74 protein-coding genes (1 of these 74 running past the window's edge) are annotated in these 53648 nt (G+C 67.4%); 44 read left to right on the top strand and 30 right to left on the bottom strand.

The genetic code is table 11. The features are described from left to right. The 18 genes from H288_RS35765 to H288_RS0126980 form a co-directional block, all read right to left on the bottom strand. A partial coding sequence (locus tag H288_RS35765) for a hypothetical protein (protein ID WP_020095671.1) occupies window positions 1–354 on the bottom strand: 354 nt, incomplete at its 3' end. Window positions 355–490: 136 nt separating this feature from the next. Continuing rightward, window positions 491–970 carry a hypothetical protein gene (locus tag H288_RS0126900; RefSeq protein WP_020095672.1) on the bottom strand — a complete coding sequence of 160 codons (480 nt, stop codon included), beginning with the start codon at window positions 968–970 and terminating at the stop codon, window positions 491–493. Between the two features lie 21 nt (window positions 971–991). After that, window positions 992–1282, bottom strand: coding sequence for a hypothetical protein (locus H288_RS0126905; protein ID WP_158684236.1), 291 nt, complete (start codon window positions 1280–1282; stop codon window positions 992–994). Beyond that, complete coding sequence (locus tag H288_RS0126910; RefSeq protein ID WP_158684237.1) at window positions 1251–1679, bottom strand: hypothetical protein; 429 nt, start codon at window positions 1677–1679, stop codon at window positions 1251–1253. The genes H288_RS0126905 and H288_RS0126910 overlap by 32 nt, the downstream gene beginning before the upstream one ends. Before the next feature lie 2 nt (window positions 1680–1681). Then, on the bottom strand, window positions 1682–2161 hold the full coding sequence (locus H288_RS0126915) for a lysozyme (RefSeq protein ID WP_245274577.1): 480 nt from the start codon (window positions 2159–2161) through the stop codon (window positions 1682–1684). Beyond that, window positions 2154–2435 (bottom strand): hypothetical protein, encoded by a 282-nt coding sequence (locus H288_RS0126920; RefSeq protein ID WP_020095676.1) that lies wholly within the window; start codon window positions 2433–2435, stop codon window positions 2154–2156. The genes H288_RS0126915 and H288_RS0126920 overlap by 8 nt, the downstream gene beginning before the upstream one ends. Window positions 2436–2562: 127 nt before the next feature. Then, a complete protein-coding gene (locus H288_RS0126925; protein ID WP_020095677.1) occupies window positions 2563–4065 on the bottom strand; it encodes a hypothetical protein in 1503 nt (500 codons plus the stop codon). Window positions 4066–4135: 70 nt separating this feature from the next. Further along, window positions 4136–5974, bottom strand: a complete 1839-nt coding sequence (locus H288_RS0126930) for a hypothetical protein (RefSeq protein ID WP_020095678.1) — start codon at window positions 5972–5974, stop codon at window positions 4136–4138. Beyond that, window positions 5974–6594, bottom strand: a complete 621-nt coding sequence (locus H288_RS34880) for a hypothetical protein (protein ID WP_158684238.1) — start codon at window positions 6592–6594, stop codon at window positions 5974–5976. Before H288_RS34880 ends, H288_RS0126930 begins: the two co-directional genes overlap by 1 nt. Continuing rightward, complete coding sequence (locus tag H288_RS0126940) at window positions 6591–7514, bottom strand: hypothetical protein (protein WP_020095680.1); 924 nt, start codon at window positions 7512–7514, stop codon at window positions 6591–6593. The genes H288_RS34880 and H288_RS0126940 overlap by 4 nt, the downstream gene beginning before the upstream one ends. Beyond that, window positions 7511–7852 (bottom strand): hypothetical protein, encoded by a 342-nt coding sequence (locus H288_RS0126945; RefSeq protein ID WP_020095681.1) that lies wholly within the window; start codon window positions 7850–7852, stop codon window positions 7511–7513. The genes H288_RS0126940 and H288_RS0126945 overlap by 4 nt, the downstream gene beginning before the upstream one ends. A gap of 75 nt (window positions 7853–7927) precedes the next feature. Next, window positions 7928–8899, bottom strand: a complete 972-nt coding sequence (locus H288_RS0126950; RefSeq protein WP_020095682.1) for a hypothetical protein — start codon at window positions 8897–8899, stop codon at window positions 7928–7930. Between the two features lie 75 nt (window positions 8900–8974). After that, a complete protein-coding gene (locus tag H288_RS0126955) occupies window positions 8975–10000 on the bottom strand; it encodes a hypothetical protein (RefSeq protein ID WP_020095683.1) in 1026 nt (341 codons plus the stop codon). Then, window positions 9997–10251, bottom strand: a complete 255-nt coding sequence (locus H288_RS0126960; protein WP_020095684.1) for a hypothetical protein — start codon at window positions 10249–10251, stop codon at window positions 9997–9999. Before H288_RS0126960 ends, H288_RS0126955 begins: the two co-directional genes overlap by 4 nt. 10 nt (window positions 10252–10261) lie before the next feature. Continuing rightward, window positions 10262–10480, bottom strand: a complete 219-nt coding sequence (locus H288_RS0126965) for a hypothetical protein (protein WP_158684239.1) — start codon at window positions 10478–10480, stop codon at window positions 10262–10264. Then, complete coding sequence (locus tag H288_RS0126970; RefSeq protein ID WP_020095686.1) at window positions 10467–10706, bottom strand: hypothetical protein; 240 nt, start codon at window positions 10704–10706, stop codon at window positions 10467–10469. The genes H288_RS0126965 and H288_RS0126970 overlap by 14 nt, the downstream gene beginning before the upstream one ends. Window positions 10707–10709: 3 nt before the next feature. After that, window positions 10710–11009: a hypothetical protein gene (locus H288_RS0126975; RefSeq protein ID WP_020095687.1), complete on the bottom strand. Its 300-nt coding sequence runs from the start codon at window positions 11007–11009 to the stop codon at window positions 10710–10712. Window positions 11010–11050: 41 nt separating this feature from the next. Next, the gene (locus H288_RS0126980) at window positions 11051–13132 is read right to left on the bottom strand and encodes a hypothetical protein (RefSeq protein ID WP_020095688.1); all 2082 of its coding nucleotides are present in this window, start codon (window positions 13130–13132) and stop codon (window positions 11051–11053) included. A 99-nt stretch (window positions 13133–13231) separates the two neighbouring features. Here H288_RS0126980 and H288_RS0126985 point away from each other — a divergent pair, with 99 nt between their 5' ends. The 3 genes from H288_RS0126985 to H288_RS0126995 all read left to right on the top strand — a co-directional run bounded on the left by H288_RS0126985 (window position 13232) and on the right by H288_RS0126995 (window position 15467). Further along, a complete protein-coding gene (locus H288_RS0126985; protein ID WP_158684240.1) occupies window positions 13232–13723 on the top strand; it encodes a hypothetical protein in 492 nt (163 codons plus the stop codon). After that, window positions 13710–13952, top strand: coding sequence for a hypothetical protein (locus H288_RS0126990; RefSeq protein WP_020095690.1), 243 nt, complete (start codon window positions 13710–13712; stop codon window positions 13950–13952). Before H288_RS0126985 ends, H288_RS0126990 begins: the two co-directional genes overlap by 14 nt. A gap of 63 nt (window positions 13953–14015) precedes the next feature. Beyond that, window positions 14016–15467, top strand: coding sequence for a hypothetical protein (locus tag H288_RS0126995; protein ID WP_020095691.1), 1452 nt, complete (start codon window positions 14016–14018; stop codon window positions 15465–15467). A 222-nt stretch (window positions 15468–15689) separates the two neighbouring features. Here the strand turns inward: H288_RS0126995 and H288_RS36310 are convergent, their stop codons facing one another. After that, window positions 15690–15812: a hypothetical protein gene (locus H288_RS36310; protein WP_020095692.1), complete on the bottom strand. Its 123-nt coding sequence runs from the start codon at window positions 15810–15812 to the stop codon at window positions 15690–15692. After that, the gene (locus H288_RS0127005; RefSeq protein WP_020095693.1) at window positions 15809–16171 is read right to left on the bottom strand and encodes a hypothetical protein; all 363 of its coding nucleotides are present in this window, start codon (window positions 16169–16171) and stop codon (window positions 15809–15811) included. The genes H288_RS36310 and H288_RS0127005 overlap by 4 nt, the downstream gene beginning before the upstream one ends. 130 nt (window positions 16172–16301) lie before the next feature. Here H288_RS0127005 and H288_RS32880 point away from each other — a divergent pair, with 130 nt between their 5' ends. Continuing rightward, entirely contained in the window at window positions 16302–16922 is a 621-nt protein-coding gene (locus tag H288_RS32880; RefSeq protein WP_020095694.1) for a recombinase family protein, read from the top strand. Here the strand turns inward: H288_RS32880 and H288_RS0127015 are convergent. The 4 genes from H288_RS0127015 to H288_RS0127030 all read right to left on the bottom strand — a co-directional run bounded on the left by H288_RS0127015 (window position 16853) and on the right by H288_RS0127030 (window position 19234). Beyond that, window positions 16853–17095 (bottom strand): hypothetical protein, encoded by a 243-nt coding sequence (locus tag H288_RS0127015; RefSeq protein WP_158684241.1) that lies wholly within the window; start codon window positions 17093–17095, stop codon window positions 16853–16855. The two genes, H288_RS32880 and H288_RS0127015, sit on opposite strands and share 70 nt — an antisense overlap. Window positions 17096–17273: 178 nt before the next feature. Continuing rightward, the gene (locus tag H288_RS32885; protein ID WP_020095696.1) at window positions 17274–17594 is read right to left on the bottom strand and encodes a helix-turn-helix domain-containing protein; all 321 of its coding nucleotides are present in this window, start codon (window positions 17592–17594) and stop codon (window positions 17274–17276) included. Window positions 17595–18005: 411 nt separating this feature from the next. After that, window positions 18006–18584, bottom strand: coding sequence for a dCTP deaminase (gene dcd, locus H288_RS32890; protein ID WP_020095697.1), 579 nt, complete (start codon window positions 18582–18584; stop codon window positions 18006–18008). Between the two features lie 98 nt (window positions 18585–18682). Further along, on the bottom strand, window positions 18683–19234 hold the full coding sequence (locus H288_RS0127030) for a hypothetical protein (protein ID WP_158684242.1): 552 nt from the start codon (window positions 19232–19234) through the stop codon (window positions 18683–18685). A 1365-nt stretch (window positions 19235–20599) separates the two neighbouring features. On the opposite strand from H288_RS0127030, the gene H288_RS0127035 reads away from it, so the two are divergent. The 40 genes from H288_RS0127035 to H288_RS0127235 all read left to right on the top strand — a co-directional run bounded on the left by H288_RS0127035 (window position 20600) and on the right by H288_RS0127235 (window position 43556). Beyond that, entirely contained in the window at window positions 20600–21403 is an 804-nt protein-coding gene (locus H288_RS0127035) for a hypothetical protein (protein WP_020095699.1), read from the top strand. A gap of 122 nt (window positions 21404–21525) precedes the next feature. After that, window positions 21526–21747 (top strand): hypothetical protein, encoded by a 222-nt coding sequence (locus H288_RS0127040; protein WP_020095700.1) that lies wholly within the window; start codon window positions 21526–21528, stop codon window positions 21745–21747. Between the two features lie 43 nt (window positions 21748–21790). Next, on the top strand, window positions 21791–22069 hold the full coding sequence (locus H288_RS0127045) for a hypothetical protein (protein ID WP_020095701.1): 279 nt from the start codon (window positions 21791–21793) through the stop codon (window positions 22067–22069). 3 nt (window positions 22070–22072) lie between these two features. Then, window positions 22073–22384 (top strand): hypothetical protein, encoded by a 312-nt coding sequence (locus H288_RS0127050; protein WP_020095702.1) that lies wholly within the window; start codon window positions 22073–22075, stop codon window positions 22382–22384. Further along, the gene (locus tag H288_RS0127055) at window positions 22381–22674 is read left to right on the top strand and encodes a hypothetical protein (RefSeq protein ID WP_020095703.1); all 294 of its coding nucleotides are present in this window, start codon (window positions 22381–22383) and stop codon (window positions 22672–22674) included. The genes H288_RS0127050 and H288_RS0127055 overlap by 4 nt, the downstream gene beginning before the upstream one ends. Beyond that, window positions 22671–22925, top strand: coding sequence for a hypothetical protein (locus tag H288_RS0127060; RefSeq protein WP_020095704.1), 255 nt, complete (start codon window positions 22671–22673; stop codon window positions 22923–22925). Before H288_RS0127055 ends, H288_RS0127060 begins: the two co-directional genes overlap by 4 nt. 1 nt (window position 22926) lies before the next feature. Continuing rightward, entirely contained in the window at window positions 22927–23148 is a 222-nt protein-coding gene (locus tag H288_RS0127065) for a hypothetical protein (RefSeq protein ID WP_020095705.1), read from the top strand. 94 nt (window positions 23149–23242) lie between these two features. After that, entirely contained in the window at window positions 23243–23404 is a 162-nt protein-coding gene (locus H288_RS35270) for a hypothetical protein (RefSeq protein WP_020095706.1), read from the top strand. A gap of 84 nt (window positions 23405–23488) precedes the next feature. Further along, window positions 23489–23698 carry a hypothetical protein gene (locus tag H288_RS0127075; RefSeq protein ID WP_020095707.1) on the top strand — a complete coding sequence of 70 codons (210 nt, stop codon included), beginning with the start codon at window positions 23489–23491 and terminating at the stop codon, window positions 23696–23698. A gap of 9 nt (window positions 23699–23707) precedes the next feature. Continuing rightward, window positions 23708–23941, top strand: a complete 234-nt coding sequence (locus H288_RS0127080) for a hypothetical protein (RefSeq protein ID WP_020095708.1) — start codon at window positions 23708–23710, stop codon at window positions 23939–23941. Continuing rightward, window positions 23938–24342: a hypothetical protein gene (locus H288_RS0127085; protein WP_020095709.1), complete on the top strand. Its 405-nt coding sequence runs from the start codon at window positions 23938–23940 to the stop codon at window positions 24340–24342. The genes H288_RS0127080 and H288_RS0127085 overlap by 4 nt, the downstream gene beginning before the upstream one ends. Further along, window positions 24342–24623 carry a hypothetical protein gene (locus tag H288_RS35275; RefSeq protein ID WP_158684243.1) on the top strand — a complete coding sequence of 94 codons (282 nt, stop codon included), beginning with the start codon at window positions 24342–24344 and terminating at the stop codon, window positions 24621–24623. The genes H288_RS0127085 and H288_RS35275 overlap by 1 nt, the downstream gene beginning before the upstream one ends. Further along, entirely contained in the window at window positions 24610–24861 is a 252-nt protein-coding gene (locus H288_RS0127095) for a hypothetical protein (protein ID WP_020095711.1), read from the top strand. The genes H288_RS35275 and H288_RS0127095 overlap by 14 nt, the downstream gene beginning before the upstream one ends. Window positions 24862–24916: 55 nt before the next feature. Continuing rightward, window positions 24917–25174, top strand: coding sequence for a DUF3310 domain-containing protein (locus H288_RS32895; protein ID WP_043713203.1), 258 nt, complete (start codon window positions 24917–24919; stop codon window positions 25172–25174). Between the two features lie 18 nt (window positions 25175–25192). After that, window positions 25193–25501 carry a hypothetical protein gene (locus tag H288_RS0127105; RefSeq protein WP_020095713.1) on the top strand — a complete coding sequence of 103 codons (309 nt, stop codon included), beginning with the start codon at window positions 25193–25195 and terminating at the stop codon, window positions 25499–25501. Then, window positions 25498–25764: a hypothetical protein gene (locus H288_RS0127110; RefSeq protein WP_020095714.1), complete on the top strand. Its 267-nt coding sequence runs from the start codon at window positions 25498–25500 to the stop codon at window positions 25762–25764. The genes H288_RS0127105 and H288_RS0127110 overlap by 4 nt, the downstream gene beginning before the upstream one ends. A gap of 68 nt (window positions 25765–25832) precedes the next feature. Then, entirely contained in the window at window positions 25833–26924 is a 1092-nt protein-coding gene (locus tag H288_RS0127115; RefSeq protein WP_020095715.1) for an ATP-binding protein, read from the top strand. Between the two features lie 47 nt (window positions 26925–26971). Then, window positions 26972–27196: a hypothetical protein gene (locus tag H288_RS0127120; RefSeq protein WP_158684244.1), complete on the top strand. Its 225-nt coding sequence runs from the start codon at window positions 26972–26974 to the stop codon at window positions 27194–27196. After that, window positions 27193–27531, top strand: a complete 339-nt coding sequence (locus tag H288_RS0127125; protein ID WP_020095717.1) for a hypothetical protein — start codon at window positions 27193–27195, stop codon at window positions 27529–27531. Before H288_RS0127120 ends, H288_RS0127125 begins: the two co-directional genes overlap by 4 nt. Next, window positions 27528–27794: a hypothetical protein gene (locus H288_RS0127130; protein WP_020095718.1), complete on the top strand. Its 267-nt coding sequence runs from the start codon at window positions 27528–27530 to the stop codon at window positions 27792–27794. Before H288_RS0127125 ends, H288_RS0127130 begins: the two co-directional genes overlap by 4 nt. Beyond that, on the top strand, window positions 27784–28011 hold the full coding sequence (locus H288_RS0127135) for a hypothetical protein (RefSeq protein ID WP_020095719.1): 228 nt from the start codon (window positions 27784–27786) through the stop codon (window positions 28009–28011). The genes H288_RS0127130 and H288_RS0127135 overlap by 11 nt, the downstream gene beginning before the upstream one ends. After that, window positions 27998–28249 carry a hypothetical protein gene (locus tag H288_RS0127140; RefSeq protein ID WP_020095720.1) on the top strand — a complete coding sequence of 84 codons (252 nt, stop codon included), beginning with the start codon at window positions 27998–28000 and terminating at the stop codon, window positions 28247–28249. The genes H288_RS0127135 and H288_RS0127140 overlap by 14 nt, the downstream gene beginning before the upstream one ends. A 40-nt stretch (window positions 28250–28289) precedes the next feature. Next, window positions 28290–29516, top strand: a complete 1227-nt coding sequence (locus H288_RS0127145; protein ID WP_020095721.1) for a VWA-like domain-containing protein — start codon at window positions 28290–28292, stop codon at window positions 29514–29516. 8 nt (window positions 29517–29524) lie between these two features. Then, window positions 29525–29728: a hypothetical protein gene (locus H288_RS35280; RefSeq protein WP_158684245.1), complete on the top strand. Its 204-nt coding sequence runs from the start codon at window positions 29525–29527 to the stop codon at window positions 29726–29728. Beyond that, complete coding sequence (locus H288_RS0127150; protein ID WP_020095722.1) at window positions 29725–30066, top strand: hypothetical protein; 342 nt, start codon at window positions 29725–29727, stop codon at window positions 30064–30066. The genes H288_RS35280 and H288_RS0127150 overlap by 4 nt, the downstream gene beginning before the upstream one ends. Before the next feature lie 174 nt (window positions 30067–30240). Continuing rightward, window positions 30241–30498: a hypothetical protein gene (locus tag H288_RS0127160; protein WP_020095724.1), complete on the top strand. Its 258-nt coding sequence runs from the start codon at window positions 30241–30243 to the stop codon at window positions 30496–30498. 177 nt (window positions 30499–30675) lie between these two features. After that, window positions 30676–31320, top strand: coding sequence for a hypothetical protein (locus H288_RS0127165; protein ID WP_020095725.1), 645 nt, complete (start codon window positions 30676–30678; stop codon window positions 31318–31320). A 327-nt stretch (window positions 31321–31647) separates the two neighbouring features. Further along, window positions 31648–33420, top strand: a complete 1773-nt coding sequence (locus H288_RS0127175) for a DNA polymerase (RefSeq protein ID WP_158684246.1) — start codon at window positions 31648–31650, stop codon at window positions 33418–33420. A 26-nt stretch (window positions 33421–33446) separates the two neighbouring features. Next, entirely contained in the window at window positions 33447–33749 is a 303-nt protein-coding gene (locus tag H288_RS0127180) for a hypothetical protein (protein WP_020095728.1), read from the top strand. Between the two features lie 372 nt (window positions 33750–34121). Beyond that, the gene (locus tag H288_RS0127185) at window positions 34122–34328 is read left to right on the top strand and encodes a hypothetical protein (RefSeq protein ID WP_158684247.1); all 207 of its coding nucleotides are present in this window, start codon (window positions 34122–34124) and stop codon (window positions 34326–34328) included. 14 nt (window positions 34329–34342) lie between these two features. After that, window positions 34343–35092: a PD-(D/E)XK nuclease family protein gene (locus H288_RS0127190; RefSeq protein ID WP_020095730.1), complete on the top strand. Its 750-nt coding sequence runs from the start codon at window positions 34343–34345 to the stop codon at window positions 35090–35092. 269 nt (window positions 35093–35361) lie between these two features. Further along, entirely contained in the window at window positions 35362–35604 is a 243-nt protein-coding gene (locus H288_RS0127195; protein WP_158684248.1) for a hypothetical protein, read from the top strand. After that, the gene (locus H288_RS32900; protein WP_020095732.1) at window positions 35601–35918 is read left to right on the top strand and encodes a hypothetical protein; all 318 of its coding nucleotides are present in this window, start codon (window positions 35601–35603) and stop codon (window positions 35916–35918) included. The genes H288_RS0127195 and H288_RS32900 overlap by 4 nt, the downstream gene beginning before the upstream one ends. Continuing rightward, on the top strand, window positions 35915–37489 hold the full coding sequence (locus H288_RS0127205; protein WP_020095733.1) for a DEAD/DEAH box helicase: 1575 nt from the start codon (window positions 35915–35917) through the stop codon (window positions 37487–37489). Before H288_RS32900 ends, H288_RS0127205 begins: the two co-directional genes overlap by 4 nt. A 20-nt stretch (window positions 37490–37509) precedes the next feature. Next, a complete protein-coding gene (locus tag H288_RS0127210; RefSeq protein ID WP_020095734.1) occupies window positions 37510–37926 on the top strand; it encodes a hypothetical protein in 417 nt (138 codons plus the stop codon). 58 nt (window positions 37927–37984) lie between these two features. Further along, window positions 37985–39208: a hypothetical protein gene (locus tag H288_RS34885; RefSeq protein WP_051123787.1), complete on the top strand. Its 1224-nt coding sequence runs from the start codon at window positions 37985–37987 to the stop codon at window positions 39206–39208. 82 nt (window positions 39209–39290) lie between these two features. After that, window positions 39291–42332: a DUF927 domain-containing protein gene (locus tag H288_RS0127220; RefSeq protein ID WP_020095735.1), complete on the top strand. Its 3042-nt coding sequence runs from the start codon at window positions 39291–39293 to the stop codon at window positions 42330–42332. Between the two features lie 17 nt (window positions 42333–42349). Further along, complete coding sequence (locus H288_RS0127225) at window positions 42350–42601, top strand: hypothetical protein (protein WP_158684249.1); 252 nt, start codon at window positions 42350–42352, stop codon at window positions 42599–42601. Between the two features lie 50 nt (window positions 42602–42651). Continuing rightward, on the top strand, window positions 42652–43158 hold the full coding sequence (locus tag H288_RS0127230) for a hypothetical protein (RefSeq protein ID WP_020095737.1): 507 nt from the start codon (window positions 42652–42654) through the stop codon (window positions 43156–43158). 50 nt (window positions 43159–43208) lie between these two features. Beyond that, window positions 43209–43556 (top strand): hypothetical protein, encoded by a 348-nt coding sequence (locus tag H288_RS0127235; protein ID WP_158684250.1) that lies wholly within the window; start codon window positions 43209–43211, stop codon window positions 43554–43556. Here H288_RS0127235 and H288_RS0127240 read toward each other — a convergent pair. From H288_RS0127240 to H288_RS33595, 6 genes are all read right to left on the bottom strand, one after another. Beyond that, a complete protein-coding gene (locus tag H288_RS0127240) occupies window positions 43538–44227 on the bottom strand; it encodes a helix-turn-helix domain-containing protein (protein ID WP_020095739.1) in 690 nt (229 codons plus the stop codon). The genes H288_RS0127235 and H288_RS0127240 overlap by 19 nt on opposite strands. 262 nt (window positions 44228–44489) lie before the next feature. Continuing rightward, on the bottom strand, window positions 44490–44753 hold the full coding sequence (locus tag H288_RS0127245) for a ribbon-helix-helix domain-containing protein (RefSeq protein ID WP_158684251.1): 264 nt from the start codon (window positions 44751–44753) through the stop codon (window positions 44490–44492). Further along, window positions 44746–45405 carry a ParA family partition ATPase gene (gene parA / locus H288_RS0127250; protein ID WP_020095741.1) on the bottom strand — a complete coding sequence of 220 codons (660 nt, stop codon included), beginning with the start codon at window positions 45403–45405 and terminating at the stop codon, window positions 44746–44748. The genes H288_RS0127245 and parA overlap by 8 nt, the downstream gene beginning before the upstream one ends. Before the next feature lie 77 nt (window positions 45406–45482). Continuing rightward, complete coding sequence (locus H288_RS0127255) at window positions 45483–45728, bottom strand: HNH endonuclease (RefSeq protein ID WP_020095742.1); 246 nt, start codon at window positions 45726–45728, stop codon at window positions 45483–45485. Continuing rightward, complete coding sequence (locus H288_RS0127260; RefSeq protein ID WP_020665403.1) at window positions 45725–52735, bottom strand: PLxRFG domain-containing protein; 7011 nt, start codon at window positions 52733–52735, stop codon at window positions 45725–45727. The genes H288_RS0127255 and H288_RS0127260 overlap by 4 nt, the downstream gene beginning before the upstream one ends. Next, window positions 52735–53648, bottom strand: the end of a protein-coding gene (locus H288_RS33595) for a transglycosylase SLT domain-containing protein (RefSeq protein ID WP_020095743.1). It continues 2332 nt past the right edge of the window; only the last 914 of its 3246 coding nucleotides appear in the window; its start codon lies off the right edge, out of view; its stop codon occupies window positions 52735–52737. Before H288_RS33595 ends, H288_RS0127260 begins: the two co-directional genes overlap by 1 nt.

Consider the following 53648-nt stretch of genomic DNA (forward strand, 5'->3'; position numbering starts at 1 on the left):
AACCTTGGCAGCGGCGGCGGCATCGGCCGCGGCCTTGAGGGCGGCGGCCTCGTCGGCCTTGCGGGCGTCCTCGGCCTCGGCGGCGGCCTTGGCCTCCTTCTCGGCCTGCTCCTTGGCCTTGGCTTCCGCCTTGGCCTTGGCCTTGGCCGCCGCTTCCTCGGCCTTGCGCGCCTTGGCTTCCTCGACGGCCCGCTCGGCCTCGGCCCGCTTGGCGGCCTCGTCGGCATCGGCCGCGGCCTTGGCGGCGTGATCGCTGCGGCCGGCGTGATGGGCGACGCGTTTGCGGCCGGCCTCCATCTCCAGCTCGCGCTTCGACTGGGCGGGGGTCTTCAGGGGGACCTTGGGTACGGACATGGTGCTCCTCGGGTGAGATCGGTCGAAACGAACCGAAACCGCCACCAACCCCGGTCAGACCTCAAAGTAGACGCGAAGTCGAATGCAAGACGATCCGGCAGGTTCTTCTGTAATATCACGTTCCTGCCGTGGTTATCTAGTCCGCAGCCTTGAAGTGTGATTTCTCCAGCCGGTCGAGGCGCGACTCGGCGCGGCGCTCTACTCGCCCAATGCGGTCGCGCATGAAATCGTAGTCACGCTCCTGGGCGCGCCAGTGCAGCTCGTGCTCCTCGCGCGAGACCATCTTGTTGGCAATCGCGTCCACCCGTTTGTCGGCGCGGTCCTGGGTGGCGATAAGCGCCGCCTTGAGGTCGGAGATGCCGTTGTTGATCGGCATGTAGGCCAAGCCGCCGATGGCCATCGTGAAGGTGAGCATCACGCCGAGCGCCGAGAAGATGACCGCCCACGGCGTCTGGCGGCCGCGGTCGAGCTTCTCGCTGAGCGTGGAGACAGCCGCCGACACGTTGCTGATCGCCGCGACCACGCCCTCGACGCGCGCCTCCAGCTGCAGGAGCCGGCCGTCGGGCGCCGGCTGGAGGATCTGCTGCTGTTGCTGCTGGGGGTGCTGTGTGGTCATGTCGGCAACCTGGGTGGGCGATTACCGGTCGGGTAACCGGGCGAGGTCGGAGCGGACGCGGCGGATCCATTCGAGGGCGCGCAGGCCGCAGGCGGTCTTGGCGTGGTCCTGCACCTTGGCCTCGCCGACGATCCGCACGATGTCGCGCCGGGTCAGCGCGCGGTCGGGGATCTCCGGGAACGCCTTGCGCAGGCACGGCTCGACGCCCTCGGGCGCCGGCGGGAGCGTGACCCGGTAGGCGTCATGCGCCGCCACCAGGGGCGATACCGGGGCCGGGCCCTCAGAGGTCGCGCAGGCGGCGAGCGATGCCACGATCGAGGCACTCAGCATCACCTTGGGCACTCTGGTCATTGAGGAGCTTCTCCAGTTCCTGGGTCTTCTGGGCCAGCTGGGCATTGTCGGCGGCGGCGCGCGCCGCGATCTCGTCGCGGGTCTTCTCTGCGAGATCCGCCCGGGTCGCCTCGGCGGCGGTGGCGCGCTCCTGCTGGCGCAACTGCTCGAGGTGGACACCACGCGCCTGCCCGGCCTGGAGCATCGCCGATCCGACGATGGCCAGCGTGCCGGCGAGGATCAGCGGGTAGCGCAGGAACGCCGGCAGCCAGGCGACCGTGGCCAGCCCGATCACCACAGCGGCGATGCCGAGGCCAACCCCAAGCGTCGCCGTGAACGAGTAGGCGACCCAGGCCGCGCGCAGGAGTTCCATGCTCACGGTCAGATCCCCTTGAGGCAGAGGTCGCGCTCGACCTCGCGGCGCCGGGTCAGGCCCGGGACGACGCGGCCGCCGGCCTTGTTCCAGAGCATGAAGGCGCGACAGGCGGCGCGGCGCTCGCCGGCGTTGTAGAGGCGCACCGCGCTCGACTTGCACAGTGCGCCGGTGCCGATGTTCCAACCCAGCGACAGGAACGCCACGTAGGCGTCGTTGCCCATCGGCCGGGTGATGCACCGCTCCATCCGGTCGGCGAACTCGTCGAGCCCCTTGAGGAGCATCGCGTCGCACTCGGTCTTGGTGTACCGCTGCCCCATCCGCACGCCGCGCGTCTCGCCGTAGCAGACGGTCGGCACGCCCACGATGTCACGGTAGGCCACCGTGCGGAGGCCCTCGAACTGGCCGACGGTGGTGGTGGCGAGCGCCAGCAGCATCGCGGCACCGGCACCCGCGCCGGCCATCTGCGCCTTCCTGATCCTACTCATCCGCGGCTCCCGACACCTTGGTCTGGCGCACGAAGCGCAGGCCGAGACCGGTGACCTTCACGAGGAAGGCGAGGCCGGCGAACTTGATCGGGTCGATCGGCGGCGAGCCGGCGATCACGTCGAACCCGAACTCCACGCCCGAGAGCAGGATCAGCAGCAGGTCGACCTTGACCGACCACGCGTGCTTGAGGGTCGCCCGCCAGTTTTCGATCAGGAAAGGCTTGGTGTTGGGAACGGAAACAGTAGTGTTTGAGTTGTCGTTGGCGGGGGACATGTGGTGGCTGTCCTCTCGTCTCCTGGGTGGAAGTTACCGGGCAGGTAACCGCCGACAGATATTGGTCGGCGGTGTGGTGGTGTCCTGTGTGGTAGCTACCTAAGCGGGTAACGGACCGTTGATCGGGTTAGCTTAGCGTCACAGACTTAAGCGTGCCGTTGACGTTGCAGTAACGTTTCATGGTTCCGGTGGTGGAGTTGTACCAGTCCTGACAATAACCAGCCGGGACATCTGCAGTCGTCGGGTCCGTCGTGCTTGTAAAGAAGGCTGTCCGTGCTCCTGAGTTCTTGCCAGCGAGGTTGAGCGGGCCGTTTGCGCCATCTGCGCTGACGAATGCCTGCCCGACGCCGTTTGTGATCGAGACGGACGTGGTGGCGCTCGGCGTTGAGTAGAACGTCCCGAGCACCGTGCCGTAATTGTAGCCGAACAGACGGATGTAGCCGCCGCCCTGCGCGAGGAAGTTCAGCGGAACATTGGCATCAAGATCGCCCTGCGAGGCCAGGACCGGCCCAGCGGTGCCTGTGGCCGCCGTGGCGACCAACCGGCCCCGGGTGCCCCCATCGACACCAAGGACGCGCAACACATCCAGGCCGTAATCGCCACCGAGCGTCAGATCACCGTTGGGCTGAAGGCCGAGTTGCGCGCGCAGGCCGCCGGGCGCCGTGTAAGTACCAGAGCCGATCGTTAGTTTTCGGTGCTTGCCGACACCTGCTACTAGCGTGTTGATAAAGAAACCATTCGGTGTGGCGGCAAGGGTTAAGTTCTCCTCGCTCGCGCCCCAAAGTTTCTGAACACGTATTGTGGAGATTTGGTTGTTGATATTGCCGTAGCAGGCAAAGGAAACGTTGCTCTGCGTGCCAGCACTGGTCGCCAGCGTCATCGAACGACCGTCCGTGGCGACCGAAGCGACGTTGTAGACGGTGCCATTCAGCGTCACCGTCGGCACTTTGAGGAATAGCTGACCGCTGGCCCAGGTGACCGCTGTTCCTGAGACGTTCGCGGTGCCGGTCGCACTCGTCACGAGGTAGCTGATCAGCTCAGTCTGGTTCGCCGGGAACGATACCGCGCTACCGTCGAGGTTCGTCACCGTGAGCGACCCGCCGCCTGGGGCGACGCTGGCGACTTTGTATCGCGTGCCGGCAAAGTAGAAGTACGGCTGCCCGACCCACGCGGGATCGTAAAAGTTGCCGTCGATCCGGGTCACGGTGTTACCGCCGGCGGTAACGCTCGCCTGACCCTGAGCCGGCGACCCGTAGAGGACGAGTTCGACAGGGTTGTAGGCGATGCCGGATTGCAGGCGGTTCCAGTTCGCGTGGCCGTCAGAGGCGAGCGTCGAGCCCGCCGCCCCGGTCGGATCGAGCACCTTGATCGTCTTGGATGCAGCTGTTCCCGTGAATGTCTTCACCCCAGCGAAGGTCTGATCTCCTTCGAGTAGCGCAACACCCTTTAGTTGAGACCCGTCGCCGGTCTTATCGAGCTTGCCGCTGATCGCCGTGTTGTTGCTGGCAGCGAGTGCATCCAGTTCAGCGTCCAGCGTGCTCGTGAGGACGAGCGGATCGGAGGGCAGGGGCGGCGGCTGGGTGCCGGCCACCAGCGCCGCGGTGAGGGCCTCGAGTGCTGCTGTGGACATGGGCGGGAAGCTTTCAGCGTGGTGGTTGTGGGGGGTGTTACCCCGCGGGTAATTGTCAGCACTAAACACATCAGGTCATGGCGACCGACTTCAACACCCCCCCAACATTCGTTACGAGCTTTGTTGTATTGGCCGACGTATTTACCCAAATTGCGGCCTGACCTGCGGGTATGTCGGCTGTCGTTGGGTCAACTGCTCTGGCGAACACGCCCAGGAGCGCGCCAGCATTGCCGCTACCGACGACCGCCATGGGGGTGTTATTGGTACCGCCCGGCTGAATGCGTGGCGTCGTACCCGCCACCATGAGAGGCCAGCTGAGCCCGGTCGCGACCGCACCGGCGACTTCAAACAGCGGCTGCCCGAAGCTTCGGCCGGTGACGAGCATCCCTCCGGCACCCTGGGTGTCGAACGCGAACCCAAGGTTGGTGTCAGCGCCGCGTGCACGCAAACCCACCGCAAACCCTGCCGGTGTGCCTGCGAGCTCGATCCGATTGACCATGTTCGCGTCATTCGAGACGCGAACAGCTTCTGACCCGGCAACGCCGCAAAGACTGAGACCATTGCCGCGGACCTCGATCTGCGTAAGGCGCGCGCCGTTGCGGATGCCACTCTTGATCCGCCCAGGGTCAGGGTTCGTGGCCTCGTTGTACGACCCGAACGAAATCTCCCACTCGCCCGTGGCGCGTCCGGAAACAGTGAGGGTTTCTTCGATCGCGCCGTTCTGTTTTCCAACCCGAAATGCTGCGACCTGATCGTTGATGTTAGCGCCGTATGAGTACGCAACATTGCTCGCGTTTACGGTCGTGTCTGGAATAGTGATTTTCGTCGGACTGTTGAAGGTCGCAGACGTATAAACGACCCCATTTACGGTGATACGGAAGTCAGTATTAGTGCCGGAAAACGGGATGAACGGGGTGCCGGAGATGATCGTGACGACACCATTAACGACATTCGCCCTGCCAGATCCGGTCGTCAGGATGAATTGAAAAAAGACGTTCGTCAGCGCCGGCAGCGTCACCGCAGAACCGTCGAGGTTGGTCACCGTCAGGCTGCCGCCGTCGCTTGCCACAGTGGCCACACGGTAGGGCACGCGGTTGAGGTAGAAGCGATAACCTACCCAAGCCGGATCGAAGGCCGTTCCATCAACGCGCGTGACAACGTTGTTCGTGCCAGTCGTGGATGCCCGCCCCTGCGCACCCGCACCGCCAACGATCCACTCGGTCGGGTTGTAGTTCAGGGACGAGACGGCCTTGGTCCAGTTCGGATGGCCATCGTTGCTTAGAATTGTGCCCTGGTAGTTCTGTGCAGCCGTGCCGCCGCCGATGATGACGCCACCGGTACCGACGTTGCCACCGACGCCCATATACTCGGGGTTTACCATGCGGTGCAGGCCTGGCGCGGTACCGAAGCCCCAAAACCCTGAGACAGAGACATTGCCTGCGGTCTTGGCAACACCGGACAGGCCCGATCCGTCACCGGTCTTCTCCAACTTCCCGCTGATCGCGTCGAGCGTAGCCTGGGCGAGTCCGGCGAGGTTGGTCTTGTTCACAGCGGCCGCAGCCGTCGCGGCGTCGGCCAGCGTACCGACCTTGGCGAGCGAGCTGTGCGCGGCATCCGCGCCATCGATGATCGCGTCGAACACCGCTTGCTGGGCAGTCGACACCGGCATGTCCTGGGGGGCGGGCACGCCGATGTTGAGACGCATCTGCGCCTTCTCACCGTCCGACAGACCTAGATCATTCGCCGGGCTGAGCAGCGGGATACCCCCTGGGGTAACTCCGTCCTGCATGCGCAGCGTCGAGAAGTCGAAGATCGGCTCTCCGGGGGCGCCGACATAGGCCTTGACCGATGTGCGGGTCGGGAGGTCCGAGACCCCCTGGCGCATGAACTGGCGCTTCTGGCGGGGCATCAGGTGGCACTCCAATCGTTGTCGGACGACGGGTCGCTGTCCCAGGACCAGTCGTAGAGGGGCTCGGCTACGAGCTGCATGAGCCGGGTGGTCTCCCCCTGCAGCTGGCGAGCGATGGTCGCGGACAGGTTGGCGAGGTCGCGAGCGCGCTCGACCTGCAGGCGGTCATGTGTCGTCTGCGCCTTGTCAGCGGCGGTCTGGGCCGCGTGGTCGGCCGCGATGGCCTTGGCGGCGTCGGCCTGCGCGGCGGCGGCCTGGGCGACCGTCTGACTGCCGACGGCGATCGACGCGGCGGTCTGGGCCGCGGCATACTTCACCGTGACCAGGGAGGCGCTGCGGGCCGCGCTGTCGGCGGCCGCCTGCATACCGGGCGTCATGTCGGTCAGCAGAGGCTGGTAGCTTGGCGGCCAGGCAGTGTACGAGCGCGGGCCGTACAGGCGGCGTGGCTGCGCGTCCGCATCGATGTAGAAGTCGCCAGCGACGCCTACGGCGCTCGACGGGGCGCCGGATCCGCTCAGGATCGAGGCACCGCGCGGGCCGCGCTCGCCCTTCGGTCCCGGCCCGCCGGTCGGGCCAGGCTGGACGGGGGCGATATGGACGTGTCCGATCCCGGGCTTCATCGCCAGGACCTCCGGGTGGCTGCGGCGGGGAAGCGCCACGCGCGGCCGCCGCCGGTCGTGGCGACCCGGACCTGCTGCATGGCGTTGCGGAAGCGGCGCAGGTGGTACTCGGCGAGCTTCGGGCTCGAGTACGGCTTGGCCGCCTGCGCCATCAGGCGCCCGAGCGCACCGTCGAGCAGCATCTGGTGGTTCTTCGCCCAGAGGCTGTCCGGCAGGGTGGCCGACAGGTCATCCGTGCTGTGCGGCACGAGGCGCAGGAGCGCGAAGGCGGGCGTCGTGGCGTCCCGCGCGTCCGGCACCGCGGCGAGGTCGATCATCCCGGAGGCCGGGTCGAACAGGACGTCGCGCAGCTGGAGGGTGGCGTGGGAGACATCGACCACCTCGACGATCTGCCCGACGCTCGCGCTGACCGTGTAGGCCGTCACCCCGGGCTGGAGCGTGACGGTGGCCGTCTGGGTCCAGAGCCGAACGGTCTGGCAGGCCTCGTCTAGGGCGTTGAATAGCTCTTGGATCAGCGCGGGGTCGCGCGCGCCGGGCACGTTGGTGCGCAGGTTCGCCATGAGCCGGTCGAACCCGTCGGTAGGGGCCGCCGTGGTGGCGGCGATCACCCGCGCCGCGGCGAGCCCCAGGTCCCAAAACTTGAGGTGGACCGCGGCGAGCTCGGGGTGGGAGTAGGGCTTGTCCGGCTGCGCGAGCAGGCGCGCGAGCGTGCCGTCGATGATGAGGCGCTGGTGGAGCTGCCACAGATCGTCGGTCAGCCACGTGTCGGGGGCGCCGGCGGGCGGGCCCGGGACGATCTGGAGCGCCTGACGGCACAGCTCCTCGATCGACAGGTACAGCTCCAGGCGCAGCGCCGGCAGGAGGACGCCGGTGAGCTGGACGCGGAGGATGTTCTCGATGCGGTCGGTGGTGGCGCTCACTTGGCGCCCCCCTGCCCGACCATCTCGGCGCGGAACGACGCCAGGAAGGAGGAGGCGCGCTCCTCGTCGGTCGCCTCGGTCTCGCGGACCTCGATCTGACCGACCACGTAGTTGAGGAAGGCCGGGCGCATCTGGGCCGGGATCGCGGCGGTGCTGTCCTCGAGTGGCCCGAAGTTCGGGACGACCCCCATGAACACGTCGTAGCGCCAGCCGCTGGCACGCAGGCAGGCGAGGTTCAGCGCGTTGATGATGTCGTTGTCCGGGTAGCGAAACGGTACGACCTGATCCTGAAGGATGATCCGCGCCTGATCGACGTAGTCCTTGACAGTGTCGAGCATCACGATCCCCTTCTGGAAGTAATCGGGGGACAGGTTACCGGCTAAGGTAACCCATCCCCCAAGTAGCGCCCAGGATCAGGACGCGACCACCGCCTGTGCGAGGGCGATGTCGTCGAGGACCTTGTAGCCGTAGACCTGCAGGCCGCGCATGATCGTCCCGAAGGTGCTCTCGGAACGCAGCGTCTCGACCTTGGAGACCTGCGAGGCGAAGGTCAGGCCGTGGGCGTGGCCGGCGTAGATCGGCCACTCGCCGGCGGCGAGCGCGGCGCCGTTGGTGGCGTGGCTCGGCAGGAGGTTCGAGCTGTAGAGGGTGAAGCGGTCGATCTGACCGAGACGCCCGTTGCGCAGCATCGAGACCGAGTCACCGGACAGCGCCGCGTTGCGCAGCTCCGACTGCTTGATCTGGGTCGCGATCCAGGTGGGCATCACCACCCAGCGACCCGTCTCCGGGATGTTCTGCTCGTCGAGCACCTGGCCGAGGCGGACCAGCAGGTCCACGATCTCGACCTGGCCGGCGTCGGCGTCGCGCGGCACGATGTGCAGCGGGGTGCCGGTCGCGCCGAGGTTGACCATGCCGGAGATCTTGCCGGCGGCGACGCCGGAGTTCTTCGCGTTGGCCGCGCCGAGCATGCCACCGAGCACGTCCGTGTCGATGGTGATCTTCATCTGCTCGCCGGCGTCCTCCGACCACAGCGACATCTGGTTGATGTCCGACTGGGTCTCGATGACGTCGTCGACGATGGTGGCGAAGTACTTCGCCTTGTCGATGGTCAGCTCGGTCGTCGGGGCCGACGGGCGCTCGAACTGCAGGCTCTGGTTGACCTGATAGTCGCGGATCGTGATCGTGGGCTTGGTCCGAATGATGACCTTGTCGCCCTGGTTCTTGATCTCGCCCTCGTAGTCCGTGTTGCTGATCGCAGCGAGCACGGTGGAGGCGTAGAACTTCTCGATGAGCTTGCCCGACCAGATCTCGGGAATGAACGTCCCGACGTAGGGGGTGGTCGGATTGGGGCCGCCGTAGGGGGCGCCGGACTGGGCAACGGACATGGGGACCTCGAAGGAGTGGCAAGCATCGAGCCACTCCTTCGGCCGGTTCAGCCGGTATTGAGCGAGCAGGCTCGACTAGCGAACCCGTCCATCCTGAGTTGCCTGGAAGATCTCTTCTTCGCGGGCCGCCTTCTCTGCATCCCGGCCTCGGTAGAGGCCTTTCTGGACGTCAGAGTAGAACTTCTGGATGTCGGAACGGGCGATGATCGGCTTGTCTCCAGGGCCGGCAGTCGGCGCTGTCGATCTCGCTCTCCCGGGTGCCGCCAGAGACTCCAGGGGGACCTTGCCGGTGGGCTTCGGTGCCGCTGTCGTCTCACTCCGCGGGGCCGCGGAAGGGTTCGCTTCCTTGAGGAAGCCCGCGAAGATTGCTGCGCATCGCGGAGCGTCTTCGCTTTGGTAAGCATTCCGTAGTAGATCCAGACGCTTTTGTCCAGAGAACTGGTCGATCTCCTCACACCAGTCGAGGAAACCCTCGTCTCGATTGAGCTCGCGCCAGTTCGGAACGCGGTCCGTCAGGGATTGGGTGAAGCGTTCCTTGGCGGAAAGCTGGGTGACCTGGGTCACGCCCTGAACTTTTTGTTCGATCTCCCCGAATTTCTGTTCGAAGGCACCCACGACCTGGGCGATCTTCCGGCCCGCGACCTTGTCGACGACCTTGAGCAGGTCCTCGCCGTAGTCGTTGCGCTCCTCCTCGGTGAGGTCCTCGGCGGTGAACTGGGGGGAGATGGTGGCGGTGGCGGGCGCGGCCGGCCGGGCCGCCTGGGCATGGGCGAGCGAGCGGCGCAGCTCGGCGATGTCGGCGGTCGCCGTGCGCAGATCCTCCTGCGCCTTGTCGAACCGGCCCTTCATGGCCTTGTAGCGCTCCTCCCAGTTCACCGGCTTGGCCGGGTCGGCGGGCGGCGTTACCTCGACGGTAACCGGGGCGGGTTCTGGGACCGGCGCCTCGAGGGCGGGATCATCGTCGGTCGGGACCGGGGTCGGCTGACCCTGGTTGGCCATCAGGTCGTTGGCGCGCTGGATCGAGGCGGCGACGCCGGCCGGCAGGCGGAACCCGCCGTCCTTGAGGGTGGTGGTGTCGTTCGTGGTGGTGTGGGTGGTCACGATCTGCCTTTCAGGCGGGACTCGGCCTGCTCGACGGTGGACCGGGCGTTCTGCAGTTCGGCCAGGAGGTAGGCGCAAGCCTGGGCCCGCCCCTGGATCAGCAGCAGCTCGCCCGGGGCAGCCTTGAGGAAGCCGTCCCGCACATCGGTCGCGTGGTCTGTTAGCGCCGCCACGAAGTCGTCCCAGGCGGAGGGATCGCGTGCGCGCAAGGCGAGCGCGGCCCGCGCCAGTCGGAGCTTCGTGTCGGCCATGGGTGTGGCGCTACCCGATCCTGTAGGGGCTCTGCTTGCCGAAGTGCCCCATCGCGCGGGACACCGGGTCCGAGCCCGTGATGACGTCGCGCGCGTGGCGCGAGGGCAGGTGGTCGACGCGCGACCCCTTGCCGGTGTGCATGGTCGGGGTCGGCATGAACCGATCCGGCTTGACCTCTCCCTGGATGTCCGGGGTCACCGGCGGGCCGGGGCGATCACTCGAAGCCATCGAACCCCTCCCCTGTGTCGCCGCTGGTGACCCGGTACTGGCGCGGCGACTTGGCGAACGGGTTGTCCCCGCCGCCGTCGGCGATCTCGTCCTTGGCGGAGGCCTCACGCGCCCCGTAGCGACCGCCCTTGACCGGCTTGGGGGCCGCGACCTTGGGCCGGGGCGCCCGAACGCGCGGGGCGAACCCGGGCGCGCGGCCGCCGGCGGAGGGTTTCGGGGCGCGCACGGCTCAGCCGTTGTCGAGGTTCGTGCCGGTGCCGCGGCGGCCGCCGCCCGAGCCGGTCTTGCCGCCGGCCTTGGCGCCGGTGGTCATCACGGTCCCGGGCTTCGACGGCACCGACTTCTGCTTGCCGACCATGTGTCCGTTGCCGCCCTTGGCGAACATGCCGCCGGTGGAGGTCGGCTTGGTGGCGGTCTGGCCCGGGGTCTGGGTGCCGACCTTGTTGCCGGTCATGTGGCCGGAGCCGCCGCGCACGGGCTTCATCGGGCCCGACGAGATGACCTTGGACTTCGAGGTGGTGGACTTCACGGGGTGGTCTCCTGAGTGGTGGGCTTCCTGGGTGGGAAGGGTCAGCCGGCCATGCCGCGCATCGCCGCCCCCTCGGGGGCTCCGAGCGCACCGGAGGCGGGCGCCGGCGGCTGGGCGCCCCGGGCGACGTTGGCCGGGTGGGGGCCGTTACCCGGCTGGGTAACCGGCTGGCCCGGATCGTTGGCCGGCGGGGGCGGCGCGGCGAGCTGCTGCTTGAGCTCGTCCTCGGGCGGGACCACGTCGTCGCCGTCGAGGCCGATGTTCCCGGAGACCGAGCGCAGGATCTTGGCCCGGTTGATCGGGCCGATGATCGCCATGTCGACCGGGTTCATCGTGGCCTGGAGGAACTCCATCTGCCGCTGGCGGTCGGTCTCACGCTGCACAGCAACGTCCACACCGCGAACGCGAATGCTCTCGTCGCCGCGAAGAACGCCGCTGGTGTCGGTGAGCATGACCATGTCGTAGAGCATGCTGACCAGCGGCTCGATGATGTCGCGGTCGATGTTGGCTGCCACCGTCTGGAGGATCTTGGAGGCGTTGCCCATGAGCATCGCCAGTCCGGACGCCGTCCGGCCCGCCCCGCCCAGGCGCTCGGATCCGGTGATGTAGCGCGGGATCGCAGACGTCTCGTCTGCCATCTGGCTGAGTTTCTCATAGATACCCAGCAGCTCCTGCGCGTTCGAATTCGGCTGGAAGAAGTCGATCGGCTTCTGTGATCCGTTGTTCGTGGGCGACATCGGGTCGTTCGACACGTGCCAGCGCTTCCACGGGTAGAGGTTGTCGTTCTCGTCGCTGTCCACGAGGCGGTTGTCGTCGATCACCACCTGCGGGCCGGACGCGATCGACATGTTGTTCACGAGCGAGCGCAGCGAGGCGTTGGCCGCGTCCTGCAGGTCGCCGAGGATGTCGGGGAGCGCGTTGCCGACGGGGGTGCCGGGCACCTTCTCGAAGGAGGTGACGAAGTAGGGGTGGCGCTTGCGCGGGCTCGGGTTGACCTGCACCTTGATGATGTGCCGGCCGATGAGCCAGGCCTGGATGAAGTAGTCCCGGTCCGCGTCCGGGACCATCTCCTCTTCCATGCCCCAGTCGAGCAGCATCCGGCCCTGGACGTTGCCGTGGTACTCCACGCAGTCGATGATGCCCGACTGGTTGAAGGTCGGGTCCTCGCGGTTCTCGTTGACCGCGCGCTCGGAGTCGGTCCCGTCCATCCAGTCGCGCAGGCCGCCGCGGCCGTAGTCCTGCAGGACCTGCCGGATCGCCTGCTCGTCGTAGCCGGGCACGCCCAGGAGGTCGTTGAGGTCGGCGCGGGTCAGCCGGGTCACCTCGATGACGGAGGCGTCCGTGATGTCGGACACGCCGGGCGTCCAGTACAGGTCGAACGGGGAGACCCGCGACCAGAACATCTTGGCCTTCTGCTCGGTCCGGGCGACCCCGCGCTCCCAGGTCACGGCGGGCACGATCCGCACCACCGGGCCCTTGATGATCGCGATCGGGAATACCGGCAGGTCGACGAGGAACTCGGCCAGCGCCTTGTAGAACCCGCCCTCGACGAGGAAGTCGTCGAGCTTGGTCTCGGCGGTCTTGGCCTCCTCGCGGGCCTTCTTGACCGCGGCGTTGCGCGCGGCTGCCTTCAGGCCGTCGACCCGGTCCCGGACCTGGGTCATGTCGAGCTGCTGGCCACCGTTCACCGCGGTCTGCATCTCGGCCATCACGAGCTGCTTGATCGCGCCCATGATGTCGTCGGGGAGCGTCGGCTCGGGGGTCGGGTCGAGGCCCCAGGGCTTGTCGGAGCCGAGGTAGACCTCGCGCAGCAGCGAGGAGGCGCCGCGGCACTTCACGGCCGTCATGCGCGAGTAGATCGCCGAGCCGCCGAACTGCTGGATCTCGCGGAGCTTCTGGGCGTCGTACTTGCCGTTGAAGACGCGCTGGGCGTGGAGCAGGCGCTCCGACCAGCCGGCGATCGAGTTCCGGTGGTCGCGCATCATCTGCCACTGCGAGCGGATGAAGCTGGCTAGCTGGGTCAGCGCGACGTTCTCATTGGCCGCGGCGCGGGCCTCGGCGGCCTCCTGGGCACGCCGCTGTTCGGCCGCTGTGACCTCGTCTTGGGTCGCGACCTGAACCATTCCTCGCGGGGAAGGTGAAGCAGCCATCTTCCACCGATAGGTCAATCCCTTCCTGTTCGCAATAGATCATGGTACGTCGCCCGTAAAGAGGCGATTTCGATGCTGCCTGCACCAGACCAGTCGAGCGACCACCTAGAGCGGACATTGATGGCCGTCGCCCGCGACTTGGCGATGGACTTAAACCCGCTCGAAACAATACTGAACGCGCACCAAATCACCCCAGAGTGGTTTGAGATTCACCGAAACACCCCGCGGTTCAAGGCGATGTTCGCCGAGCAGATCCGGCTGTGGGAGGCGGCGGACAACGTCGAAGCGCGCGTCAAGATGAAGTTCCTGACGGCGACCGAGATGGCGATGCCGCAGATGTTCGCCTCGCTCCACAACGAGCGCGAGCCGCTCTCGGCCCGGGTCGAGCTGTTCAAGACGTTCCAGAAGGGCGCGGGGCTCCTCGACAGGCCGGCCGAGGCCAGCGCCGAGCGCGTGTCCATCACGATCAACCTGGGGGCCGACCGGCCACCGGTGACCATCGAGGCGACAGTTACCCCGCCGGTAACCCAGGACGCGCTGGAGGCAATCGATGTCGAGATCTGAGGCCGACTTCCGCGGCTCCCGCGATGACGTCTTCCGGCAGTTGCTGGAGGACTGCGACGGCGAGGAGGCCAAGGCCTTCCTGTGCCGGGGCAACTACGACCAGTGCCGGAAGCACATCACCGGTCGACGCAAGAAGGGGCAGCCGACCTGCCAGTGGTGCGCGTGCATCCACATCACGCCGGCCACCACCGTCGACGATTTGTACGACGCCATCGCCCTCGACGCCTGATCCGCCGCCCGCCGCCCGCCGCCACCGGGCTCCTGACATCCCTACCCCCACCCAGGAAATCCGGTGCCCAACATCAACTTCGACGCGCCGCCGACGGTGGCGCGCTTCATGCGCTCGGATGCGTTCTTCCGCCTGATCGCCGGGCCAGTCGGATCCGGCAAGACCACGGGCTGCATCTTCGAGATGCTCCGGCGCGCGATCGCCCAGGGCAAGGCCCCCGACGGCTTCCGCTACACGCGCTTCGCCATCGTCCGGCAGACCCTCGAGCAGCTCCGCATGACGGTGCTCAAGGACATCCAGACCTGGCTCGATGGGATCTGCAGCTACAAGGTCTCGGACAAGACCATCTTCATCGAGTTCGGCGACGTCCGGTCCGAGTGGCTGCTGATCCCGCTCGAAGACGAGGAAGACCAGCGCCGGCTGCTGTCGTCCCAGCTCACCGGCGCCTGGATGTCGGAGTGCATCGAGATCAACGCGGCGCTCGTGCCGCCGCTGCTCGGCCGTGTCGGCCGCTACCCGTCGGCGGCCCAGGGTGGCGCGACGTGGTTCGGTGTGATCGCCGACACCAACATGCCGACCGAGGGGTCGGACTGGCACAGGCTGATGGCGATGGAGACGCCACCGGACTGGGAGGTCTACGTCCAGCCGAGCGGGCTGGCGCCGGACGCCGAGAACCTGGAGTGGCTGACCCAGACCGCGGACACCCTCAAGCTCGCCAAGGACAACCCGTTCCGGCTGGCCACCGGCCGGCGCTACTACGAGCGGCTGGCCAACAACCCGAACCCGGACTGGGTGAAGCGGTACGTGATGGCCCAGTACGGCAACGACCCGTCGGGGTCGGCCGTGCACCGGGAGACCTTTCGGCGCGACTTCCACACCGTGGAGGACCTCGAACCGTCCCCGGGCTACCCGCTCATCATCGGCCAGGACTTCGGGCGCAACCCGTGTGCGATCATCGGCCAGATGGATCACCGCGGCCGGCTGCTCATCCTCGAGGAGGTGGTGTCGGAGGACATGGGCCTGGAGCTCCACTGCTCCAAGAACCTGCGGCCGGCGCTCGCCCAGGCCCGGTTCCTCGGCATGTCCTACTACCTGATCGGCGACCCGGCCGGCCGCGCCAAGAACACCGCGTTCGAGGAGACCAGCTTCGACACGCTGAACCGGATGGGCTTCCAGGGCTACCCGGCGCCGACGAACGACATCGACAAGCGGCTGCGCGCGGTGGACGCGTTCTTCCAGCGCCAGGCCGACGGCGGGCCCGCGATCCTGATCGACCGGGCCCGGTGCCCCAAGCTCGTGCTGGCGCTGCAGGGGCGCTACCGCTTCGCCAAGCGGAAGTCGGGGCAGCTCAACGTCATCCCCGAGAAGTCGAACCCCTGGTCAGATCTGGCGGACGCCCTGCAGTACCTCTGCCTGGCGTCCCACGGCGGCCTCACAGACTACGTGGCGAGCCGTATGACCAGGCGGGTGTCGCACCGGCCGGCGCGCCGGATGCCGGTTGGAGCGTGGACCTGACGTCGTCGTTGGCGGCGGCGCGGGCGCGTCGGACCACGTCGCGTTCGTGGTCCCGCTCTGCCTGTAGGCGTACGGCGTCGCGGCGCGCGGCGTCGCGCTCGTCCCGGATCCGGGAGCACTGGATCTCCAGCACGCCGACACGCCGGCGCAGCTCGTGGTTCTCATGTCGGGCCCGGCTGGCCTGGGCCTTGGCGATGAAGACGTGGGCGAGCAGTCGGACGATCACGGGCGCGGCCCTCCGGTTACCCACTCGGTAACCACCTCGGAATAGGTGCGCGCCTGCATCTGCAGGAGCGCGACGTGCATCAGCGCGAGCTGGCAGTGGAACTCGAAGAGGCGGATCACAGGCCGGCCCCGTAGAGCTTCTCCGGCGGCGTGGCGCTGTTGTCGTTGAGGCGGTGCGGCTCGTACTTCTGGAAGTAGCGGTGCGCCCCGAGCGCCATGGCGAGCGCTTCCTTCGTGTCGGCCGGCAGCGGGATGCCGTCGGCGTCTATCTCCGCGTACCCCTCCTCGAAGGCCTTGGGCGGCGAGCACGACAGGTAGCCGTCAGCGTAGCGGACCAAGTACCAGCCCGGCTCAGCCCGGAGGCCGGTCAGTGGTAGGCGGTGGCGCTCGTTGTCATCGGTGATGACCAGATCGTTCGGCCGGTCGATCCCCATGATCTTGGCGGCCTCGACCACCTTGTGGCTGCGGTAGCGCTTCACGGGGCTGCTCCTTTTGGGACCTCCCTATTCGAGCACCCAGGTGGTGCCGATCGGGTCTGGTCCGATTTAGGTTGCGTCTGAATTATCGAGCGGTATGCTCGATGAAGATCTAGGAACCTCAGAGGATAAAATGGCCCTGATCGGCTACGCCCGCGTCTCGACCGACGACCAGAACCTCGACGGGCAGATCGAGGCCCTACGCCGTGCCGGGTGCGAGGTGGTCCGCCATGAGCGGGTCTCGGGCGCCAGCATCGCCGGCCGTCGCGAGCTTGAGGTGGTTCGCGCGTTTCTGCGGGCGGGCGACACCCTGGTGGTGACCAAGGTCGACCGGCTCGCCCGTAGCGTCGAGGATCTTCAGAAGATCGTGCGAGAGCTGCGCGAGCGCGGCGCCAGCCTCAAGGTCCTCGACCAGCACATCGACACATCCACCGCGTCGGGAAAAGCATTCCTCGACATGCTCGGGGTCTTCGCCGAGTTCGAGCGCAATCTGATAAGCGAACGCCGGGCGGAAGGCATTGCGCGCGCCCGAGCACAGGGCAAGTACAAGGGTCGGCCGCCAACGATTAAGCCGGAGGAGGTCCGCCGGCTGCAGGACGAGGGCCTCAACCACCGGCAGATTGCCCGGCGCCTGGGGATCGCCCCCAGCAGCGCCCACCGGCTCATGGCGAAGGCGGAGCCGGCTCATGCGTCGTCTCCGAGCTCGGCGGCCCTCACCGCGGCGCAGGCCGGGCAGGAGCAGGACTTGCCGTAGACGGCGATGCCGGCCTTCGGGTGCGCCTCGGTGACCGTCGGCGCCCGGGGTGCGCGCAGGGCCATGATCTTGGCGAGGGCGGCCTCGCGCTGCGCGGCGTCCATGCGGATCAGCCACACGCGGGTGAAGCACAGGATCACACAGATCCCCAGTGCGGACGTCGGCCAATCCATGATGATTACCTGGGTGGGTAATGGTCGAGGAGCTGCGGCCGCGGCCCCTCGTGTTCCCGCGCTCGGACCCCGCCACAGGGCTGACCGCACGGAACCCGGTCCCCGTGGGGGCCGGATCTCTCGGGCATGTAGGCGCGGTGGTGGACGCGTCTACATGCCTACAGGTGGGGGTGTGGGCTTAGGCGGCGGCTGCCGCGGCGGAGTCGTTGGCCGGGGCCGGGAACTGCATCGGGGTCTCGGCCTGCATGAACTCGACCACGTTCGACGCGATCCAAGCGAGCAGGTCGTCGACGCGGTAGCAGATCTCGCGCCCGAGCTTCACGAACTTGGGTCCGCGCTGCTCCTTGCGCCACGTCCAGAGCGTCTCGCTCTTCACGTTGCACAGGGTGCAGACGTCGACCTCGTGCATGAGGCCGAGCTTCTCCAGCAGGTTGCGCCGCTCGTCCGAAACCGCGGTGGTGGACGCGGTACCGGCCTTAAGTTCCTGGGTGGTGGTCACTGTTCGGTTGTCCCTGACTAGGAGCAGCCCGGATCTGAGTGGTGGTCAATCCGTATCTGGCTAATGCTCTCCAGCAGGACTGGTGTCAAGCAGCATATCCTGAGCTTCGTAAAAGTTCCCGACTGCTTACAATCATTTTTACACCCCCTCCCGAGCGTTGAATGTAACATGAACGACCTCACAACTACTTATGCGTTGCTGCAATATTGTCGAGGTTCGAGCAGGTTCAGTCTGAGACTAGACCAGTTTCAGTCGGATTCGATACGTTCACTCACAAGTTGCGGCTGATCCCAAAACGGTGAAGGCCGCCCCACTTGACAGGTGGAGCGGCCTCCGAAACGCACTATGTTCCTGTTTCGTTCTCATCCGCAAGGGGTGAGGGGGTGGGTTAATTTTTAATTCACAGTTTTCTCACGCGGCCTCGGTGTGACCTTCATACCGCGCTGCGACAGCTCCGGCCGACTGTCCCTGATACTTTCCGTCGTAGGTGCGCTGCGGTTTCGCGTTCAGCTGGTGGAACACGATCTGCGCGATCGGGTCGCCGGCATGGATGGTGACGTTGCGGTGGCTCTGGTTGTTCACCTCCAGGGTGAGGTGGCCGTGCCAGCCCGGCTCGATCACGGTGTTCTGGACGGTGAGCCCCTCGCGCGCCCAGGTCGACTTGTCGTGGACGATGGCCATGACGTCGTCTGGCATCACGAAGTGTTCGATGGATGACAGAAGAGAGAACGAGCTCGGATTACCTTCGTCGGTAACCCGGTGGCGCACGGCGTTCATCACGGCTCGCCAACCGGTGCCGGCACCGAGGGTGACCGTCTCGGCGGCGCGGATGTCGTAGCCCGCCATGGACAGGCCGTAGCTCATGCCGCGGTGCTTGGACCGCTCGGACCAGGGCTCGAGGACGTAGCGGGGGAGCTTGTACCAGGGGTTCTCGACGCGCGGCTCGAGGGCCCGCAGGTTGCGGATCTGGAAGTCGGGCAGGATGGACATGCGTTCCTCTAGGGTGGGGGCTCGACCGGCCGGGCCGCGTGGCGGGTGGTGTCCGCGCCGGTCGAGGTGATTCTGCCAGGGGTGCGCCGGGCCGGCAATCAGATCCGACGGACGCGCCGGAACAGCTTGTCGATCGAGATCGCGTCTACGCCGTCGGGGAGCGTGGACCTGGCGCGCTTCATGGCCTCCTTCACGCCGTCGACGCTGCGCCCGAGCTGCTCGGCCGCCTCAGCGTAGGTGATCGCCACACCGTGCTCGTCGTGGATCTGCACCGGCATCTGGCTGAGCGTGTGGGCGCGCTTGTCGAACTTCTGTGTAGGCACGTAGGCACGGGGCGGTTTGGCAGCGCGGTTCACGACTGTCATCCCCTGCTTGCGGGCCCGGTCGATGGTGTGGGCGACCGCCTGTGTCAGCTCGGCCTCGGTCAGACCCTCGCGCGCGAGCACGATCTTGAACTCCCACTCCTCGACCGGGAAGTCCGGGAAGCCGCGTCGGCGCTTCGAGGCGAGCGACCGGGAGAGGATCGATCGCCAGACTATCCAGCGTTGGTGGAGGTCGCCGCTGGGGCCGACGAAGCACGTCGCGCTGGCGCGGTGGATGAGTGCGTAGACCCCAGGCAGGTGGGGCACGTCTTGAGATGATTTGAGCACGGTAGTCCCTTCGTCCTCGGAGATGTTGGGCTGTCGGGGTGGGAAAGGCCAGAGTGGTGGTGGCCTTACAGTGTAAGTATAGACTACCTGGGTATTGGTCAAGTGTAATATTGGAATTTTAGTCAAATATATTTTTCAAGTACCCAAATAAAGGGGTGGGGGGTACGGCCCCCCGTTGGTCCGATAGGGGGGTGGGGTGGGGTTACCCTGGCCGGTAAGTGCCGGACCCTATAGTGTAGGGCGACCCCCTACACTGCTCTTTGACACCGCCTAGCGGAACCTAGCCTCTAAGAACCCCGGATCGAGCGGGGAGACGAGGCGAAAGTATGGGAAGTTACTTCCCGGCTGCGAGGGTGGACTGAATAGGAAGTCGGCGAGATTACCTTGGTGGTAACCTTACAACCCGACACGGTCTGGGCATGGACCGATTAAACCCCGAAAGGGCATGACCCACGCAAGCTGAGAGTAGTGCAGCGGTAGCAATGCGCAGCCCCACAACACTCAAGCCACGCACCCTAGGAACGGCGGATCGAGCGCCGTGACGGGATCGTGACTTGAGGGGGACAGGCGCAGGATGCCGTTCGGGCAGAACAAGGGCAGGCTTGCGGGATGTGAGAAGGCGCTCGACACGCCGCACCCTTTGCAATTGCCAGGCTTGGTGCGGGATCGAGCTGCGGGGCACCCTACCCAACGATCCGCGCGTCAGAGGCGCGGGGAGGATGCTAGGCCCCTAGACCGTCTCCGAAGGACGCCATGATGCCGGCCCTCACATCCTAGAAACACACAACCATGCGGCGCCGCGGCCCTTCAATGTGGCTGCGGCGCCACGGTAACTGGCACGCCCCTTGCTTAATGTGGCATAAAAGCCACAGTAGCACGATAGTGCTAGTTGCGAGGGTGTTGGGGTGTGAGGCACGGCAGAATAAGTGAGGCCGAGCGCCAGCGACCCCCCTCTTACTCTCTAATTCTATATGTATTTGTAAATTAATTATTATTTTTTAGATGAACGACATACACCGCGTGCGCGACAGCGACCGGGAGGTTCGGGAGCCCCCAAACCCCACATGTGTGTGTCCTCTTGTTTTCCGACTATTCACAAATAGATATAAACGCGCCGCTAAGTCATTGAAAACATTACACGATTTAATTATCCGGCCTCTCCGCAATTTCCCCTTCTGTGCGATACCAGACAAATCCCCTCGATGCGCGGGGTTACCTCGCCGGTAAGTTGAATCCGCGCATCGACGGGGCTTGTCAGCGAGCCCGACTCGCGACATGCACCGAACACCGGGACCACCACATGCCCGGCCCACCCTGAGCCCAACACGTGACCCGCGTCCCCTGACGCGTGGCGGAGGTATCCCCATGGCCAGCTCCCAGGCGAAGTCCGTCTCCACCTCGGCTGCCGACGTCCAGCAGTCCAACACCGCGCCGCTGCTCGGCGATCTCCTTACCCGCGCCGGTAACCTCGGCACCGCCGAAGGCCAGGGCGCCAACTCCCGGCCCGAGCTGGCGATGGAGGTGGCCAAGGCCGCCGCTGAGGGCTGGATCCAGCCGAACTACGCCAACGACAAGTCGACCGACGTGCACAAGATCTGGGAGGCGTTCGGCGACGCCCGCACCCAGGCCAAGCACGACGGAGGCAAGGACCGCGGCGACACCAACACCAACTCCTTCAAGGCCCAAGTCTCCAAGCTCAACGCGATCGCCAAGTGCGGCGCGCTCGCCCTGAAGGGCACCCCCGTCGACGGGTTCGACACGCTGAGCCGGGCCCGGGAGATCCTGCGCGGCAACACCGACACGAAGCTCTCGGCCTACGACGCCCTGGTGCTGATCGCCCGCAAGCAGGTCGAGCAGGGGGAGTCCCCCCTCACGAACGACGAGATCAAGGAGCACGTGTCCCCGAACGCCAAGGCCGAGGAGACCGACAACGAGCGGGAGCTGCGCGTGCTGTCGGCCAGCCTCAAGACCCTCGAGAAGCTCAAGGACGGCACGGAGGAACTCTCCCCCCGCCCCTCGCCCGAGCTGGACTCGGCGATCGAGAACATGCGGGCCCGCGTGAGCGCGCTCCAGTTCACCGTGAAGGTCGAGGCCGCCCAGGTGGAGCGCGACCGCGAGCTCGCCCTGCAGGCCCAGCGCCGTGCCGCGCTGACCGCCCAGGCCGCCTGAGTTACCCGCACCGGTAAGCGCCTGGCTCCGCTATCACGGGGCCGGCGCGCCACCTGTATGGAGGCTCACGCACCATGCCTGCACCTGACGCTGAATGGTGGCCGCTGCCCACCAAACCATGCGTGGGCCGGAACTCCGGCGAGGAGGATCCCGGCACCTTCGAGATCACGATCAAGGGCAAGCCTCACACCGTCGCAACGCCGGAACGTGCCGGCGACTACCGCGTGTGGGACAGACCCTATGGCACCGGCGGCCAGCTGCTGATGACCTGCCAGACCGCGCTGGAGCTGCGCGCCTGCCTGCTCGCCCTCGCTTACCCCGAGGGTAACACCCCCACACCCTGACACACCGTAACCGCCACCTCCGCCCACCACCGGAGCCACACCCATGCTGATCCCCCACCTCGACTTCATCATCGCCTACGGCCTGTTCATGACCGCCGGGCTGATCCTGGTGTGCGTCTTCGTGCCGACACCCCGGCATGCCTACACGCCGGGACCCCTGCGCGCCGTCACGCCGGCACCCGCCCCGGCCCCGAGCTGGCTGGAGCCCGTGCTCATCGCGGCCGCCCAGCCCGAGCCGTTCTTCTGCGAGCGCACCCGCCGGTGGCGCGATCCGGTGTCCCGCCGCTTCGTGAAGGCGCCGGCCGGTTACCGGGCCGGGTAAGCCATGCGCTTCCGTGACCTGCAGTGGAGCTGGAAGCGAGAGCGGTTCGGACAGTACCGCGTGTCCAAGAACCCCTCCCGCATCCAGGCCAAACGCGAGGGCAACCGGTCCCAGTACCTCAACGAGGGCGGCCGGTGCATCGGCTTCGCCGTACAGTTCACCAACGACGAGTGGGGCTTCATGCTCTTCGGCGAGCTGGGCAACGACGACTTCAAGACCGGCCTCACCAAGCTGGAGCTAGCCGCTATCATCGCGCCCATGGTCCCGCACGCCGACCCCGACAACCCCCTCATCTTCGAGCGGGCCGAGCCATGAGGCTGCGCGACCTAACGTTCCACCCCTCGATCGACGAATACGAGAAGTCGCAGTACCTGCTGCGGCCGGACGGCAGGCGTGCTCGGGTCTGGCGACACCTCAAGGCTGGCCGCTGGGTCTACAGCGAGTGCTGCTCCGCGCAGGACCCACGCTACGGCGGCGAGGGTGCCTGGACACACCACAAGGACCTCACACCCCTGGAAGTGCGGACCATGCTGTCCGCGCACCACGTCGACCCGCACCAGGGCTCGATCATCAACCTCGACTTACCGAAGGAGGTAACACCGTGAGCCGGATCTATGCGGACGGCACGCGACGACCCAAGACCCACAAGCTGCTGGCGGCCGCCGCGCTCCGACCGATCAACCCGCAGAGCCCCGAGCACCTCGGGCGGTTCAAGCGCCTGGAGAAGAAGGGCCACCTGCGCCGGGTGCCGACCGGCTGGGTCGCGACCGGCAAGCCCTACGTGACCGAGCGGGACTACCGCGACGACACCGTGTTCGACTTCGAGGCGCACCGGCGCCGGTTCAGGGAGGACTGAGATGGCGCTCACATCCAAGGACGGCAAGTTCAGCTGCACGCCCGAGCACGCAGTCGAGGTGGCCTATCTGATCTCGACAGCCGAAGGGGTGCTGGCTCGCTTCGACAGCCCATTCGCCCTCGAACGCACTAGCGTGCTGGGCGTGATCGAGGACTATGTGCTGGGCGCCTCGAGCATAGAGGAATGCTTGGCGCAGCTGAACGAGATCGCAGAGGAGGACTGATCCGCTATCACGCCCACATGCCTACACGCCCGCACCACCACACCGCGGCGCGCCGGCATGACGACCCACCCACGATTACCCGGAAGGTAACGAGATGAGCGAGTTCATCGCGGCATTCGCCGCGTACCTGGCGGCCCTGGAGGCCGAGTACGGCCCCTACGTGTCGGCCCGCCTGACCCTGCGGGCGAACCACCCGACGCCGGAGGCGATGGCCTACTACGACTGGTACGACCGGCGCGCGGAGATGGCGGCCTGACACCCTGGCTGGCGCTCACACCGAGTGCCGGCCTCTCCCAACGACCGCTCACCACCACACAGAGCGATCGTCCGGAGAGGCGACATGTCCAAGGCTCTCACCCTCAACTTCGAGCACACCCAGGCCGGCATGCGGGTCTGGTTCAAGGACAACCTGGGCGGCTGGCACGAGCTGGAGCTGGTGCGATACCTGAGCCCCACGCTCGACACGGCCCGCGAGGAGCTGGCCTACATCGAGACGATCAAGGCCGTGCGCCCCGACATGGGGATCACGGTGCAGTCCCGTTACCACTGAGGGTAAGCGATGAAGCCGAGCGAGATCCGCTGGACCGACGGGGACAAGCCCTACAGCATGTCCCAGCCCCTCAAGCACCGGCGGACCGCGCTGCTCTTCACCGCCTACGTCACCGAGGACCGGGCCTACGACGTGCTCGGCCACGACACCAACAAGCTCGACCAGCGCGACCTCTCCGAGTTGGAGCTCGCGGCCGTGCTCGAGGCGTTCGACCCCGCACCTGAGAGGGACACCACCACATGAGCGACCCCGTCTCCGCGGCCTTCGGTGCCGCGACCCTGCCGCCACCGACCGACGAACCCAAGCCGCTATCACGCCGCCGCGCCAAGCACTCCCTTACCGACGAGGTAACGGCGCTGGCCCAGAGCCTGGGCGTCACACCCGTGCTCGTCGACGGCGTGCCGACCTACAAACCCGACGGGTTCGTGCTCGCCGTGAAGCGGGTCCACGACGCGCTGCTGGGGGTGAAGGACGACCTGCTCGCCCGGCACGAGGTGCTGGAGAAGCGCGAGGCCGCGCTCGAAGCCCGCGAGCTGGCGATCCAGGCGCGTGAGGAGCGGCAGGCCGGCTTCGAGGCCCTTGGCGAGCTGATCGCCTTCAAGCCCGCCAGCGCCCCGCGTAGGCGATTCCTGGGGGTGTTCTGATGGGCGCCCGTGACCCCTGGTGGCCACTCGACTGGCAAAACGGCACTGGCAACCCCTATGCCAGGATCAACGTCGAGGATGGCCGTGTTCTGACCGTCGATCATCGCCGGCACCCCGGTGAGTACCGCGTGCTCGAATACCCGAGCCCGACGACCAACCACACCCGGGACACCGTGGTCCACTCCATCATGGAGCTGCGCGCCCACCTGATCTGGGCGATTACCGGCCCGGGTAAGCCGAAGGATCCGAGCGAGGAGGCGCCGACCGATGCGGATCCGTGACCTACCCTGGAAGCCCTACGACGTGCCGGACATCGACGGCAACTGCAACACCAAGTACGCCGCGCTGGCCCTGGAAGACGGCCGGCTCCTGCGGTTCTGGATGCCCGGCAGCAAGGGGTGCGAGATCGAGGTCGGCGTCGACGCTGGCCCCCACGTCTACATGACCCTGCTCGAAGCGCGGAGCTTCCTCGTCGGATTGGGGTCGAAGCCTATTGCCCCCAAGCACCACAACATCTAGTAGAACCTAGCCGCCACCACCGGCTTATCGAAACCCCACCCAGTCGAGGACAGACGTGACCAAGCAACCATCTGCACTGACTGTGCAGGAGGGCGGATCCCACTACAAGGACCTGCCGATCCAGCCGGTCGAGTACATCCACGCGAACGGCATCCCGTTCTGCGAGGGGAACGTCATCAAGTACGTCTCCCGCTGGCGCTCCAAGAACGGCATCGCCGACCTCAAGAAGGCCCGGCACTTCATCGACCTGCTCATCGAGCTGGAGTCGAAGAAGCTCGACCTCGCCGCTATCACACCGCTCCCGCCGCGCTGATCTACCCACCCGGGTAACATGGCCGGCACGGCTGAGAAGGGCGTGCGGGGATTTCGCCCCTCGCACCGCCTGACCGGTTCGCGCGCCTACGCTTGCTGGGCCCGCATGAAGGCGAACGCCAACAACCCCAAGGCCGCCGGCTACCCCTACGTGGGCGAGCGCGGCCTCGGCTACGACCCGGCCTGGGAGCGCTTCGCCGCCTTCCACGCCGACATGGGCGACTGCCCCGAGGGGCACACGCTCAGACGCCGCGACCACACCCAGGGTTACTCGAAGGGTAACTGCGTGTGGATGCTCCTCTCCGACGCACGAAAGTCTCCACGATGAGCCTCCAGCTGAACCCGGCCAAGGTGATCCCGGGCCACGCCCACGCGCGCCTCACCCGCTTCGTGCCATCCCTGCCGGGCGACATGCTCTGCACGGTGGATCGCACCACCAACATCTGCACGGTCAACCGGGCCCTCTACGACCAGCTCCCGCGCCACCAGCAGAAGGCGGTGTTCCGCGCCGAGGGCGACGTGCGCGCCGTGGCCCCGGCCAACGACGACACGGTCGACGCCATCGAGAGCATCTTCGCGGCGATCGCCTGACGCGCCGCTATCACGATCCCCGCCACCACGGGGCTGAACACCAACCCACCCACGAGGACGAAACCACCATGAAGCTCAACGACTTCCAGAACGCGATCGTCGCCCTCTACGACGCCAAGGTGTCGGTGTACCTGCGCTCGTCGCCCGGCCGCGGCAAGTCGACTGTGATCGAGAGCGCCCCCGAGCTGCTCCAGGCGGCCAAGGGCGGCAACTTCGGGATCGTCGTCATCAACGCCGGCAACATGAACGTGCCCGACGCCGGCGGCTACCTCATCCCGGTCGAGACCCCCGACGGGCGCGCCGAGAGCCGCTACACCGAGCCCTACTGGTTCGTTACCAGGGAGGGTAAGCGGATCCACGAATACGACGGCGGCATCATCCTGATCGACGAGATGGACAAGGCCGACGTCGACGTGAAGAAGATCCTCGGCGAGGCGATGCTGTCCGGCCGGCTCGGCACGCACTTCATCCCCGAGGCCTGGCGCGTCTGGGGTGCCGGCAACAAGTCGAGCGACCGCTCCGGCTCCACGAAGGAGCTCGACCACCTCATCAACCGCCGCCTCGAGATCGAGGTCGACGACGACCTCACGGCCTGGGACGACTGGGCCGGCGCCAACGGCATCCACCCGGTGGTCCGCACCTTCGTCAACCAGAACCCGCAGATCGTCTTCCAGGATGGCGTGCCGGAGAAGCAGGGCCCCTGGTGCACGCCCCGCTCGATCGTCAACTGCGGGCGCATGCTCATGCAGTTCGCCGGCGGGCCGGGCGCGCCACTCCCAACCACGCCGATGGCCAAGGAGCTGGCGGCCGGCATGATCGGCGCGGGTGCGTCGGCCCAGCTGTTCGCCACGATCCAGCTCGAGAAGGAGATGCCGCTCTACGCGGACATCCTGGCGAACCCCACCAGCGTGAAGCTGCCCAAGGACAACCCGGCCGCGCAGATGCTGATCTGCTACCAGCTCGCCGCCCGGGTGACGGAGACCGAGGCCAAGGCGGTCATCACCTACGTGGACCGGATGCCGAAGGAGTTCGCCGTCCTGTTCGCCAAGGCGGCCTGCAAGCGGGACCCGTCGCTCGTCGACACCGACGACTTCGGCGACTGGGCGCTGGAGAACAGCTCCCTCATGCAGGCGATCATCAACACCCGCACCAAGAAGTGAGGCGCGAGGGGGAGGGCAACCTCCCCCTTACCCAGCGGGGTAACACCATGAAATTCCGGGACCTGACCTGGGTCCACCCGGTCGGCTCGAACGGCCGCCGCAGCCAGCACATCCACGAGCCCGGCACGAGGCGCACCTTCCTCGTCTGGGACAACATGGATGGCACCTTCGACCTGATGCGGATAGGCGGCCACGAGGGAGACGCCGAGCGCCTCTCCCGACTGGAAGCCGCCGTGCTCATCGCCCCCATGAAGGAGGGTAGGCACCCATGAAATTCCGGGACCTCGTGTTCACCCAGAGCACGAAGACGGCACGCTGGCAGAGCCAGCAGTTGCGCATACCCGGCGAGCCCGAGGCACGCACCTACACCGTGATCGACCGCAGCCGGGACGTGGCAGACCGCAACTACACGATGGGCGGCTTTGCCATCCGCCTGCTGCGCAACGGCCTCTACTCCAAGCTCCATGCCGGCGGCGTGCCCGGCGGGCTGTCGAAGCTGGAGCTGGCAGCATTCATCGCCGGCATGGAGCCGGCCGAGAACCCGAAGCCCTACCGCTGCACCACCACGAAGCCGCGGAAGATCCTACCCACGGAGGTAACCGAATGACCGAGGCTGAACTCGACAAGGTCGCGACCGACCCGTCGATGACGATCTCGCTGGAGCTGGTCGTCCGCGTCGACAACCGCGCTATCACGCCCGCCGAGCGCCGCGCCCTCCACCAGATGATGGTCAAGGCGGCCAAGCGCATGGGCGCGCAGCTCGCCCTGGCGGTGCAGGACCCCCGCACCGTGAAGCTCGCCTGCAAGCGCCTGTCGAGCGCCACGGGCCAGATGAACATCAACCTCGCGGAGGATGCCGATGAAGAATGAGCAGGGGTTCAAGCTGGAGATCAACTACGACGCGGCGATGATGAACGACGCCATGAAGGCGCAGCTGGAGAAGATGGTCCGGGATTTGGGCCGCAAGCTGCAGCTGAAGTGCGTGCTGCTAGCCAACCCGGATGTGCTGGACGTCGCCTTCGACGAGTGGACGCCGGCCGGCTGGAAGCCCGTCGCACCCCCGGAGGACGGTGATGCGGGTGCGTGACCTTCGCTGGGAGTCCGGTGGCGCCAATAAGCTGGTCAACGACTTATGGATGATGTCCCAGCAGATGCGTTCGATCCGCAACCCGACAGAGATCTATATTGTATGTCGCCAAAAGAGCCGCAGTGAAGACACGTATGATGTAGACTCAATCCGCAACGGATCGGTTTACGAACACATGACCGAACTGGACAGATTTGAACTGGCCGTAGTCCTGACCGGCATGACCGAAGTTACCTAGACGGTAACACTTCCTCACCACCACACAGAGGAATACCCCAATGCAGACTGCCACCCTCGACCGTAAGCAGCAGCGCGCCTGGACGGAGACGCGCACCACCTTCCTCTACAACTGCCCGGCGTTCAGCCATCTGCTCTACACGTTGCTATCACACAACGGCGAGACGGCGCGCTTCACGACCGACGTCCCGATCGCGGCGACCGACGGCACGCACATCTTCCTCAACCCCGACACCTTCCTGACCATGACGCTCGCCGAGCGGGTGTTCGTCCTGGGCCACGAGGTGGCGCACGCCATGTTCGGGCACTGCGAGTGGCTGCACGGCTGCCGGGTCAAGAATGAGGTCCGTTACCCCGACGGTAAGGTCCTGCCCTACAACGACCGGGCCATGAACGTGGCGCTCGACTACTTCATCAACGCCATGCTGGTCGACGCCGGCATCGGGCAGATGCCCAAGGTCGGGTGCTACGACAAGAAGTACACCACGGAGATGCCCTCGCTCGACATCTACCGGGCGATCTACAAGGAGCAGAACCTCCCCGAGAACTTCGACCAGCACCTCGACCCGGGCACCGGCGACGGCACGCCGGCGGCGCAGGCCGCGCAGGACCGCAACGAGCAGGTCTGGAAGACGGAGATCGCCGCGGCGCTGGCCTCCGCCAAGGCCCAGGGCAACCTCCCTGCCGCCCTGGAGCGCGCGCTGGGCGAGATGCTCGATCCCAAGGTGAACTGGCAGGATCACATCCGAGCGCTCTTTGCGAGGAAGATCGGCTCGGGCGGCAACGACTGGCGCCGGCCGGACCGCCGACTCATCACCCGCAAGCACCGCATCGTCTCCCCGGGCCGGTCCGGCTACGGCTGCGACACCATCGTGGTCGGCGTCGACACGTCTGGCTCGATCGGCCAGCAGACGCTCGCGCACTTCTTCGGCGAGATGGGCGGCATCCTCGAGGACCTGAACCCGCGCCAGCTCATCGTCATCTGGTGCGACGCCAAGGTGCATCGCACCGACACCCTTGAGGACATGTCCGACCTCAACCAGCTGCGTGCCAAGAAGGCGCCGGGCGGGGGCGGCACGTCGTTCGAGCCGGTGTTCCAAGAGGTGTTCGACCAGCGCATCCAGCCCGACGCGCTCGTGTACCTCACGGACGGCCTGGGCGTGTTCCCGCCGACCGAGCCGAAGTACCCGGTGATCTGGGGCTCGATCTACGAGGACGCGAAGTACCCCTGGGGCGAGGTCGTCCAGATCCCCCAGGTTACCGGGTGAGGTAAGCCATGGGCGGAGCATACAGAGCCCCGCAGGCGCCGGACTTCCTGTCCAGCCGACCCACCTGCGAGATCCTGGCGAAGGAAGTGGCCTGCCCCAAGTGCGGGGCGGCCAAGAGCCATCGGTGCCGGCGCGGCTCCTTCCCCTGGCGCCGGCTCGACAAGCCCCACCCCGAGCGGATCTCCCGCGCATCCCTCAAGTACCAGCCATGATGGGCAAGTCACTGCCGAGCCAGATGCAGGACATCTACGACGAGGTAGCGAAGCTGGATTTCTCATCCATCGTGTACCCCCGGCGCGCCGGGAAGTCGTCGGTGCTGACCGCAGGGTACGGGGCCGCCAACACAGGGCGCACCCCGCCCCAGCCCGACCCCAACGCCCTGGCGCGCCGGGTCGCATGCCCCGCCTGCAAGGCACCCAAGGACACCCCCTGCATCCGGGTCTACCCGGCGAGCAAGAACCCGCGGCGCCGGCGTATGCGGAAGCTCTGGGCCGCCCACGAGGCGCGCATTGCCCGCGCCGCCCTGATCTGTGAGGAGCTGACCGGATGACCGCGCTATCACCGGCCCACCTGCCACCCCTGGTCAAAGCCTGGACCGAAGCCGTCCAGGCCGGCCGCATCACCTGGGAGGAGGGCAGCAGCTTCGTGGACGCGATATGGGACGTCCTGGCCCAGCACCGCGCCCACGGCGCCTTCCCTCCCCCGAAGCCCGCGGAGCCTGCCAGTGGCCAAACGTGACCCCTGGTGGCCCATCCAGTACGGGGACGAGTGCGGCGCCTCCTACATGCCGCACAAGCGGATCCTCCTGCCGTCCGGCATCGAGGTGTTCGCCGTGGACTCGGAGACCCATGAGGGGGTGTACCGGATCGCCGTCATGCGCGAGCCGGGCCTGCACCTGAACCGGAACTCCGAGATCATCCCCTGCAGTGACACGCTGGAACTGCGCGCGAAGCTACTAGCCCTCGCTTACCCGGAAGGGTAATGTGATCCACCGGCGGGTCCACCACCCCGCTTATACCCACCCCACCCAAGTAGTCACGAAGGTTGCCAACCCATGTCTGCCTTTCCGGACAAGCAGAGTGCATCCGTGCACTCTGTGATCGCTCGCCTATACAGTCGAGCCATCGCCCACAAAGCCTGCACCCTTACGCATGACGACATGAAGTCGCTGCTGGTGCGACCCGAGCACTTCCAAGCGGTCGAGGACGCCCGCGAGCTGTTCGGCAATTCGAGCGGCGACACGGCCACCCTCATGGTCGACGACCCCGCCGGCAAGGGCGCGCAGGTCAACGTCGAGGTCGAGCTGGCGGTCTCCCGCGAGAACCCCGGCTTCCCCTTCCCCACCTACGTCGGCCAGGAGGTCTACGGCGACCCCGAGGGCGAGCCCCGCAAGAAGCTCGCGTCATGGGTCAAGTGGCGCGTGAAGGTCGGCCGGGACTGGTGCTTCGCCAATCAGGTCTTCTACGAGCTCAACCGCCGCTGCTCGACGCCGGCCCAGGTCCGCTACTTCTGGCCCTCGATCGTGGGCCTGCTCGCCCTTTCCGAGGACGACAAGGTGCGCGGCAAGGCGGACAAGCTGCGCGCCTACAAACCGCCGGCCGGCATCCCACGCGTGGAGAAGCCGCTCGCCGAGGCCTGCCGGTCGGCGTCCGCTATCATCGCCAAGGGCCTGCTCTACCCCGAGACCGAGGAGCGGACCTCAGCTGCCGACGCCGGCGCAGTTCGCCTGTCGATGGCGAAGTTCACGACGCCGGAACGACCCTGGGACCCCGGCAAGCACTGCCAGCTTATATTCCCAGGCTGAGCCCAAGCGTTTGCAGTAGCGCAAATAAATGGGGGAGCAGACCACCACAGCCGCTCCCCCGAACTCCCACCCAGGAGTAGCCCAACCCCGTGAGGGGCAAAGGTTGAGCGTCATATACGCCCGCCTTTGGGGAGAGTCAAACCCACCTCTGAGGCCCCTATGCTTCCGCAATACAGTGTGCTCGACTTCGAGACATTCTATAGTGCCGACTACTCCCTGCGTAAGATGACGCCGGTCGAGTATATTTTGGATCCTCGTTTTGAGTGTATAGGCTGCTCTATTACCGAGGGTGACGCCGGCACATCGTACTTCGTCGAAGAGGACGGATTGAAGAGTTACCTGATCGGTAAGCGGGATGCACAGCGTCGGGGCGAGAAGTTCGTAGTTATCAGCCACAACGCACTGTTCGACATGTGCCTGTTGGCCTGGCGGTTCGGCATCGTGCCGGACCTGATGATTGACACGATGGGCATCGCTCGCGCGAAGGTGAACGCCTTTACAGGGTCCGTGTCGTTGGCGTCTGTCGCCAAGCACCTAGGCATTGGCGTGAAGGGCGACACCATCGGCAAAGTCATCGGCATGAGGAAGGCCGACATCAAGTCTGCTGGCCTCTGGGATGCGTACGCCCGCTACGCGTGCAACGACGGCGACCTGTGCCGGGAGATCTGGAAGCGGTTTCGTAAAGATTTCCCGCCGCAGGAACTATTGGTCATGGACATGGTACTGCGCGCCGCTATCACGCCGCGGTTCAAGCTCAACCAAGACCTCCTGGCGGTCCACCTCAACACCGTCAAAGCCGCCAAGCAGGACCTGCTCGCACGCACCGGCATCATGTCGAAGGACGACCTCATGTCCAACGACAAGTTCGCCGACGCCCTGCGCGCCCTCGGCGTGGAGCCGGAGACCAAGACCTCCCCAACCACAGGCAAGGCCACCTACGCCTTCGCCAAGACCGACGCCTTCATGGCGTCCCTGGACGAGCACCCCAACCCGGACGTGCAGGCCCTGGTCGCCGCCCGGCTGGGCTTCAAGTCGACGCTTGAGGAGACCCGCACCCAGCGCCTCCTGACCATCTCCCAGCTTACCTGGCCCGGTAACCTGGGCAGTGGGTGGATGCCGATCCCGCTCAAGTACTCGGGTGCCCACACCCACCGGCTCAGTGGGGACTGGCAGCTCAACATGCAGAACCTGGGGCGGGGCTCGCCCCTGCGGTCCTCCCTGGAGGCGCCCGACGGTTACGTCGTGGTCGTCGCCGACGCCTCCCAGATCGAGGCCCGCCTGGTGGCCTGGCAGGCCGGTCAGGACGACCTCGTGGCGTCCTTCGCCCGCAACGAGGACATCTACTCCAACTTCGCCGGCCAGCACGTCTACCACCGGCCGGTCAACAAGAAGGACCACCCCAAGGAGCGGTTCGTCGGCAAGCAGGCGATCCTCGGGCTCGGCTACGGCATGGGCAAGCCGAAGTTCTACACCAAGGTGAAGTCGGACAGCCGGCTCCAGCTCGGCGAGGAGATCGACCTCGGCATCGAGGGTGCCGGCGCCGTGGTCGACGGCTACCGCAAGGGGTTCGCCCAGATCCCCAAGGCCTGGAAGACGCTCGACGCGCTCATCCCGCAGATGGCCCACGGCGATCCTCGGGCGATGTTCGGGCCGTGCGAGGTTCGGCACCAGGAGGTGATCCTGCCGAACGGCCTGAGCCTCTACTACCCGAAGCTTACCCAGGAGGTAACGCCGCGGGGCGGGCAGTGGGTGTTCCGCAACGGCAAGCGGATCAAGTTCCTCTGGGGCGGCACCTTCCTCGAGAACCTCACCCAGGCGCTGGCCCGGGTGTGCAACTTCGAGGCGGCGCTGCGGCTGCGCAAGGAGTTCCCGCGCTTCCGCATGGCCCATCAGGTCCACGACGAGCTCATCTACGTGGTGCCGGGCCGGCTGGAGTTCGAGCAGCTCCACAACGGCAAGACCAAAACCCACGTGTTCGGGCCGGCCCGCGAGTTCCGGGACGCGCTCATCGCCTTCCTGTCCACCCCGCCGGCCTGGGGCCCGGCCATCCCGCTCGCCGCGGAGGGCGACGTCGGGCTCAACTACGGAGACGCGAAGTGAAGTGCCGGTGCGGAGCGGAGACCCGCGTGGTGGACAGCCGCCCCCACAAGGATGACCCGACCATCGTCGTACGCCGCCGGGTCTGCACCGACTGCGAGGTGCGGGTCACGACCCAGGAGAGCACGGTGGACGTGGGCAAGTACCGGGCCCGCAACCGGCGCCTGTCGAAGAAGCATCGGGCCGTCACACCCCCGGACGAGCTGGCGGCGAAGAACCGGGTCTATCAGGCCCGGCACCGCCTGGAGCGTGCGGCCAAGGATGAGGCCAGGGAAACCGGACTTTCGGTCAGTTCCATTCGGGCTCGATGGGGTTTGGAAGCGAGTCAGTAGATCCTAGTTATGGTAAAGTATTGGTTGACAGAAGGGCGGCAGGGGCTAGATTAGATCTCGCTTCGACGAGGCCCTTCCCCGGCTCCGTTGGCGTTTCCTCCCTGTGGACTCTGGCGGTGGATTTCGGTCCACCGCCCCTTTCACCTGTGAACGCACCGGCCACCACCCGGTAAGCCCCACCCAGCTGCCCAACCTTCACGTGAGGGGCATTTCTGCATGAGTAATTTGTCAGATGCTTGGAAGCATCTTGCCCTGCAGAATGGGCATTTCAAGATCGATCCTCTAGCAGGTTCGCCTACAGTTCTGGGTCAGCAGCCGACCCCACCGCGACGCGACAGCATGATGGGCCCCACGCCGTGGGAGATGCTCGAGATGCGCCTTCGCTTCCTGGGAACGCGCGGCCAGCTGCTGACCTTCGGCGGCGGCGGCAAGGGGTTCCGGGTCTGCGCCGTCGAAGAGTTACCCACCCAGGTAATCGTGTTCGCCATCAACGAGGGCGAGCCAATCACGCTCACCGATGAGCGCGAGATGTTCCCGAGCGACAAGCTGATCTCCAAGATCAAGCTGCTCACAGCATAACAATCAGGAACGCCATGACCGTCGTCACCACCACACGGTCACGCCCAGCGCGTGCCAAACCTTTCGCTTGGTCCTACTCCAAGATCAAGAACTTCGATTCGTGCCCGAAGCGCTACTGGCACATCGACGTCAACAAGGACATCAAGGAAGAGGAGAGCGAGAACCTCAAGCAGGGCAACCTGCTCCACGACGCGGCCGCCAAGCGCATCGATGCCGGCAAGCCCCTGCCGGCGACCACCGTCTACCGGGAGGAACTCGAGGCCTGGTGCCAGAAGATCCTGGTCGGCCACGCCAACACCAAGGCGTTCGAGGCGGCCCACCCCCAGGCCAAGATGCTGGTCGAGCAGAAGCTCGCTATCACGGAGAGCTTCGGACCCACCACATGGTTCGGCACCGACGCCGCGCCGGCGTGGTTCCGCGGGATCGGGGACGTCATCAAGGTCGTCGGGCCGGTCGCCCTCATCATCGACTGGAAGACGGGCAAGATCGTCGAGGACAGCCAGCAGCTGGCGCTGATGGCGGCCTGTGTGTTCGCCCACCACCCCGAGGTCCAGCGCGTCCGGTCCCAGTTCATCTGGCTGAAGGAGGACGCCGAGAGCCGGGCGGACTACTCCCGAGCCGACATGCCGAAGATGTGGGCCGGGATCCTGCCGAAGGTCCACACCCTCAAGCACGCCCACGAGAACACCCTGTTCCCCGCCAAGCCCGGCGCCTTGTGCCGGCGCTGGTGCCCTGTTCACGTCTGCCCGCACCACGGGGAGTGAGCTGTGGCGGTTACCACCTGGGGTAACGAGTGGCACGACCACGGAAACAACACTGGGTGGACGGGCCTAAAGCAGGCACTCACGTCCTTCCTGCCTGACAAAGCATATATCGAAGACATACAGGCTTTTAAACAGCCTGACACGTTCTCAGTAACATTCATGGTGGCGGTTATATTCTACCACGGACAACGGCACGTCATTAAATGCCCGGCTGAGAATAACCGGTACTTCCCGACATCACTATTCAAAGCCAAGATTGGACTGCTCGCATGAGAATGGTTCACGACAACTACCCGTCGATCATCCACGCCATCAACACCGAGATCGGCGGCACCGAAGTGCGGGTGATCGGGATCCAGAAGTGGGCGATGGACACCCGCACCTACTGGCAGGTCGCCTACGGCCATCTCGACGACGAGATCACGAAGGCGAAGGTCCTGCGAACCGAGCCGACCCTCGATGGCGCCTTCCCGACCCGCGAGATCCTGTCCAAGTTGAGGCTGCTCGCATGACGCCCGAGGGCAAGGTCAAGCAGGCCACCACCAAGGTTCTCAAGAAGTACGAGCCGCGCGTCTACTACAACATGCCAGTACCCAACGGGTACGGGGAGAGCATGCTGGATTATGTCGGGTGCGCGAACGGCACGTTCTTCATGATCGAGACGAAGCGGCCCGGCAAGAAACGCACGGACCGCCAAAACCAGTGCGCCGCCCGCGTCGAGCGTGCCGGCGGTCGCGTGTTCACCATCGACAGCATCGAGAGCCCCGTCCTGCAGGCTCTGGACGTGTGGCTCGCAGCGCAGCTCGCCCGAGGGGCCGTCCCGTGATCCAGATCAGCAAGGCCCACAAGATGATGGGCGTCCCCCTGCGGGAGGACATCGCCAACCTCTTCCCCGACGCCAAGCGCGTTACCTTCCAGGGTAACCCGACTCTGGTCCTGCCCCACGGCTTCGTGGAGACGAAGCTCCTGCGGAACGTCGGCATCGAGGCACCTGCCCCGATCATGCACCACTACGCATGGCCGGACGCGCAGGGGTTCACCCCCTTCGAGGTGCAGAAGAAGACCGCCGAGCTGCTGACCACCAACACCCGCGCCTACGTGCTGAACGGCATGGGCACGGGCAAGACCAAGAGCACCCTGTGGGCCTACGACTTCCTGCGTCAGGAGGGGCTCGCCCGGCGGATGCTCGTGGTGGCGCCGCTCTCGACCCTCAACTTCGTGTGGGCCCGGGAGGTGTTCCGCACGCTCCCACACCTGTCGGTGTCGGTCCTGCACGGCGATAAGCGCAAGCGCCTCAAGCGGCTCGCCGAGGAGCACGATATCTACGTCGTGAACCCCGACGGCCTGGGTGTCATCGCCGGCGCCCTGGTCGACCGGCCGGACATCGACGTGGTGTGCATCGACGAGATCAGCGCCTTTCGGAACGGCTCGTCCAACCGGAACAAGATCGCGCGCCGGATCACCAAGGACCGGCAGTGGGTGTGGGGGCTCACCGGCACGCCGACCCCGCAGGCCCCGACCGACGCCTGGGGCCAGTGCATCATCGTCACCCCCCACACCGTGCCGAAGTACTTCGGTCGGTTCCGCGACGAGGTGATGAACAAGGTCGCCACCTTCAAGCATGCCCCCAAGGAGGATGCCACCGAGCGGGTGTTCAAGGTGATGCAGCCGGCGGTGCGCTACTCCCTGGAGGACGTAACCGAGCTGCCGGACCTGATCGAGCGCACGGTCGACGTCGAGCTGGGCAAGCGCCAGGGCGAGATCTACGAGACCCTGCGCAAGCACGCCTACGCGGCGATCGACAAGGGCGAGGTCACGGCGGCCAACGCCGGCGCGGTGCTTTCCAAGCTGCTGCAGGTGTCCCTCGGGTACGTCTACGGCAAGGAGGTTACCGAGGCGGGTATCGAGAAGGTGGTCCACACCCTCGACAACGAGGCCCGCATCGAGGCGCTGATCGACGCGGTCAACTCGACCTCGGAGAAGGTGATCGTCTTCGCCCCCTTCACCCACGCGCTCGCCGGCATCAAGGAGGCGCTGGCGCGTGAGGAGATCGAGGCCGCTATCATCGACGGCTCCACTCCTAAGGGCGACCGGGACGGCATCTTCGCGGCCTTCCAGGGCACGTCGAAGTACAAGGTGATCGCCGCCCACCCGGCCACGATGAGCCACGGCCTCACCCTAACCGCCGCCGACACCATCGTGTGGTTCGGACCCACGACGTCGCTTGAGATCTTCGACCAAGCGAACGCCCGTATCCGCCGCATTGGGCAGACCAAGAAGCAGCAAATTCTGATGTTTCAAGGCACTTCCGCCGAGAAGCGGATGTATGCTAGACTTCGGGATAAGCAAAAGACGCAGGATAACCTGCTCGATATGTTCGCTGGGGCCAGCGAATAGTTACCACAGGAGGTAAACTCTTGAACGCTCACACCCCACCACCACCACAGGTCGTCGACCTCGGGGTCTACATCGCGAAGTACCTGCAGCTGCGGGACAAGATCAAGGCGATCAAGGACCGGCACAAGGCCGAGCTGGCCCCCTACAACGAGGCCAAGGAGGTTCTGGAGGGCATGTTTCTCCGCCACCTCAACACCGTGGGCAGCGACAGTTCGGCGACCAAGGGCGTCGGAACGGTCTACCGCACCACCAAGAGATCGGCTACGATCCAGGACATCGAGGAGTTCCGGAAGTTCGTTCTCGCGAACGGCGCCTGGGACCTAGTCGATTTCAAGGCCAACGCGCCGGCCGTCGCAGACTTCGTCGAGCAGTCCGCGGCACCACCACCCGGCGTCAACTTCTCCCAGTCCTTCGAGGTCGGCGTCCGTCGATCCTGACGGGACTTACACCGATACGAAACCCCACCCCCACCGAGTAGAACCCAAAGGTTACCCCATGAACGCTCTCGTGAACCAGGCCTCCTTCGGTCAGCTGCCGGCTGCCTTCGCCGGCATGGCGTCCGCCCCCGGCATGAACGACGAGTTCGGCGGCGGCATCGTCCTCGGCTTCCCGGTCCTGTCGATCCGCGGCAAGACCTGGCACGTGAAGGAGCGCGGCGAGGAGCGCCTCCTCACCCAGCCGAACGGCGACCCGATGTTCAGCCTCGAGGTCGTGCTGGTGAAGGCCACCGCCAACCTCACCAAGGTCTACTACCCGAACGGCTACACCGACGGCGCCAACGAGAAGCCCTCGTGCTGGTCGTCCGACGGCCTGCGCCCCGACGCCGCGGTGGAGCAGAAGGTGTCCAACGCCTGCGCCACCTGCCCGATGAACCAGTTCGGCTCGAAGATTACCGACGCGGGTAAGCAGGCCAAGGCGTGCTCCGACTCCAAGCGCGTCGCCATCGTGCCGGCCGGCAACTTCGACATGTTCGGCGGCCCGGTGCTGCTGCGCATCCCGGCGGCGACGCTGGGCGCCTTCAAGGACTACGCCGAGCGCATGAGCCGCAACGGCTTCCCGGTGCCGGCGATCGTCACCAAGGTCGCGTTCGACCCGCAGGAGGCCTACCCGAAGCTGACGTTCAAGGAGGTCCGCCCGCTGTCCGAGGCCGAGGCCGCCGAGATCGTGGCCCTGCGCTCCGACCCGCGCGTCGCCCGCATCCTGTCCGAGGCCACCGAGATCCCGGCGGCCGCCCCCGAGCAACAGGCCGGTGGCGTGAGCTGGGAGCAGCCCGGTGCCGCGGCGCCGGCGCCGACCGTGAGCCAGCAGGCCACGGCCGCGGTCCAGACGCCGCCCCAGGCTGCCCAGACGAGCCCCCAGGCGGCAGCGGCGGTCGCTGAGGCTCAGGAGCTGGTCCGGCAGCAGAACGCCGCCAAGGCGGCAGCTGAGGCCGCGGCCAAGCGCGCCGCCGAGGACGCTGCCCGTCAGGCTGCCCAGGAGACCGCCGAGGCCCAGGCCCGCGCCAAGATGGAGGCGGAGATCCGCGCTCGCGTCGAGGCCGAGATGCGGGCCGCCATGGGCGCCGCGGCGCCGGCCGCGACCGTCGCTGCCACCGAGGCCGCCAAGCCGGCGGTCGAGGACGCGGTGATCGTCTCCGAGACCCCGGCGCCCGGCACCGCCGCGGCCGCCGTCGCCGCCCCGGCCGACTTCGACAACCTGCTCGACGGCCTCCTGGGCTGATCCCCAGCACAGTCACCGCCACCACCACAGGGTCGGGGATCACCTCCCCGGCCCTTCTCGACTGTCACGGGACACCCGGGAAATGCTGGATCAAGCACAGGCCTACCTGTCGCGCGTGGTGCCGTGGGTTGAGGGCGCATTCGTCAACATCCATTGGACCTCCGCGAAGCTGAACCCGAACAACGGCAAGCCGTACTGGCAGGGCCGGGCACACTCGACGCTGGACGAGACCCTCAAGACGCTGAAGTGGGCCGTCGGCAAGCCCGACATCCGGGACATCTACGTCTGCATGTCGGCCCAGGCCACGTGCGAGGACAAGGTCGCCGCCGGCGGGCGGTTCTCCTACCGCAAGGCGATCAAGGGCACGCACACCGCGGTCGGGCTCAAGTCGCTGTTCCTCGACCTCGACGTGAAGCCGGACGAGCTGGACAAGGCCTACGCCTCGACCAAGGACGCGATCACGGCGCTGCGGGACTTCATCCAGGCGACCGGCCTGCCCCAGCCCACCATGGCCGTGGCGTCCGGCACGGGCGGCGTGCACGTCTACTGGTGCGTCAGCCGCACCATGGGCCGCGAGGAGTGGCAGCCGATGGCCCAGGCGCTCGTGGAGGCGACCCGCCGCCACGGCCTGAAATGCGACACCCAGTGCACCATCGACGCCGCCCGCGTCCTGCGGGTGCCGGGCACGCTCAACTGGAAGAAGGGCGACCCGCTCCCGGTTACCCTCGGGGTAAAGTCGGTGCAGCCCGGCGACTACGCCGTCGAGGACCTGCAGGCGGCGCTGGCCCCGTTCATGGGAGCCCAGGTGCTGGCCTTCACCGGCGCGACCCCCGGCATGGCGCCACGCGCCGCCCAGATGCCCGGCCTCAACGACGAGTTCACCGCCGGCATCGCGGAGGCGATCGCCCGGCCGCCGGTGGATCTGGATTCCGTGGCGGATACGTGCGGATTTGTGCGGGACGCGCTGGTTTCTGGCGGTTCCTCGTTGTCGAACCCGCTCTGGAACCTCACCACCCTGCTCGCGACCTTCGGCATGGGCGGCGACGGCAAGGACGGCCGGGCCCAGGCACACCGGATGGCAATGGGCCACCCGGGCTACACCCACGCCTCCACGGACGAGCTCTACGACCGCAAGCTCCGGGAGAAGCAGGAGCGCAACATCGGCTGGCCGAGCTGCTCGACCATTCAGGGTTCGGGCTGCACCAACTGCGCGACCTGCCCGATGGCCGCGATGGGCAAGAGCCCGCTCAACTACGGCAAGCAGACCGTGGCGACCGTGCAGGCCGCCGCGGCCATGGGCGTATCACCGGCCGGCGTGGTGATCGCCCCGGGTTTCCCGGGCGCCCCGGCGCTCAAGGTGGACGACGTTCCCGACGGCTACACCCGCAACGCCCGGAACCTCGTGTTCAAGATCGTCGTGGACGAAAACGGCACCGCCGAGCAGCGTCTCGTCCTCCCATACAGCCTTCACACGGGCTGGCTGCAGGACGACCCCTGGACGCTCCACTTCTCTACCCGGCTGGGTAACTCCCAGAAGGACACGCAGATCTCCATCCTCCAAGAGCATCTGCAGGGCCGTGACTTCGCCAAATACTTGGGCCGCCAAGGTGTCGCGGTTCAGAAAAGCCATTCTGCCCTCCTACAGGAGTATCTCTTGGCCTGGATCACCAAGCTCCAATCCATGGCCGAGGGCGTGGTTTCCTCCGCGCCCTTCGGATGGGTCACCGTCGGGAACAAGCTCGACGGCTTCGCCTACGCCGGCCGGGTGTGGACCCCGACGGGCGACAAGCCGGCTTCCGCGCCCAACCCCCAGACCGAGGTCCAGTACCGCCCCCGCGGCGACCTGCAGCCCTGGATCGACGCGGCCGCCTACATCAACGGCCAGAAGCGCCCGGCGCTCGACACCATCATCGCCTCGGCGTTCGGCGCGCCGCTGATGAAGTTCTGCAACGAGGCGGGCGTCATCCTGTCCGCCTACTCGACCGAGAGCGGCATCGGTAAGTCGACCGCCCTCAAGGTCGCGCAGTCCGTGTGGGGCAACCCCCAGACCGCGATGCAGATGCTCAGCGATACCGAGAACTCCGTGCTCAAGAAGGTCGGCGAGCTGCGCTCGCTGCCCCTGTTCTGGGACGAGATCAAGGGCGACGAGCAGACGTCCAAGTTCGTAAACTTAGCGTTCCAGTTAAGCTCGGGCAAGGAGAAGTCCCGTTTGAGTGCGGATGCGGGCTACCGGGCCATGGGTAGCTGGCAGACCATGCTGGTGTCCGCCTCGAACGACAGCCTGATCGACCCGATCGTCCGGCAGACCAAGACCACCACCGCGGGCATCTACCGGGTGCTCGAGTTCCGGGTGCCGCCGGCGGCGCTCAACGTCGACGCCCACGGCGTGGTCGCTCGGCTGGTCGGCAAGACCCAGGACAACTTCGGGCAGGCGGGCCTCGCCTTCGCGAAGTTCCTGGGGGCCAACCACGAGCGGGTTACCCGCGAGGTAGCCGAGCTGCAGGACAAGCTGACGGCCAAGCTCAAGGCGACCCCGGACGAGCGGTTCTGGATCGCCGGCCTGACCTGCTGTGTGCTCGGCGCCCGGTACGCGAACGAACTGGGCCTGACCCAGTTCGACGTGGCCGGCCTCCTGCAGTTCCTGACCGGGACCATGACGGCCATGCGGGAGAACCGCTCGGCCCAGCCGGTGGACATGCGCTCGCCGGAGGCCATCTCGACGGTCCTCCAGCAGTTCCTGGCCGCCCAGCAGGGCCGGCACACCCTGGTGACGGACCGGATGCACGTCGGCGCTGGCCGGCCGCCGGCGGGCTCGATCAAGGTCCTGTCGGACCCGGCCCGCCTCGACGGCATCCACGTGCAGATCGGCGTGTCCAACAAGCTGATGCGGATCTCCAACACGGTGTTCCGCGACTGGCTCGCCCACAAGGGCTACTCGCCCCACCTCGTGGTCGAGGCGCTCAAGGGCCAGTTCTCCGCCCGCCGCACCACCGCGATCCTGGGCTCGGGCTCCGTGCTCGCGCAGATGCGCCAGGACGTCATCGAGGTGGACTTGGGCGGGCAGACGCTGGTCGACCTGCACGAGTTCGATGGGACGGCGCCGGCCGCGGCGGTAACGCCATGAGCCGGCCCGGGATCACGATGCAGGAAGTGCTCCGTGAGTTGCCTGAGAGGCGGCGTGACGAGATCTTCGTCGCTCTGCTCAGCAAGGCGCTCACGATAAACCCGCGCGCGTCGTCCATTGCCGACCTGCACCGGGCGCTGGGGGACATCGAGGGATTGACCCTCGTGTCCACCTTCCGAGGGCGCGCCTCGGATGAAGCTCTGATCGACCGATGGACCCGGCTCGACGGTGACCCGAAGGCGATCGCGCGATTCCTGCTCCGGGCCTGACTTACCTGGCCGGTAACACCACCACACCCTCACCCACCACTGAGGTCCTAATGCCCCACCCAGCGACCGCGCCGAAGCGCCGACTGATCCCCTATGCCGGCTGGGAGCCGCCCCCGGTCCGCAAGCCACGCCCGAAGCTCGCCGTGGTCGAGAGCACCCGCCCGGCCATCGAAGACGCCAAGCGGTCCAAGTCGCGCCGCGGCCCGAACATCAAGCCCGAGGTGAAGGCCGAGATGCGGCGCCTGGAGGTTGAGGAGGGGCTGCTGCGGCAGGACATCGCCCGGCGCCTTGGCATCTGCCAGAGCACGGTGTCGAAGACGCTCGGCAAGCTCCCTGCCGACCACGTCCCCCGAAATCGGAAAGCGACTATCGAGGACCCGGCCTGGATGGTTAGGGCCCGCGCGATCGCCGCCGAGAATCCCAAGCTCACGCACGCCGAGATCGGCAAGATGGTCGGCCGGCATAGGTCGACGGTGCAGAAGGCCCTCGACCCGGGCAAGCACCGGCAGGCGGTCCTGCGGGCCCGGGAGAGGCGCGGCACGGCGGGGCGCGGGTGATGGGCACGGTTCGACCTGTGACGGGGTCGGAGGTCAAGGAGATGCGGGAGATGTTCCGCACCCACAGCGCCGAGACGGTGGCGCTGGCGTTCGACCGGGACCGGGACACGGTCACCCGCTACTGCCGGGACGAGCGGCCGACCCCCCTGCACCACCACACCGACGAGCGGAATCTGCGCCTGCTCCACGCCTACCACAGCGCCGAGCGCGGGCAGCGCCAGGAGGTGGCGACCAGATTCGGCTACGCCAACGTCAACTCGATGAAGTTCGCCGTCCGGCTGCTGGAGCGGCGCTACGGCTACAAGCCTACGCGTTCAGCATCCACAGCCCGGCGGCGATCAGCCCGAAGGCGATCCACACCAGCGGACCCTCCTCGCGGTCACCCCGTTTCAGGGTGACCGCCCCCACCGCGAATCCGGCGAACACCAACGCTGCACCCATCACCGCCCTCTTGCCGGCAGCCCTTCCGGCCGTGCCGACGCACCGAATCCACAGACCTAGAACAACCAGTAGACGTGCCCTGCGGGGATTTGCACCCACTCCGGGCCAACCTGAGCCAGGCCATCCAGGCGGCATCGACGATTCTCACGACGTTCGTGTCGTTGCGGTAACGCGCGACCCGGCGCTCCTCGACCGTGACCAGGCCGGCCAGGCGCGCGAATCTCAGGGCGTTGCGCACCGTGCTCTCGGATACCCCGGCGGCCGCCGCGATGTGCCCGATGCTGAGCGCGCAGCTACCCCGCTGGGTAGCCTCCTGGGCGACGACGGCGAGCGCGGCCTGTTCCGCCAGGGTGAAGCGGGCTGCTATTCCGGGGGGCATCCGCCCGGCCGCCGCCCAGCGCCGGCGGCGCGCCATGCTCTCGCCGGATCGGGGCCTCGAGCCCACGCGCGGGAGCGCCCTCTCTGCCGGCACGACGAGCGTGCGATTCTCGATCAGCGCGGACAGCTCGGCGGCTTCCGCCTCCGACACCCCTCCATCCCCGAACGCGCGCCACAGCAGCGCCGTCACGCCGGGGAGGTCCCCACGCGCGCAGCCCTCTATGGCCCGCCGGATCTCGGCAGCCACCATCGTTCACGGTCCCCAGCGGGCCGCGGTCCGGGTCCAGGCACGACTTCATCGTCGACGGAACCGGGGTTCCATCTTGACGCCGAGGGCGCCGTGTGGCCTGTAGGGGGTGTTGACCGGCCCCTATCAGGCCACCTCGATTTCGCGGGCTCTCCAGTTGGCGCTGGGGGGCCCGTAGTCGTTTCAGGGATCAGCTCGCGGCGGTCATCTCCTGTTAAGGGGGCCCATGTCGGCCGAGTCCCACGGTCAAGTCAACGTGACCCCCTCACGCTGAGCGTGTAATCCGCCGGCGCTCGAACACGGCGTTGACCCCCTCGACCAGCAGATCCTGGATCGTGGTGTCCTCCTTGGCGGCCAGCACCTTGAACTGCCGGAAGGTCTCCTCGTCGACGTAGGCGGTCAGGTTACGCTTGCCGATGCGGGTGCTGGCGACCCGGTGCTGGGTGGTCTTGGCCGGCACGGTTACCGGCTCCGGTAAGGCTTCTGGTGCCGCCCCCTTGCGGGTGAACAGGGTCGCTCGCTTACTCATCGTCTCCTCCCACTGTGCCTACAGGCCGGCGCGCCGATAGCCCCACACGCCCGCACGCCCACATGAGGAGGTCCCACGCCTCCTCGGCCGCCTTGCCCTCGGGCTCGAACTCGGTGGCTGTCCGACCGTCGATCACGGCGTGGCTGTAGGCGACGCGCTGGTGGATGACGACGGGAGCGATCCGGGCGCCGCGACCCTCAAGGTCGGAGCTGGCCTCGCCCACGAGGGCCGAGCGCACCGGCGCGCACGAAAGCACGACGAACGGCTCCTTGCGGGCGATCTCGGACAGCTCCAGCGTCGCGGCGATCGCCTCGAGGTCGAACCGGGCCGGCCGGCAGGGGATCAGGATCAGGTCGGCGGCGCGCATCGCCAGCAGCGAGGCCCGGTCGGCGTTGGGTGCCGTGTCCACCACGACGAGGTCCGCGCCGTTGTCGCGCGCGGCGTCGAGCATCTCCTGCAGGCGCTCGGCCTGGGCCGAGACCACGTCCGGCGGCTGCTCGCGGGTGTCGCCCCACTTCGTGGCGCTGGCCTGGGGATCGAGGTCGACGACCGCCGTGGCGAGGCCGGCCTCGGTGGCCGCGACCGCCAGATGCAGCGCGATCGTCGTCTTGCCCGATCCGCCCTTCTGGGAGATGACCGCTATCGTCTTCATGGCACGCCCGCTTGTAGGCGTGATGGCGTGCCTACAAGCGGACGGCTATCGGGTTTCGACCTGATTTGGCAAGGGTCTCAGCGGGTATCGCCCCGGTTGGCGTGTACCGACCGCACCCGCAGGTTGCTCATCTTCGTGCGCGCCCCGCCGTCCCGGATCGGCTTGATGTGGTCGATGTCCTTGCCCTTGATCGCCGCCTTGCCGAGCTTCTTCTCCATCTCGCGCCGCGCCTTGTTGCGCGCCGACCGCTTGGCGATCTGCTCGGGCGTGCCCTGGTAGTCCCGGTAGTGCTGCTTGAGCTGGGCGGGGGTTCGGTTGGTCACTGTGCTGCTCCGGTGGTGGGGCGGTGCCTGTCGAGGGACTTCGGGAAGATCCGCTCCCGCAGCCCGACGGTCTTGTTGTAGTCGCGTATCTTGGCCGTGATGCGGATCCGCTCGCCCGGCGTACTGGCCCGCTGGTAGGCGCGCACCAGATCGTGCCGGGCGTCTTGCTTCGCCCGGTGGTCGGCGATGCTGTCCGCCTTCTCCTGCTGGAGGTTGGCGATCCGCGCCGGCTTGATGCCGAACACGGTCGAGGCCTTCTCGACGGGGCCGAGCGGCTGGCCGTCCGGCCCGTTCTTCCAGGCGCGCCCGATGTCGGCGGCCATCTTGATCGGCATCGCCTTGCCGGCCGCGGCCGCGATGTCGCCCTTGGCCAGGTCCTGAATGCCGCCGGGCACATCGAGCAGCAGGTAGGTGAGCGGCGCGCCGAACAGCTGCAGGCCGGCATAGGCGGCGATGCCCTGGCGGTCGTACTTCTCCGGCTCGCCCATCCCCAGCCACATGTCGGCGAGCGACACGCGGCTCGACAGGTCCACGCCCAGCGCCCGGGAAATTACCCCGCGGGTAACGAGCTCGGACCACGTCTTGCCCAGGCTCTCGTCGGCGGTGCGCCGCAGCTTGCGCTCGATGTCGTCGTAGCCGCCGCCGATCCCGAGCATCGCCGCGCCCATGGCGAAGGCCTTGACGATCTCCAGGCCCGGCAGGGACAGCGCGCCGGCGGCGGCCACCTGCACGGCCGCGAGGTTGCCGAGCTGCTTGAGCGCGACCCAGCGCTCCTCGCGCGAGGTCTCCCGGCCGAACGCCCGGTGCGCCATGTCCCCCCAGAGGTACGTCATCATCTGCGCGTACTTCTTGAACTGGAGCATGGGCCGCAGCAGCGGGTGGTTGAAGAACGGGGCGGCGTTCGTGTTCGAGTAGTCGCCCTGCGTGTTCATCACCGCGTCGAAGGCATACTGGGCGGCCTGGGCCTCGGACTTGCCCCCGTCCCGGGCGAGCCGGTAGGCGGCGACCATCGTGACCGAGCGGTTGATCGCCTCGACCGCGCCGGGCAGCTGCCGAGCGATGCGGTCGGTCTTGGCGATGACGTGGCCGAACCGGCCCTGGCCCTGGGCGATCACGCGCCCGATCTCGAAGCTCGACTGGTCGTCCAGCGCGCCCCGCTCCTGCAGGAGGTCCAGGGCCTTCACCAGCCCCGCACCGTCCTGCTCCTTGAGGAGGTTCCGCCGGATCGAGCCAACGACATCCGACGTGTCGATCCCAGCATCCCGCCAGCCCTTCACCGCCTCCTTGGTGTTGCGCAGGCCCTGGCCGAGCGTCACGTGCGCGCCGGTCGCCCGGTAGGCCCGGGAGATGTGCGCGATCGTCTGCGCGGCCCCGTGGCGGCCGGCGAGCACCGGGTAGGTCACCATCCACGGCTGGGTGGCGTTGATGAGGCTGTGGGCCGGGCTGAACAGCTTGGACAGGTACGAGACCGACAGCAGGTGCTGCATCGCCCGGGACGGCTGCGCCAGGTTCGTCACGTTGCCGTCGACGCGGCGCTGCACCTCGTGGAGGACCTGCTGCCGGGCGGAGGCGCCCTTCTCCAGGTTGTGGTCGGTGGTGTGCTTGCGCATCGCCTGGAGCGCGTCCCGCACCGCCGGCATGTAGGTGAGCTTGCCCAGGTAGCTCGACGCCGACTGTGCGTAGGCCAGGGTGTTGCGGGCGTAGTCCTTCGAGGCGCCCTGCACCATACGACGGGGGAGCGAGCGGTGCTGGATCCGGTTGCCCGACATCATCCGGGTGGCGGCCTGATAGACCATCCCCTCGAGGAGCTTGCGCGTGCCCTCGGCGACGTCGGTGCGCGAGCGGACCGAGTTGATGAGCGAGGACAGCTGTGAGCCGGTGAGGTCCGAGCGGCCGGCGAACTGGTCCTTGTCCAGCACCTCCGACATCTCACGGTACTGCGTGCCCGACTCCCGTCGGAAGGCCTGCGCCTCGCTCGCCGTGTCGAAGAAGTGCGCGCCGCGGTGCTGGACGATTACCCGGTAGGTAACGTCGTGGCTCGGCAGGTTGGTGGCATCGACCTTCGACAGGCGCTCGCCGGTGGTGGGGTCCTTGTAGACCGGCACCACGGACAGGACCTTGAGCGGGGTCTGCTCGGCGAAGGCCTTGGCGGCCCGGCGCACATCCTTCTCCCGGTCGCCCGGCTTGCCGAACTCGACGACACCGGGCTCGATCTCCCGGGCGCCGGCGGGCACCTGCACGTGGTCGCGCGTGATGACGATGTGGTCGCCGTGGCGCATGAGGGGGAAGTACATGCCCTCGTTCTTGCGCAGCTCGCGCGCGGACTTCAGGGCGTTGAAGACGGTGGTGCCGACGGCGTCGCGGTCCTCATCCTCCTTGAGCGTGCCGGCCATGGTCTTGGCCGTCAGATCCTGGCGCCGGGCCGGGTCGAGATCGGCCACGGTGTCGAGCACGTTCTCGGTCACCGCCGCGGCGATCTTGTCCTGCATCTCCCCGTACCAGCGGCTCTCCTCGATCATGTCGGCGCGCACCGACGCCGGCAGGCGCAGGAACCGCTCCTGCAGCCGCTGGAGGCCGGCCTTGGCCTGCCAGCCGCCGACCTTGTCCTTGCCCAGGTGCGCGTTGGCCGCGAGCAGCTCCTTGATCCCGGCCGGGCCGTTGATGAGGTTCACCCCCGCCATGGTCACGTCCATGCGCAGCGTGGCGCTATCATGCGCGACCTGGGGGGACTTGCGGGTCAGCTCGACGAAGCGACGGGAGAAGTCCTCGCCCTTGCGCTGCATGTGCTCGACCATCGGGCCGATGCGCTGGACGTTCTCCACCACCGTGTCGAGGTGCGAGCCGTCGGCGTGCGGGAACAGGTCCCGGTAGCCCTGGCGGATCTGGTCGAGGGTCGACACCTTGAGCGCGAGGCGGCGCGCCTCCGGGGTGGTGGCGGCTACCCGGTCGGTAACCGCGTCGCGCACGCCCTGAGCCTGCAGGAAGGCCGGCCCGAAATCGAGCGCGCGCATGCCCTCCTGGCGCATGTTCACCATGCCCTCGCCGACCCGGATCATCGACTCCAGCATCGTCTCCGCGCCGCGGGGCACACCGAGGAAGCGGCGCACCATGGCGATGAACATGCCCCACAGGGTCGAGGGCCGGCCCATTGAGCCGTCGACGGCCTGGGCCATCTCGGGCGGGGTCGGCACGCGGGTGGCGAGCTGCTGGAGGTCCTTGTTCGAGAACATCTCCGAGACGAACTCGTGGGCGTTCGTGAAGCCGTAGAGCCCGCGATACCGCTCGGGCATCGCCTGCTGCATGTGCTCGCGCATCTGGTCGAGCAGCGTGTGCAGCTCCGGGTTGGCGTCGATCGTGCCCAGGAACGCCGCGTGGGTGGCCTCGTGCAGGAGCAGGTGGTTGCGCGCCGCCTGGGTCGTGGTCGCGTCCTCGCGCAGCAGGATCTGGTGCTGCATCGGGTCGTAGTAGCCGAGCGGCACGTCGGCGAGGTGGCCGTCGCGGATCAGGCGCTTGGTGAGCCGGGCCATGTCGCCCTTGGCCACGATGTGCACCGGCACGCTGCCGACCATCTCGCGCAGGCGCTTGGCGATGAACGGGCTCATCACCCGGTTGATGCCGGTCAAGCCGTCGAAGCCGTTGCTCTTGAGCATGGCGTCGAGGGTGCGGGTCTCCCGGCTCGGCACGGTCTGGCCGTAGGAGGTTACCAACGGCCCCTCGCCGGCATCCTCCTCCAGGCCGGCGAGCAGCTCGGCCTCGATCAGCGCGTGGGCGCGGTCGTCGGAGAGCATGGCGGCCGGGCGGGTCTGCGGCTCCTTCACGAAGTCGCGGAACTCGGCCGCCGACATCTCGGTGACGCCGCCGATCCGCGCCTTGCCCGAGCCGTCGGAGAAGCCCTTCTCGTAGATCGAGCGCGCCGCGGCCTCATCCTTGGCCCCGACCACGGCCTTGTGCTCGTCGAATTGGCCGGTCTTCGGGTCGACCTGATCGACCACGAACACCTTGGGGTCCGCCTTCGTGGTGGCGCCGGGGGCGAGGTAGACGTCGATGGGGTCGCCGTCGGCACCCTTCGAGCCCTTCACGTCCCCGTAATGGGCGGGCATCTTGGTCTCCCAGGGCTTGCCATCCGCGTCCACGCCGCGGCGCACGGAGCCCTTGGGGTTCTCGATCGTGACCTTTAGGCCCGCGACCTCGGCCGTACCCTTGGCGTAGTTGCCGGCGACGGCCTGGGCGGGTGTCGGGTTGCGGTTGACCGCCTTGAGGGCGGCACCCAGGCTCTTACCCGGCGGGGTAACGGACCGGCGCTTCGAGGTCGCGACCGCGAAGGTCCCGGCCTTGTTCATGCCGGCGACCACCGCCTCCTTGACGTCGACCTCGACCTTCGGCCGCTCGCGCGCCTCGACCGGACCGTCATCCTCCAGCGTGCCGTGGTCCTCGCCCTCGTGCGCGATCTCGATGTCGGCGGTGGACGGCGCCTCGGCGGCGTGTTGGCGCGGGCCGGCATCGACGTCGCCCGTGCCCTCCCGGGCGCCGGCGGCCGCCTCCTCGCTCGTCGGGCCGCGTCGGCTCGCCTCGTCTGCCTCCTGCTCGCGCACGGCGCGGGACAGCTTCGTGTCGCCGGCGACCGCGAGGTAGTGGTCGGTGAGGAAGTCGGCCGCCTGCTTGGGCCGGAGCTTGTTCTGCTCCAGCAGCTCGTGGACCTGACGGATCCGGTGCAGCTCGCGCACGTAGGGCGGGGTGGTGCGCTCGACCTTGGCCGGGATCTCGACGCCCGCATCCTTGGCCTGGAACAGGATGGCGCCGAGCCGCTCCTTCAGTGCGCGCTTCGCTGCCGGGTCGGCCTTGGTGACACCCTGCTCCAGCTTCTCGTTCGGCGGCAGGCTCTGGATGGCCTGGCGCGCCTTCTCGTTCTGTTCGGCGCCGGCGGCCGCACGCTCCAGGCGCTCGGCCTGGCGGCGGGTCTGGACGGAGCCCGTGACCGTGTCGTTGACCGCGGTGTCGGCGGACGCGACCGCCTTCTCGGCCTTGGCCGAGCGCGCGACGTGCTGCTCCAGGGCAGCCTTGAGTTCAGCCTGCCGGGCGGCGGCCAGGGCCTCGCCCTTCGCGCCCACGCCCTCGTGGTAGTAGCTCGGTGCGGCCTCGCCGGCCTCGGCGATCGCCTTCTCGGCGCGGCGCTTGAACGGCTTGGCGGTCTTCTCCGCCTCCAGCACGTCGGGGCGCAGCAGCTTCCAGTCGCGGGTGCGGGCGCCGTCCTTGGCGAGCGCGACACCCTTGGCCTTGAGGTTCTCCCGGTCCACCTGCCGGTTCTGGACCTCCCAGGCCTTCTCGGCCTCGACGCTGCGCTCGTCCTGGGACTTGAGCACACGCGGGCCTGTGGGCGCGTCGACCTCACCACCTGTAGGCACGTCGGCAGGCAGGCTCGCGGGTGTGGCGACTTGCGGGGGCGCCGTCGCGACGGCAGGCTCCGGGGTTACCTCGGCGGTAACACCCTCGGACGGTGCGGCGACCGGGGCAGCGACGGGTGTCGGAGCAAGCTCGGCCGGACCACCAACCTGAGATGTTACACTCGTCGGTAGGGTGGGGGGAACTTGCGCCGCCGGGGCGGGTTCGACTGGAGCCTGGGAGCCCTCAAGGGCCTGGGCCGCCGGCTGCACAGTTAGTGGATCCGCAGCCGGCGGCGTAGCCCCGACCGGCTCCTGGGTGACCGGCGAAGGGGACAAACCGGAAACAGCGAGCCCCTCTGAGGGGTTCCTGTCGGGATTACCCTGACTCTGGTCGGCTGTCACGATCGCGGCGGCTTCGGCCGGGGCGACGCCGTCGACCTTGGTGACAGCCGAACGCTTCTTGGACACGCGCTTGGCCCGCGCGGTCAGATCCGCCACCGGCTCGCCGCCGAGCGTGGGCACGGCCGGGGCGCCGGTGGCGTCCAGGGCGGCGGGATCGGGAGCGACCTGGGCCGCATCCACCGGTGCCGCCGCGGTGATTGCCGCCGCCTCGGCCGGTCCGGCGCTGTCCTGATCCACGTGGGTGACGCGGCCGCCGGCCCGGTTACCGACGCCGGTAGCTCCGCCCACCGCACCGCCCATGATGCCGCCGACGAGCGCACCCTCGGCGACCTGATCGGCCGCGTGGCGCCAGTCGAACGACTGCTGGGCCCCGCCCTCCATCATGGCGCCCTGGGTGAGCGCCTCCTGGGTAGCGTTCTGGAAGGCCTCGGTGCCGGCCTCCTCGAGGGCGCCGTGCTTGGCCCCGGCCCAGACACCGTGCGAGGCGACGCCGGCGGCCCGGTTCGCCACCGCCGCGCCGGCGCCGAGCTGCTCGGAGGCCGCGCCGATCGCGCCCATGATGACGGGCTTGTATCCGGCGACCTCGGAGATGAGGGCGTGCTTGGCGTCGGCCTCGGACATGCCCATGCCGCGCAGGCCGCGGTAGATCTCGCTGTCCTTCTGGAGCTGGTCGTCCTTGGCACCCTGGATGCCGTCGACGATGCCGTTGTAGACGTCGCCGCCCATCTGCGCGCCCGACACGGCACCCGACGCCGCCATGCCGGCGGCCGCACCGGCGGCCCCGCGCACCGCACCCGCCACGATGCCGCCCGGCAGGAGCGACGCGATGGTGCCCGGCAGGGAGGAGGCGATCTTGAGGCCGATGGCCGACGAGCGATCGGTGTCGCCGTCCCACAGGTTCGGGCCATCGCCGCCCGGGAGCACGCCGGCCTGGATCGACCGCTGCGCACCGGGCGTCATCGCCTCGATCTGGCCCTTGGCGGCGTCCTGGCCCCACTGCCGGACCGCGCCGGCATTGGTCAGCGACGGGTCGGCACCGAGCTGCTCCTGGGCGTATTCGGCCATGCCGCCGATCGACCCCACGAAGCCGGCGGCGCCGGAGGCCAGCGCCCGGCCGTAGTCGCCCCAGGTGGCCTCCTTCTTGGACGCCTCCTGGCGCTCCATGGGCTCGGCGTGGCGGGGGTCGTGATCCAGCAGGTCGAGGAGGTTGTACTGCTCGGGCATCACCGCTCCTCGATGGCCTGGCCGCGGTAGGACTTGCGCGCCTCGCGCACCCCCTCCTCGCCGCGGTCCTTCAGGGCCTGGGCCTCGTCTTCGTCGCTCATCCAGTCGCGGTAATCCGCGCCCAGGTTCTTCCGGCGGTCGGCGCGCTGGGCCGCCCGGCGCTGCCCGTCGTCCTCGTGCAGGCGGATCGCCGTGCGGGCGGCACCGGCCGAGTCCTCGGCGGCCATGCGCTCGCGCGCCGGGCTCGGGCGCTGCATCGGGTTGGCGGCCGACTTCATGGGCTGCTGCGGCTGGCGCCGCCCGACGATACCGGCGAGCGCCAGCAGGCCGGACCGGCCCAGGAACACCGGCGGGGCCGAGCCGAACTGGACCTTACCGTCCTGGGTAACCGTGAACTGGCCGCCGGCGGCGAGCGCCTCGTTGGCGACGTTGATCGCCTCGTCGGGCATCATGCCGTTGGCGCCGGCGATCTGCTCGGCCACGTGGCGCATGGCGAACCGGTCCTGGCCGGTCATCTCCTTGGGCAGCGTCTCGTCGACCGCCTTCTGGACCTCGAGGTCGGCCTCCTTGCCGTAGCGGCGCCGGAACTCGACGTCGGCCCGGGTCAGGTCGAACTTCTGCACCGCGCCGGGCTTCACCAGCCCATCGCGCATCATGTCGTTGCGCCCCTGCCGGACCTCGGCGTCGAGCTGCGCGTCGTCCTTCTGCTCCTTGGTCGCGCCACGCGGCGGCGAGCCGTAAATCGGGCTGTCGGGTACGGCCTGGCGCGAGCCGGCGCCCTGGCGTGCCCCGCCGGCGCCGAGCCGGCCGCCGCGGAGCTGGTTGCCGAACCTCGCCCGGCCCGGGTCGGCCTCGGACCATTTCAGCGCGGCGTCGCGCGCCTCCTGCACCTTGGCCTTGGCCGCCTCGATCG

Origin of the sequence: Methylobacterium sp. 285MFTsu5.1 (assembly GCF_000383455.1) — a bacterium.
GTDB lineage: Bacteria > Pseudomonadota > Alphaproteobacteria > Rhizobiales > Beijerinckiaceae > Methylobacterium.

Coding starts and splice junctions, on each gene's coding strand:
- H288_RS0126920 (WP_020095676.1), bottom strand. CDS start 2,435: ATGTCCCCCGCCAACGACAACTCAAACACTACTGTTTCCGTTCCCAAC.
- H288_RS0126900 (WP_020095672.1), bottom strand. CDS start 970: ATGACCACACAGCACCCCCAGCAGCAACAGCAGCAGATCCTCCAGCCG.
- H288_RS0127150 (WP_020095722.1), top strand. CDS start 29,725: ATGATGGGCAAGTCACTGCCGAGCCAGATGCAGGACATCTACGACGAG.
- parA (WP_020095741.1), bottom strand. CDS start 45,405: ATGAAGACGATAGCGGTCATCTCCCAGAAGGGCGGATCGGGCAAGACG.
- H288_RS0127065 (WP_020095705.1), top strand. CDS start 22,927: ATGGCGCTCACATCCAAGGACGGCAAGTTCAGCTGCACGCCCGAGCAC.
- H288_RS0126950 (WP_020095682.1), bottom strand. CDS start 8,899: ATGTCCGTTGCCCAGTCCGGCGCCCCCTACGGCGGCCCCAATCCGACC.
- H288_RS0127105 (WP_020095713.1), top strand. CDS start 25,193: ATGGCCGGCACGGCTGAGAAGGGCGTGCGGGGATTTCGCCCCTCGCAC.
- H288_RS0127095 (WP_020095711.1), top strand. CDS start 24,610: ATGCGGATCCGTGACCTACCCTGGAAGCCCTACGACGTGCCGGACATC.
- H288_RS32880 (WP_020095694.1), top strand. CDS start 16,302: ATGGCCCTGATCGGCTACGCCCGCGTCTCGACCGACGACCAGAACCTC.
- H288_RS0127240 (WP_020095739.1), bottom strand. CDS start 44,227: ATGGTGGCTGCCGAGATCCGGCGGGCCATAGAGGGCTGCGCGCGTGGG.
- H288_RS32900 (WP_020095732.1), top strand. CDS start 35,601: ATGACGCCCGAGGGCAAGGTCAAGCAGGCCACCACCAAGGTTCTCAAG.
- H288_RS0127035 (WP_020095699.1), top strand. CDS start 20,600: ATGGCCAGCTCCCAGGCGAAGTCCGTCTCCACCTCGGCTGCCGACGTC.
- H288_RS0127120 (WP_158684244.1), top strand. CDS start 26,972: ATGAAATTCCGGGACCTGACCTGGGTCCACCCGGTCGGCTCGAACGGC.
- H288_RS0127075 (WP_020095707.1), top strand. CDS start 23,489: ATGTCCAAGGCTCTCACCCTCAACTTCGAGCACACCCAGGCCGGCATG.
- dcd (WP_020095697.1), bottom strand. CDS start 18,584: ATGTCCATCCTGCCCGACTTCCAGATCCGCAACCTGCGGGCCCTCGAG.
- H288_RS34880 (WP_158684238.1), bottom strand. CDS start 6,594: ATGAAGCCCGGGATCGGACACGTCCATATCGCCCCCGTCCAGCCTGGC.
- H288_RS34885 (WP_051123787.1), top strand. CDS start 37,985: ATGAACGCTCTCGTGAACCAGGCCTCCTTCGGTCAGCTGCCGGCTGCC.
- H288_RS0127140 (WP_020095720.1), top strand. CDS start 27,998: ATGCGGGTGCGTGACCTTCGCTGGGAGTCCGGTGGCGCCAATAAGCTG.
- H288_RS0127115 (WP_020095715.1), top strand. CDS start 25,833: ATGAAGCTCAACGACTTCCAGAACGCGATCGTCGCCCTCTACGACGCC.
- H288_RS0127085 (WP_020095709.1), top strand. CDS start 23,938: ATGAGCGACCCCGTCTCCGCGGCCTTCGGTGCCGCGACCCTGCCGCCA.
- H288_RS0126930 (WP_020095678.1), bottom strand. CDS start 5,974: ATGCCCCGCCAGAAGCGCCAGTTCATGCGCCAGGGGGTCTCGGACCTC.
- H288_RS35280 (WP_158684245.1), top strand. CDS start 29,525: ATGGGCGGAGCATACAGAGCCCCGCAGGCGCCGGACTTCCTGTCCAGC.
- H288_RS0127045 (WP_020095701.1), top strand. CDS start 21,791: ATGCTGATCCCCCACCTCGACTTCATCATCGCCTACGGCCTGTTCATG.
- H288_RS0127235 (WP_158684250.1), top strand. CDS start 43,209: ATGTTCCGCACCCACAGCGCCGAGACGGTGGCGCTGGCGTTCGACCGG.
- H288_RS0127080 (WP_020095708.1), top strand. CDS start 23,708: ATGAAGCCGAGCGAGATCCGCTGGACCGACGGGGACAAGCCCTACAGC.
- H288_RS0126915 (WP_245274577.1), bottom strand. CDS start 2,161: ATGAGTAGGATCAGGAAGGCGCAGATGGCCGGCGCGGGTGCCGGTGCC.
- H288_RS0127055 (WP_020095703.1), top strand. CDS start 22,381: ATGAGGCTGCGCGACCTAACGTTCCACCCCTCGATCGACGAATACGAG.
- H288_RS0127245 (WP_158684251.1), bottom strand. CDS start 44,753: ATGAGTAAGCGAGCGACCCTGTTCACCCGCAAGGGGGCGGCACCAGAA.
- H288_RS0127110 (WP_020095714.1), top strand. CDS start 25,498: ATGAGCCTCCAGCTGAACCCGGCCAAGGTGATCCCGGGCCACGCCCAC.
- H288_RS0126965 (WP_158684239.1), bottom strand. CDS start 10,480: ATGGCTTCGAGTGATCGCCCCGGCCCGCCGGTGACCCCGGACATCCAG.
- H288_RS0127260 (WP_020665403.1), bottom strand. CDS start 52,735: ATGCCCGAGCAGTACAACCTCCTCGACCTGCTGGATCACGACCCCCGC.
- H288_RS0127130 (WP_020095718.1), top strand. CDS start 27,528: ATGACCGAGGCTGAACTCGACAAGGTCGCGACCGACCCGTCGATGACG.
- H288_RS0127190 (WP_020095730.1), top strand. CDS start 34,343: ATGACCGTCGTCACCACCACACGGTCACGCCCAGCGCGTGCCAAACCT.
- H288_RS0127145 (WP_020095721.1), top strand. CDS start 28,290: ATGCAGACTGCCACCCTCGACCGTAAGCAGCAGCGCGCCTGGACGGAG.
- H288_RS0127220 (WP_020095735.1), top strand. CDS start 39,291: ATGCTGGATCAAGCACAGGCCTACCTGTCGCGCGTGGTGCCGTGGGTT.
- H288_RS35275 (WP_158684243.1), top strand. CDS start 24,342: ATGGGCGCCCGTGACCCCTGGTGGCCACTCGACTGGCAAAACGGCACT.
- H288_RS0126990 (WP_020095690.1), top strand. CDS start 13,710: ATGTCGAGATCTGAGGCCGACTTCCGCGGCTCCCGCGATGACGTCTTC.
- H288_RS35270 (WP_020095706.1), top strand. CDS start 23,243: ATGAGCGAGTTCATCGCGGCATTCGCCGCGTACCTGGCGGCCCTGGAG.
- H288_RS0126985 (WP_158684240.1), top strand. CDS start 13,232: ATGCTGCCTGCACCAGACCAGTCGAGCGACCACCTAGAGCGGACATTG.
- H288_RS0127230 (WP_020095737.1), top strand. CDS start 42,652: ATGCCCCACCCAGCGACCGCGCCGAAGCGCCGACTGATCCCCTATGCC.
- H288_RS0127225 (WP_158684249.1), top strand. CDS start 42,350: ATGCAGGAAGTGCTCCGTGAGTTGCCTGAGAGGCGGCGTGACGAGATC.
- H288_RS0126945 (WP_020095681.1), bottom strand. CDS start 7,852: ATGCTCGACACTGTCAAGGACTACGTCGATCAGGCGCGGATCATCCTT.
- H288_RS0127015 (WP_158684241.1), bottom strand. CDS start 17,095: ATGGATTGGCCGACGTCCGCACTGGGGATCTGTGTGATCCTGTGCTTC.
- H288_RS0127195 (WP_158684248.1), top strand. CDS start 35,362: ATGAGAATGGTTCACGACAACTACCCGTCGATCATCCACGCCATCAAC.
- H288_RS0127125 (WP_020095717.1), top strand. CDS start 27,193: ATGAAATTCCGGGACCTCGTGTTCACCCAGAGCACGAAGACGGCACGC.
- H288_RS0126980 (WP_020095688.1), bottom strand. CDS start 13,132: ATGGTTCAGGTCGCGACCCAAGACGAGGTCACAGCGGCCGAACAGCGG.
- H288_RS0127135 (WP_020095719.1), top strand. CDS start 27,784: ATGAAGAATGAGCAGGGGTTCAAGCTGGAGATCAACTACGACGCGGCG.
- H288_RS0127050 (WP_020095702.1), top strand. CDS start 22,073: ATGCGCTTCCGTGACCTGCAGTGGAGCTGGAAGCGAGAGCGGTTCGGA.
- H288_RS0127165 (WP_020095725.1), top strand. CDS start 30,676: ATGAAGTCGCTGCTGGTGCGACCCGAGCACTTCCAAGCGGTCGAGGAC.
- H288_RS0127185 (WP_158684247.1), top strand. CDS start 34,122: ATGCGCCTTCGCTTCCTGGGAACGCGCGGCCAGCTGCTGACCTTCGGC.
- H288_RS0126960 (WP_020095684.1), bottom strand. CDS start 10,251: ATGGCCGACACGAAGCTCCGACTGGCGCGGGCCGCGCTCGCCTTGCGC.
- H288_RS0126925 (WP_020095677.1), bottom strand. CDS start 4,065: ATGTCCACAGCAGCACTCGAGGCCCTCACCGCGGCGCTGGTGGCCGGC.